We start from the raw sequence: 56,426 nt of genomic DNA on the forward strand, positions 1-56,426 counted from the left end.
AACCGGCATCAAGGTTGTCTACGATGTGTACGACAGCAATGAGGTGCTGGAAGCTGCGCTGCTTTCTGGCCGCTCCGGTTACGACCTTGTTGTGCCCTCCAACCACTACGTGGCCAAGCAGATCTCTGCCAAGGCCTTCGTGGCGCTGGACCACAGCAAACTGCCAAACATGGCCAACCTGAACCCGGACCTGATGGACAACCTGGAAAAGGTTGACCCGGGCAGCCAGTTTTCCCTGCCTTACCTCTGGGGCACCAACGGCTATGGCTACAACGAAGGCCGTATCCAGAAAATCCTGGGTGACGATGCGCCCGTGGACTCCTGGGCCCTGGTGTTTGACCCGCAAGTAACCGGCAAGCTGGCCGCTGGCGGCTGTGGCATTGCCATGCTGGATTCCGGCGAGGAAATGGTGCGCGCCGCCATGGCCTACATCGGCCTGGACCCGAACAGCAACAACGCTGATGACATAAAGAAAGGCGGTGATGTGATCCGGGCTGTGCGCCCGAACATTACTTACTTCCACTCGTCCCGCTACATTGGCGACCTGGCCAACGGTGACCTGTGTGTGGCGGCCGGCTACTCCGGCGACATCCTGCAGGCCGCTGCCCGCGCTGACGAAGCAAAGAACGGCAACGTGATCCGCTACACCATCCCCAAGGAAGGTGCGGTGCTGTGGTTTGACATGATGACCATTCCGGCCGGCGCGCCGAACGTGGAGAACGCCCATAAACTGATGGACTTCCTGATGCGCCCGGAGATCATCGCAGACGTCACCAACTACGTGTGGTACGCCAACCCGAACAAGGCGGCAGACGAGTTTGTGAACCCGGAGATCCTGGAAGACACCAGCATCTACCCCACTGATGAGGTGATGAAGAATCTCTACATCATGGAAGGTCGGCCCCAGGACGCCCAGCGCCTGATGACCCGTACCTGGACCAGCGTGAAGTCTGGTCGCTGACGGTGGCCGTAACCAACAGCACCTCCGCGCAAGCGGAGGTGCTTCTCAGCATCAAGGGCATTTCCAAGAGCTTTGACAGCACCCTGGCGGTGGACGATGTCAGCCTGGACATCCACAAGGGTGAGATCTTCGCCCTGCTGGGTGGTTCCGGTTCCGGCAAATCCACCCTGCTGCGCATGCTGGCAGGCTTTGAAACTCCGGATTCCGGTCGCATCGTGCTGGACGGACAGGACATCACAGCCCTGCCCCCGTACCTGCGGCCCACCAACATGATGTTCCAGTCCTATGCCCTGTTCCCACACATGACGGTGGAGCAGAACATTGCCATGGGTCTGAAACAGGACAAGCTGCCGAAAAACGAAATCGCCGACCGCGTGGCGGCCATGCTTAAACTGGTGAAAATGGAAGCCTACGGCAAGCGCCGGCCACAACAGTTGTCTGGCGGACAGCAACAGCGCGTGGCCCTGGCCCGATCCCTGGCCAAACGCCCCAAACTGTTGTTGCTGGACGAGCCCATGGGCGCACTGGACAAGAAACTGCGCACGGAAATGCAGCTGGAGCTGGTGGATATCCTGGAAAAGGTGGGCGTAACCTGCCTGATGGTCACCCACGACCAGGAAGAGGCCATGACCATGGCCAGTCGCATTGCCATTATGTCCCACGGCCGGATTGCCCAGGTGGGGTCCCCCATTGATATCTACGAGAGCCCGAACAGCCGCATGACGGCGGAGTTTATCGGCTCGGTGAATATTTTTGAGTCGAATATCCTGGAAGACAACTCCGACAGCATTTCACTGACCAGTGAGCTGCTGGATGCACCGGTGTTTATTGACCGGGGCGTAACCACGCCCGCAGAAACCACGGAAACCCTGATTGCCCTGCGCCCGGAAAAGATCTACCTGACCACAGAGAAACCGGAAGGTGACACCAACTGGAGCTGCGGTACGGTCGACAACATCGCCTATCTGGGTGATATCACGTCTTATTACGTGAAGCTGGCCAGTGGCAAGCGGGTTCAGGCCACCATGGCCAACGTGGAACGCCGTGGTGAACGGCCCACCTGGGGCGACCGGGTCTATGTGTCCTGGGAAGCCTCCAGCCCGATCCTGCTCTGGAACTGACGCGATGAATCGAAAGCTCTTTCCTGCCCCGGTGGTGGAGCGGGTGCGTGCCGTGCTGTTCCATCGCCGGGTGGTGTTCGGCGTACCGTTCGCCTGGCTGCTGCTGTTCTTCCTGCTGCCGTTTGCGCTGGTATTGAAGATCAGCCTGACCTCGGCGGTGATGGCCATTCCGCCCTACGAACCGGTGTTCCGCTTTGTCGACAATACCCTGTCGGTGGTGGTGAACTTTGGCAATTACCTGTTCCTGGCCTCCGACAGCTTGTACGTGGCCGCCTACTGGGGCTCGGTGAAGACGGCGTTCCTGGCGACCCTGTTCTGCCTGCTGATCGGTTATCCCATGGCTTACGCTATCGCCCGGGCACCCAAGCACTGGCAACTGGTGTTCCTGCTGATGGTGATGCTGCCATCCTGGACCTCGTTCCTGATTCGGGTATACGCCTGGATGGGCATTCTCGGCAACCAGGGCCTGCTGAACACGTTCCTGATGTGGCTGGGGCTGATCGACTCGCCCCTGAAAATGCTGAACACCAACTTCGCGGTGATTCTGGGCATTGTGTACGCCTACCTGCCATTCATGATCCTGCCCATCTACACCAACCTGGTGAAGCTGGATATACGCCTGCTGGAAGCGGCGTCGGATCTTGGCTGCCGCAGCCTGACCACCTTTTGGGCCATCACCCTGCCGTTATCCAAGGCCGGAATCCTGGCGGGCTCCATGCTGGTATTTATACCCGCCGTGGGCGAATTCGTGATTCCGGAACTGCTGGGCGGGCCGGATACCCTGATGATCGGCAAGGTGCTGTGGGAAGAGTTCTTCAACAACCGTGACTGGCCGGTGGCCTCGGCCCTGGCGATTGTGATGCTGGCGCTGCTGCTGGTGCCCATTGTGCTGTTCCACCGCTTCCAGGCACGGGAGATGGAAAAAAATGGTTAGGCTAAGAGCGCCCGGTTTCTCCAAGACCATGCTGGTGCTGGGCATGCTGTTCCTGTACCTGCCGATGGTGGTGTTGATCGTGTATTCCTTCAACGCCTCCCGGTTAGTCTCGGTATGGGCCGGTTTTTCCACCAAATGGTACGGCGCCCTGTTTGCCAACGAGCAGATCCTGTCTGCCGTGTGGATGAGCCTGCGCATTGCCTTCTACTCCGCCAGCATGGCGGTGTGCCTGGGCACCCTGTGCGCGTTTGTGATTGCCCGGTTCAAGAAGATGCGCGGCCGCACCCTGCTGTCCAGTATGATCACCGCGCCTCTAGTGATGCCAGAAGTGATCACGGGCCTGTCGCTGTTGCTGCTGTTTGTGCAGATGGCGCAGTTGATTGGCTGGCCAACGGACCGTGGCATGGCCACCATCTGGATTGCCCATACCACTTTCTGCAGTGCCTATGTGGCAGTGGTGGTGAGCGCGCGGCTGCGGGAAGTGGATCGCTCCATCGAAGAAGCCGCCATGGATCTGGGCTGTACGCCGCTGAAAACCTTCTTTGTGATCACATTGCCGGTGATTGCGCCGGCCCTGGTGTCGGGCTGGTTACTGGCGTTTACCCTGTCCCTGGATGACCTGGTGATTGCCAGCTTTGTCTCCGGGCCCGGGGCGACGACTCTGCCGATGGTGGTGTTCTCATCTGTGCGGATGGGGGTGTCACCGGAGATCAATGCGCTGGCGACCATCATTATTGCCGTGGTCTCGGTGATCGCGTTTATCGCGTGGTTCTGGATGCGGCGGGCGGAGAAGCGGCGGTTGCGGCCTCGGTAGGTTTGGGCTCCTATCCGTTTGGTTGTGGGGGCGGGCTGGGAGGTGGGGAAGGATTTTCTTCTGGAAAAAACAACTCGCTTCGCTCAGACATCTTTTTTCCTGCCAGAAAATCCTTCCCCACCTCCCGCCGGCGTTACTGCGTTCGCCTAGGTTGCTTACCTGCGGGATAGGTTCTGCAGGTTAAGCACCCCCCCTCTGATTTGAGGATGTGAGTCAGACCGTTGCATTTCACCATCGGGTCATCACAGTTCACCACGATGTCAGAACGGGCGATGACATAGGCCTTACCGGTTATGTTGTTTTTGACCACCTGATATTCCCCTTCCTGTTCGACCGCCGTGAACTGCCCAATAAACCCGGTTTCCCGCAGGGAGATGGTTTCCAACTTGTCGCCGGGTTTGATTCGGCCTTCGTGGTTCATGAGTGCCAGTCTTGCCGAGGTGCCGGTGCCGGTGGTGCTTCGGCAGATGACGCCGGGGTGCACGTAGGTGGCTGAGCGGGAGCGGTAGTAGCCTTCGGCCACTTGTTCTACCGGGCCCATGAAGTGCAGGAACGGCAGTGGGCCTACGTCGCCCAGAGTGTAATGGGAAAAGCCCCGTTCGGCCTGGATGGCTTCGACAATGGCATGGGCGGTTTCCGCTAACCGGCGTTCTTCATCCAGGGTCAGGTCGAAGCCCAATGATCTAGCATCTACCAGGGCGTAAAAGCCGCCACTGTAGGCCACGCTGTAGTTGACCTTGCCGATGCCGGGCACGCTGATACTGGCGTTATGGGTGTGAATATAGCTGGGCAGGCCTTCGCAGGTGATGGCTTCCACCACGCCGTCATGCACGGTGGCCTCAATGCTCACCAGGCCGGCGGGGGATTCCAGTTTGAAGTGTTGTTTGCCTTCCTGTTTGCGGACGATACCGGCTTCCAGAACCGCCGTTGCCGTGCAGATGGTGTTAGAGCCGGAGTAGATGGGGTAGCCCATGACTTCCATGATGATATATCCGGCGGCGGCTTCCGGATGAGTGGCGGGCACCAGCAGGTCGACAGACATTTCGGGGATGCCATAGGGTTCTTCCAACAGCAGCCGGCGCAGGCCGTCGGCATCATCCCGCAGATACTCCATCTGGGCTCGCACGGTATCGCCGGGCAGAGCGGTGATGCCACCGGTCACAATACGGCTGACATCGCCGCCGGCGTGGGTATCCATCAACTGAATAGTGAGTTCCGGTTTCATCCGCCTACCTCCAGCGCAAAAGGTTGGCCGTGTACCTGCCATTGGGCATCCGGCACGATGACGATCTTGCCCAGATAATTACCGCCCCGGTTTACGAAGTATTCCTCGGCCCGGTGCAGGTCCGACAGTTTGAAGGCGCCGTGCAGCACGGGTTTTAGATGGCCGTCGCGAATCCAGGTCATCAGCTGGTTTGCTTCTTCACGGGTGCCGTGGGAGACCCCGAAAATCTGCACCTGATACAGGTAGATTCGGGTCCAGAGAATCTCGCTGATATTGCCGCCGCTGGCCCCGGCAATGCTCAGGCGCGGGTAGGTACTGCGGGCGTTCATGTCGAAGATCATGGCGTCGATGAATATGTCCGTCATTTCGCCGCCCACCAAATCCATCACCGCATCCAGGGGTTTGCCGCCGGTTTCTTTCTTCACCCGGTCTACAAAGGTACTCATGTCGCTGCGATCCAACACCGCTTCGGCGCCCAGATCGAGCAGGGTTTGGGCCTTGTCTTTCTGGCTCAATGCGTAAGGGACAGCGCCGATGATCCGGCAAAGCTGGATCAGTGCGGTGCCCACGCCGCCGCTGGCACCGGTCACCAGCACCCGCTCACCCGCCTGCACGTTGGCGGAGGTGAGCATGTGGTAGGCGGTCTGGTAGGAACACATGCCCATGGCCGCCAGTTCGGCATCGGCAAGATCCGGGTTTGGGATATGGTGAAACTGATCGGACGGCAGGGCCACGTATTCGGCGTAACCGCCATCGGCGCCATGGCCGTAGTAGTCCGGAGTCAGGTTGATATCGGTGCGGTCGTTCGCGTAGATGTTAAAGTCCAGGAGGCCCCGCTCTCCGATACGGGTTCCACTGACGCCCTCGCCCACCGCCACCACTCTGCCGGCGATGTCGGCGCCCTGAATACGCGGGAACGTCAACGTGGGCTTGCCCCCCATCTGGAACGACGTCATCTCGCCTTTTTTCGTGGGGTAAAGTCCTTCCCGGGCTTTGCGATCGGTGTTGTTCTTGGCGGTGGCGGTTACCTGCACCAGTACCTGACCGGCAGCCGGTTTGGGCACTGATATGTCCTGGTATTCGAGTTTGTCGATGCCGCCATGGCCGGTGAGGACCATGGCTTTCATGGAAGCCGGGATCTCGGACATTGGCTCCTCCCTGTTCTGGTGGTTTCAGTGATCTTCAGAGCATAGGAGACATCTGGGGTTGTGTCAGGGGGCGTTGGTTATCGAGCTATGACTTTGTAAACTGGACGCAACCGGGGTATTTGTTTGAGGACGACCTGAATGACCGTCATCAGCGGCACCGCCAGCAGAACACCGACCGGGCCCCAGAGCCAGCCCCAGAAGAAGATGGATACGAAGATGATGACCGGGTTGATGGCCATGCGAAAGCCGTGAATCCAGGGTTCCAGGAAGAAACCAACAATGGTGGTCAGCAGGATAAAACTCAGCGGCGCGATGGCCATCATCCAAAGGGTATCCAGGGTAATGGCGGAAACCACCGCCAGCAGTGCAATCGTGAGCATATTACCGAGATAGGGTATAAACCGGGCGAGGCCAGCGATCAGCCCCCACATCGCCGGGTCTGGCAAACCGATGGCCCAACAGATGAGTCCGGTAAGCACACCAACGGATAGGTTACTCAACCCCAACACGGCGAGATACTGGGCAATCTGTTGCTGGGAATCGTGGGTGATTCTCAGAACCGTCTTGCGCTGCGGTCTTGGTAACTGTTTGACGAAGTTAAAGATCAACCTGTCACCGCTCACCAGCAGGAAATAGGTTAACGCCAGTGCCAACGCCAGGCCTGCCACTCCGTTGCGGGCTTTGGACATCAGCTGGCTCCGCCAGGATTCCGTTTGCAAGACGACCGTTGTGGGCTTCGACTGGTCGTTCTCGGACAGTTCATCCACGGACTTTTCAACCTGCTCCGCTGACTGGCTTACCTTATCGAGCTGGCGCATGATTTCACTGTCACCCACCAACAGCCTGGATATGCCCTCAGGTGCTTTCTGGGCCCACTCAAGGGCCGGGGTTGCAACGGCAGCGCCAATACCCACGATACCTGCAAGCACAACCAACACCAGTACGAGCGAGCTCACCACCTTTGGCAACCGCCAATTCAGGTAGGCTTTCTTCACCAACGGTGAGAGCAGCAAACTGGTCAGTACCGCCAGAACAATAGGCAGGATAATTTGGTGAGCAAGATAGAGTGTGTACAGGATGCCCAGGATAAACAGACCATAGATGGGCGTAGAGAGCTCAGCCAGCACACTCTTCCCGGACGGGTTTTCGGGAGAGCGGTTATCTGTTGGGGAATCATCCATGCTGTTTCAATACCTTCAGATCAGGATGGCGCCGTGTCATCGACAACGCCGGTTAGGCCCGCAGAAGCGGGTTGCAGGTAGCTTGCTAGTGTAGCGTTCCAACATCTTGCTTGCATTATCAAACAATTACCATTCGCCCGAGCACAAAACTGAACCGGGGGCATTGCCGACAGCGTATACAAAGGCACGAAGCCTGAGTTGAACCGGAGAACCAGATGCCACCACGTTACGACACCCTTTTCTACGACGGACGCTGCCCACTGTGCGCCAAGGAAATCCGTACGCTCAGAAAGTTACAACGTGGCGACCTGATTTTTGCCGATATCCACGAGCAGAATGCGCACAACGCACAGTTGCCAACACGTGAAGAACTTCTTAAACGATTGCACCTGATGACCTGGAGTGGTGAATGGGTGATCGGCTTGCCGGCCAATGTTCGTGCCTGGTCTCACACGCCGTTTGGCTGGTTGCTCAAGCCTCTGTTGTGGCCTGTTTTATATCCGCTCGCAAAACGGGTTTATGAAACCTGGGCAGATCGTCGGTTCGAAAAGAAGTATGCGTGTTCGGTTGGCCCATCGTGACCAGTATTTAATGCATTATGCATTGAACTTGAAATATTAACGCATGCATTATGCTCTACGATAAAAACAAAAGTCACCAAAGGAGCTACCATGCGTTTTTCTCTGAACTCCGGTCCCTGCGCACTTGCCGCCGCGATCGTTCTCTCTACCGCACCGTTGCACACCCATGCCAGCCTTCTCTCAGGACTGCTCGGGACATCTTCAACAACGGAACCCACCAGCACAACAGCCAGCACAGAAAACACCATTGCCCAACGCTACATAGTGACTGTCGACCCAACCCTGCCCTCGCTTCTGGGCGTTGGTGGTGATCTGTCTGCCGGTATCCAGGCGCTATTAACAGCCGTTGGCGGCGGGAACATTCTGTTTCTGTATGAGAACGTGATGACCGGTGCAACGGTGCAGCTCACCCAAAGCCAGGCCGACCTGCTGCCCGCCCTGCCCGGAGTACTCGCAGTGGAGCCGGACACCTGGATGACAACGTCCTCCACGCAAACCCAACAGGATGCCACCTGGGGACTGGACCGGATTGACCAGACCACCCTGCCCCTGGACACCCAGTTTACCTACCCCACCGTTGCCGGGCAGGGTGTCAATGTTTATGTGCTGGATACCGGTATCCGCACTACCCATGCCGACTTTCAGGGCCGTGCCAGCGGCGTGAACTTCCACGATGACAGCGCCCTGGACGGCCTGCCGTTAATTGGTGGCATCATCGATTTATTGCTGGGCGGGCTGATTCCCTTCGGTGACGAGGACACCATCGCAACCTACTCTGCCGAAGACTGTAACGGCCACGGTACCCATGTTGCCTCTACCGCAACCGGCTCGCTGTTCGGTGTCGCCAAGGAAAGCCAGGTGATCGGCCTGCGCGTGCTTGGCTGCAGCGGCTCTGGCGCCACCAGCGCCATTATCGAAGCACTGGACTGGATGGTAGAGAACGCCGAGAAGCCGGCGGTTGCCAACATGTCGCTGGGCGGTGGCAATTCAGCAGCACTGGACAACGCCGTTCGTGAAGTCGTCGCCTCCGGCATTCCGGTGGTGGTTGCGGCGGGTAACAGCAACGCCGATGCCTGTAACGGTTCGCCCAACCGTGTAGCAGAAGCCGTGACCGTAGGCTCTACCGACAACCAGGACCGTCGCAGCAGCTTCTCCAATCACGGTTCCTGCGTGGACATCATGGCGCCAGGCACCGACATCACCGCCGCATGGCACACCGGCGACACCGCCTTTAACACCATCAGCGGCACCTCTATGGCCTCTCCCCACGTGGCAGGAGCCGCCGCGTTGCTGCTCAGCCTGAACCCAGGGCTGACACCGGAACAGGTTGCCCAGACGCTCCGCAACCAGGCAAGCCAGAACCAGCTGACCAACCTGAACGGGTCACCGAATTTGCTGGTGAATGTGAACCCTTGAGGTAGAGAGCCCGCCAGCTACGCTGGCTGGCGGGCGTTCCTGCAGTTTTGTGCAAGACTAACCGGCTAACTTGGGCAGAAATGACGTGTTCACCCAGTAACGTTTGAGGTTGGATTCATCCACCAGAACCGGCACGGTCTCCTGCTGGATGTGATCGCTGGGATCAAACCACAGATTGTCGCTTCGAAACACGTGCAGCTCCCCCGTTTGCGGGTGTTGCCACTGGCAGACAATGCGGAATGGATTCCGGCCGTTAACCGTGAGGCTGGTGTTCTGCTCAACCGACGCAAACTTTGCGAGCACTTCGGTGCCATGCTGTTCCAGGTAGGCTTTTGATCGCCCCTTCAGAACACCAAACAGCACCATCCCGCCACCGACCAACGTAAACACCAGGCCGAGCCCACCGACGATCAACGACATCCCCCACAGGGAAAAGAAGTTGTTGATCTGCGCATTCTCCGGCGCCGAGGGCTCATAAAGTACAGAAACCCGCTCACCGCGTCTGAAGGAGGGAGGGTTTGAACCGGAACGGGACTGAAACACGATCTCTCGGCCACTGGCATCCTGAAATGCCACGACCGGATAGTAGCTGGTGGAATCACTGGAACGGGAGAGCACCAGTTCGGTCACTATCCCGCTGGTTTCGGTAGCCCGGTCGATGAAAGCGGAGGTGCTGTTGTAGCTGGCAAGGGCGCCAAATAGCATGGCTACGCCGATGACAGTGAAGGTGTACTTGAGGATTCTCAGAGTTTTCATTTTTTCGTTCCTTGAACTTGTATGCTTCCATGTTTCGAGCTGGCTTTTGATAAAAACTGAGCGTTAAACCTGCAGGATTATACCGCGCTCCATGCAGAAATTGAGGGGAAGGGTAAAACTCACGTCACATCATCGATCTCATTTTACCTGGGCAAGGTTCTGCGCATTCGCTCGTGGAGCTCTTCGAGTTCTTTCTGCTTTTGCTGCTCTTCTTTCTCCCTCTGCACCAAATAACTTTCTTCAATATCGATCAATCGGGTTTTCGGGCCATTCGGGTGTAGACGCACACGGACAACCTCCGGCCATTGGCGCATGGTTTTTTTACGGTCTGAACGCTGAACAACCTCCATACCGTATGCCATGGGAAAGAATAAATAAGAGCCCACCCATAAAAAAACCGCCGTTCCTGATATTCCGTTACCTTCCCGCCGCTCCTGAGCCAGGTACTCTCTGTTTGATCGCTCATAATCGAGAAAAGACATCCTGCCTTCTTTTAAGGTCTTCTCAATGAACGGATTAATCTGATCGGTCTTTCTACCGGCTTCATCAAACCAGGGGCCAATGGTCATGTATCGCCTCACGTATTCCCACATGGAGATCAAGGTTGCTAGTCGCCTCCCTGCAGCCCCTCCAGAGAGACTCAGTACAATGCGCTCATCAGGTTCGCCAAACTTCTGAAGGATAATTTCCAGACTGCCGTGAGGCATCGAGCCTGTATTCTGATTCACCATGTTATATTCGTAAGCCGCTGCCTCAATACCCTCCCAAATCGCATGGTATAGCTGACCCTTTCTGTCGTAATAGATTTCCTGCGTCCGCCGGTTAAAAATAATCGGCAGCGAGGGCGGGCGGCTGGTTTCCCAGACGAGCGGCAACACGATCGCCAGGATCGAGTAAAACAGCAGCCACCAGTCAATGCTGGAAACGTCGCTGGATAAAAAAATCAGTGCAAAAAGGCAAAATCCATATCCCCCCAACAAAAAACCCATGCCAGTGAAAATGCCTTTTAAATCGGCGCTTGCCGTTCGCAATGACAAGTACTCTTCATTCTGCGCTTCTAATAGTCCCGGTAACGAAGGGTAGGAGCCACTGTTGGAGCTGCCCTTCAAAATTCGTACTCTGGACGAATCGCCTACCTTATCCACGACCATTTTGAAAAGCTGTCTCACATTTTCAATCACTGAAAATTAACCTGTTTCGGAGCGCTTCAAGACCAGATTTGGAATCTATGAGTGAATAGACTAACCCGCTAGTTTTGGCAGAAATGCAGTATTCACCCAGTAACGCTTGAGGTTGGCCTGTAGTGGTCAACTATCCCCGAGGAGTGAGCGGTACACAGCTCAGCCTGAAAACCAGTCGCGCTGCATACGACCATCCTTCAATCGGCACATCGAAAGCCCCAACCGAAGATCCTGCCCTCGAGCGTCTTTCACAAAACCAGAGTCTTTCCCTAATGAATGCAGGAAGGCATCAATCCGCAATAACGCACCATCAATCGTAGTTGCCCCCGCTAAACCGGACACCACCTCATCAATTCCAAATACCCCCAGAAACATGGCCAGAATCATTGTCATCAGGCGATTCTTTTGGGTGGATTCAGGTTCCCCCTTGGAAACAAAATACCTATATGCCGAACTTGGGTAGGTAGTAGAGGATGGGCTTGTCGACCAGTAGCTCTTCAGACTTCGCTTTTGCCTCGGCCACAATCTCCGGTGACAAGTCAGGTAGCCGCCTATCGATGCTACGTTGAACAGAAGACCTGCGAGTTTCGCGGTACAACGCAAACAACATAGCCAAACCTTCAACGGGTTTGGTTTCAGGATATTGAATTAGACCTTCTGCTCCATCTGGACCGTCAATCAAAACCAGACCATACTCATAAATGGCCGAAAAGTAGTCTGTTTCCCCCATTCGCTCTAGCCACTCGACAGCTTCCTCCATTCGACCATCCTGCGCGTACTCAGACGCAAGTTTGTGCATCGCCTTGGGGAAACCCTGCTCTGCCGATGCCTCTAGCCACTTTAAAATGTCTGCACGCCGCCCAGATTGGGTCCAATAGAACCCCATCTCTCGTTCATCTAGCAGGCCCACCGCTAGCCAATATTGGGCGAAAGGATTTCCATGTTCCGCTGCTTTTTTAGTCCACTCGAAAGCCTTCGATCTTTCACCCCTCTGCCAGTACACAGAGAACAACTCCATCATCGCCTCACTGTCACCGGCATCGGCTCTGGGAAGTGCAGCACTTAGTGCTCTATCAATCCAAGCCTCCCGATCGTAATCACAATCTCTCAATGTTCCGCAGAGTCGATCTTTTTGACCAAGGCGCAACATGGCATACACATCTCCCCCTTCTGCGGCTTGACGATAATACTCCTCCGATTCTTTTGTGATGTAGGTGTAATTCTGACGTATTATATTACCCGCATAGTAAGCGGCTTCTATGTGCCCCAGTTCAGCGGCTTCCTTGAACCTCTCCAGCGCCTTCGACGCCAGATTTTGCTGGTATAGCACATAGCCCTCTTTAAAAAGTGCGACACCTTGATTCTGATTTGCCTCAAGCCCTGAAACAGATAACGTTATTAATATCATCAGGAGCAATGGCTTTATGCTTCGACCGGCAAGACTCATTACTTAACTTCCTTCCCAAAGGTGTTTATCTAATTGGCGTCGCACGTCCTGATAATTCGCATAGAGTGTTTCATCTTGCCTATATCCCGAACTTGGGTAGGTAGTGGAGGATCGGGGTATCAACCAGCAATTCTCTAGACCTTGTTTTTGCTTCAGCAATCGTTTCAGGGTCTAAGTCCGCCAAAGTTTGCTCAATACCAAACTGAACCGAAGAGTTGCCTGTTTCTCTATGTAAAGCGAAGAGTACTGCCAAGCCTTCAACTGACTTGGATTCGGGGTATTGAATCCTGCCTTCCGACCCATCCGGTCCAGCGACGAGGACCAACCCATACTCAAAAAGGGCCGAAAAGTAGTCTGTTTCACCCATTCGCTCTAGCCACTCTATAGCTTCCTCCATTCGACCATCCTGCGCGTACTCAGACGCAAGTTTATGCATCGCCTTGGGGAAGCCCTGCTCTGCCGATGCCTCTAACCACTTTAATATGTCTGCGCGGCGCCCAGCTTGGGTCCAATAGAAGCCCATTTTTCGCTCATCTAACAGGCCCACAGCTAGCCAATATTGGGCGAACGGATTTCCATGTTCTGCTGCTTTTTTAGTCCAATCGAAGGCTTTAGACCTTTCACCTTTCTGCCAGTACACAGAGAACAGTTCCATCATCGCCTCACTGTCGCCAGCCTCGGCTCTAATAAGCGCAGTGTTTAGCGCTCTATCGACCCACTCCTCCCGATCATAATCACAGTCACGAAGCGTGCCACAGACACTGCTGCCCTGGGCAAGCCTCAGCATTGCATAGACATCACCGCCTTCTGCAGCCTGGCGGAAGTACTGCTCGGATTCTTTCGTAATGTAGGTGTAGTCTTGGCGAATAATATTGCCGGCATAGTAAGCCGCCTCTGCATGCCCCAACTGAGCAGCCTCTTTGAACTTAGCAAGCGCTCTGTTGGCAGAGTGTTGCTGATAAAGCGTATACCCCTCATGAAACAATTGATCAGCCCGGCCCTGGCTCGCTTCCGCCAAAGTTACAGACGCTGTGAGAAACAAAACCAGAAAAAAATGCTTTCGATATAAATCAACTAAGCCCACCATCTAAACTCCTTTCCAAATGTGAACATCAAGTTTACTGCGCACTCTCTGGTATTCTTCGTAGCGGATTTCATCTTCACGAAATTTAAGACCTCGTCCCATAAACTCATCCAGCCTCGCCACATTATTTCGCGCTACCAGGATGAGATCCCCTTCTGGCTTCTTACCGTGAGTATTCATCCGGATAACTGATTCCTCGAACTGGCGCTGTACACGATTGGGCTCAGCTCCTCGATATGATTCCGTTAATAGATCTTCCGCTTCGTTCATCCATCTAAGGCATTGCAGGATAGTCGATTGCTGCAACCTCAACATCTCCTCTTCAGATTTCGGCTCGCTCCCATCCTCTCCCTCATACGGAACAGGCTCCGACACAAGATTATGCAAAAGCGGCCCAATCGCCTCCGGCTGCAAACCACGGAACCACTCCTGATAGCTCACCGCCGTTTTACCATTTTGATCCTTTGCAGCCTCTTCCATCGCCCTATCTATCCGAAGAGCAACCATCCCCGCCCGTTCACTCTGATTGATTGAATCGAACACCTTTTGCACGAAGGTCAACTGACGGGCAGCAAAAAAGGATGCATCAAGCGCAGTGGTCAGCGACAAGTAACTAAGCATGCTTAAAAAATCGAATGCGTCCGGCGTTACCCATTCAATGTGTCGGTAATCGTTCTTGTGCAGTTCGTTTTGCACCACGGCCATCCAGTAGGATACCGTCTTAAAATCTATTTCAAACGCCAGCTTACCTTTCAGGCCAAGGCCGGTTGTCATTCCCGCATCACCAACAAACACCAACTTGCCATTTTTCATGCCCAACTGAAACGACCGGCTATAACCCACTCCCCAGCTCGCAGTAAGCCCGGCACTCAGCATCCCGACGCAGGCCCACTCCTCTACTGGGTCGTGGGCTCTCATGTAATTGACTTTTTTCCGAACCTCGTCCGGCAAGTTCCAGTACAGACTGGTTGAGGCAACCACACTCACCTGTGCTCCGGCGAAGGCATCCATTTGCCCTTCAGGCATTCCGTTATTGATCCCCGATAAGGTTAAACCTTTCCCGTTCTCAACCTCGATCCCCAGCCCGCCAGTCAGCATCACGTTGGCGCCAACATAGCCAGTGAGCTTGGCATTCAGCTCACAGTAGAATCTGCCGACATGCATTTCACCGAGGCCATTTTTAGTCTGATAACGGACTTTAAATGGACGTGCATTCTGGGGTTCCGGAAGCCGAATATCGAAAAGATCAAGATGCCCCTGCATAACCGTTAGCCTTCCACCAACGCTCGCATTGGCCAGTCCGTACTTGACTTTCATCCCGTCGCCCTGCTCTCCGTTTTCCCGTATTTTCGTTGACCCTTCCACACCGGAGTCGGGACCCGAAAATGAGGATTGCGCAGATATTTTGACGTTCGTTCGAACATAATCCGCAACATCACGGTCAATGCCACCCAAAACATAACGGGAAAACTGAGCCATGTAGCTATCATCAAACACCATGAGGTGCTTTCGCGCATCTTTCTCAAACAGGACACTTCGCAGGTTAATGCCCCATTTTTCTTTGTCTTCCTCCGATTTCAGCGCTGAAACGGAATACCTGGCTTGAACCTGGGTATAAAAGAGATCGGGGTGAAACAGCCCACGATCACTGAACCAGGCCGGATCCATATCTAATTTCTGGCATCCCAAGCCAGTCAGCACTCGTTCGAGGATCTCATCGTGCTCGGATTTCTGAGCTTTTTTCAGTGACAAAGCTATGTGTTCGGCGGTTTCCTGACTGTAGACATCATTCTCCGGGAGTGGGTGTACTCCATCAACATGCCTCACAATTCCGGGCAAGTCGTTAAGGCAGAAATGGTTCAAAACTTTATCATTGCCGATCTGAGTATATTCACGAAGCGGCATGCCTGGCTTCATTAAAACCTTGAATGGCTCGGCTGCAAAATCATCGGGGTTCCAGACAAACAATCGCACGGGTTCCATCTTTCTGGACAGTGCTTCTGTCTCCTTCTGAAACCGGTACATTCTGGCGCTGTGTGCCTCAAGCTTCTTCCGATACTGCTCAATCTCAACACTTGGAATCGGGCCGTTTCTGCCAAGCACCTTGGCCCAATCCACAACCGCATTTTCGAGATCAGACTCTACTTTCCGGTAGTCTCGCTCCATTTGATGATACTCGGATAGCTTATCCAGTCCCGTACGGATATCATCATGATTCGCCAGTACATACTCAGCCACAGCGACCCCATTGGATGCCAACTCAATGGCCTTTTCCAAGTAGGGCCCGATGTGACTGAAATGGCCATAGTACTCTTCAAGGAATTCTTCAATCTCTACCAGGTTCTCTTTGGTGGGCGACAACTGACACTCCACACTTCGGCCGTGGCCGCGGCACAGCCGCATAAACGTGTGATACTTTGCCTCGTCCGGTAGCTCATGGTTCAGAAAATCCGTTTTTGCTTTTTTGTACTCTCGCAGAAGCTGGAACACTTTCTGCTGATGGGGCGAATAAAGTGTGTTGTCCTGAACCACAAAACCCGCTGACTCAGCGGCCGAAAACCCCATATCCTGAAGCTCTTGGATACGTTTTGTGCATTTATGAATGCTTGCCCTCAGCTCTCGATGCTTCTTCGGTACATCCCGTTTTGCTGAATAGTGAGTGTTTGCGATGTCGTTGTATCTTTGCTTCGTTGCCTTTGAGGCATCTGGTGAGTTGCGCACTTCGTGGTATAGGCGCGCATACTCGTCATCAAGTTCCTTGAAAGAATCCACAAGTGCAGCCGCTTCAGACTCAAGCCGTTCCCTATCTCTTTCGGCCGCTTTCCACTCGTCTTGCAACATTCTCGGCAGGAAGGTTCTTGGATGGGCGGGCACAAAAAGGTCTGAAATCCCGATTGCCTTGAGGCCTTCTATTCGCTCGGAAACTTCTTCCGTTTTGACAATCTGCAACAAACTTGCAGAGCTTTTTTGTATGGCGTTAAGTGCATCATCGCTAAGCAACCAGAAACAGCGCTGGCCAGTGATGTAAATCAATGAAGCATAGTTGGTGCTACTACAATCACTGGTCTCAGCGCTGGTCGATTCCTGCGAACATTCATAGGAAGGCTCTGGCAATTCGATTGTATTTTCTGCACCCTTTGAGGTTTGAACATCGTCCATGATCAGCTCTTTCCGTCTTCGATAGCTTCCAGTTTCTGGTAAGCGGTTAGGTCCACTCTTTCAACAAGCGATGAATAAAAGGGGTCCGCTGGCTGACTCTTTTTCTGAATCAGGAGCCGGAGAACTTTCTCAATATCGGCTTTGGAATCCATCCCCAGAGCCTCAGCAAATGTCACCACATCGTCGACATACTTCTGCGGGCTCTCAGAGGGAGTAAATTTTCCATAGTTATCGGTAAGCGCATCGACAAACTCACGGCGGCGCCGAGCGCTAAATTCATCGATTTGGGTGTCGCGAAACTGCCACGTGAGTGCGTCAGGCCTCGCCTGCCGATCCAACTCGGTGCCTGATGATGCAGCGCACCATTGCAAACCGTTCTGCCAATACCAGGTGACGCCTGGCGGAATAAAATGCCCGTATTGTTGCGGATCAAGCACCGAAAGAAACGAGCCGAATACCCGAGGATCATAGAACCGCATCAAGTTCATTTGCGCCCCGCGCGACATGAACAGAAATTGCTGGAGCCATGCAGCCACCTCATCAAAACGCTCAGCCGGGTGCGTCAGAAAGATCCCCGGCAAGGTCTCTTTATATTTGCTAATCAGATCGTCACGAGCACCGGGCACATAGCGCAGATCAACCAGGGCCGGCCCCACTTGCCACCGCTCTTGAAAATCCGTTCCCAACAGTAACGGCCTACAGCTCCCAGGCTGTCGGGCTTCAACCTCCTCATAGATCCACTCCAGCACCGATGGATGATAGGCAAGATCCAGGATCACAAAGGGAATTCGGGATGGAAGGTCCTCGACAATGTCTGTTACCAGTCGCTCAGCCATGATCATGGACCTTACACTTACCGTCATCGTCAAGAGCACAACCGCTTACTAAGAGCACCCCCCTATCACTTGCCTTTTCAAAAGCGGAGGCAGGAGGAACTACACTTGTTATCCCCTCTACCGACCACTGCCCGGAGGCCACGGAGGAACGTGTATCAGACAAAGCCAGTGTATCCGGATCACTACCATCGGCAGCCACCTCGGAGAGCGTTGACGGCAGCTCCGGGTTAACCGGCCCAACCCCACTACCACTCCCAGGCCCACCCCCGGAGTTCATCCGCACCAGCGGCCCGGAAATGGTCACCCCACTCGGGTCCACCTTCACAAAGCTGCCACCGGCCTTCAGTGTCACCTCAGCGCCGGCTTCAATCACGATTTTCATACCGGCCTTGTGGTGGATTTCCGTGCCGGCTTCCACCAGCTGGTTCTTGCCCTGCTTGCTGTGGTGGCTGCCGTTTACGGTCAAGCTGTAGTCGGCGCCGATGCGTTCGCGGTGTTCGCCTTCGGTGGTGTGGTGGCTGTTGCCTTTGGTATGGCTGAAGCGGTTGTTTTCCACCGTCAGGTGGCTGTCGTTCTTGATGACTTCGGTGCGGTTGTTCTCGGTCAGAAGGTCCAGGTCTTTCTGGGCATGGACGTAGATCTGTTCTTGGTCCGCTTCGTCTTCGAAGCGCAGTTCGTTGCTGCCCTCACCCTTGTGGGTTTTGGTTTTTAATGTGGTCCGGGTTTTGTGTTCCGGCAGCGCGTACGGCGGTGTGTTGGTGGCGTGGTAGGTTCTTCCGGTAATGATCGGCTGGTCCGGGTCGCCGTCCAGGAAGGAGACAATCACTTCGTTGCCGATTCTAGGCAAAGCCATGAAACCGTACTGGCCGCCGGCCCAGCCCTGGGCTACGCGTAGCCAGGCGCTGGAGTGTTCGTCGTTCTTTGAATAGCGGTCCCAGGGGAATCTCACTTTCACCCGGCCATACTGGTCACAGTGGATCTCTTCACCTTCGGGGCCGGTGACGATGGCCATCTGAGGGCCATCCATCATGGGTTTGTGTTCACACAGGGGCCGCCAGGTTTTGTCCGCCGGGATGGCGGTGAAGTCGTTGTGGTAGCTGGTGGGTTCGCTGCCACCCTCTTCTTCCATAGCCTGGGGCTGTTTGCCGGTGTGGGTGATGGCGGTCAGCAGCCATTCCCGGTTCAGGCTCTGGCTGTCGTGTTCCTGCAGCTCGACTTTGGCACCCACGGTGAAGTCGGGGCGATTGCTTTCGCCCTTGGCCAGGCTGGCGTCGTTTCTGAGGGCGTCAAGTCTGGCCTGGGTGAAGGGCTGGCCACTGGCGTCGGCTTTGTAACGGCCTGGGTAATCGTAGTGTTGATAATCTTCGCGGTGGTTCGGGCTGCCGGCGCTTTGTTCGTGCATCAGGGCGTAAGCGGGGTTTTTGAAGGTGTAGTCCTTCAGGGCCACGGAGGCGGCTTTGATGCGCTCTTCGTAGGCGAAGCTGAACACGCAGGCCTGTTTGCTGCTGCCGCCGGCCTGGGTGTTGCAGGGCACCGGGTCCAGTTTCGGGGCGTCGCCGTGGTGGTCGGCAATGATTAACGCCGGTTGTTCTTCGCCGTCCACGCTGCCGTGCTGGTAGCGGTAGTGCCAGCCTTCTTCGGCGGCCAGGCGGTTGATGAACTGCAGGTCGCTTTCCCGGTGTTGGACGCAGTATTCCCGTTCTTCCGGGGGGCGTTTGAAGTCAAAGACCGTATCAATGATGCCCCGCTCTTCGAGCAGGGTGCGCACGATGGCATCGGTGGTCTGGGTCTGGAAGATGCGGCTGTTGTGCATCAGGCCCAGGCGCCAGGCCGGGGGCTGGATGACCACTTCATAGGCGGTGCGGCGGTGGCCGGTGTTGCCGCGGACGAATTCATTGACCACGCCGGTAAAGCGCCGCAGGGGTTGGCCGTCTTGCCACACCACCAGGTCTACCGGCTGTTCCAGGATATCCGCCGCCTGCACGTCTGGGTCAGTACTGGCCAGATGCACTCGGCCCTGAAACAGCTGGGAAAGGCTTTCGGTCAGCACGAAGCTGACGACAACGAAGTGATCTGAGGGGAATTCGCCTACACGGGCGGTGAACTGCAATCCGCTTGCCTGGGGCATGACTTCGGTCCCTGAAGATTAATGATGAACTGCTTACTCGTCCTGAGCGTGCATGAGTATAACCAGTGTGGATTGTAAGGCCAACCTTGCATCTGCCCACATCTGCGACTTTTGTTGAACTCTGTGAACGGTTACTCTTGTCCCAATGCCTACAACAAGAGAGCAACCATGGCTATGTACACCATTGAAATCAATGAGACTTTTAATGTCCCTCGCAAAAAGGTATTCGCCCTGTTTGCAGATCACCAGCGTTTCGGAAAAATGCTTGGCGCACCGGTCAAACGGATCAAAGACAGTGACCAGGCAGACCCGAACGGCCTGGGCTCTGTGCGCAAGATCGGCATTGGCCCCCTCTCACTGGAGGAAACCGTACTGAACTTCGAGCCCGATACGCTGATTGAGTACGCCATCACCAGCATGAGCCCGATCAAGAACCATCTGGGCAGGATTCGCTTTTCGGAGACTCCGGATGGCCAAACCCAGCTCAACTACACCATCACCTTTGAAGACATAGTGCCGTTTTCCGGGAAGGTGGTCAGCGTTGCTCTGGAGCAGGGCCTGCGCCGAGGGATCAAGCGGGTCCCCAAGCTGGCCTGATGCCATGAGAGCCCCGGCCCGGGCAGCCGGTGTGACAAACCGTTACTTGATGAATATCAGATAATTGACCTGAGGCAACACTTCACATTTGTCAATTCTGTAACCTCCCGCGCAACTTGCAATATCCGGCCATCAGGGGGCCTGACCGGGCTTCCTGATGGCACAACCAATCCTCTGCGGGAGAGCGAAATGGCGGCTGAACCGATTGTGCTTTTCGACAACGGACACCACAAGTGCCTGATGTTTGATTCACTGGTGACTGGCGAAGGCGTCCAGTCGAACCAGTTCCTGGTTGTCGATGGCAAACATGAAGCCCTGATTGATCCCGGCGGAGACCTCACTTACACGCCGCTCTCGGTAGCTGCTTCGAAGTATATGAACATCCGCGATATGGATTATGTTTTTGCGTCTCACCAGGACCCAGACATCATCGGCGCCATCGATCGCTGGATTGTTCACACTCGCGCCAAGATTGTGACTTCCAAGCTGTGGGCCAGATTCCTGCCGCATCTGGTGTCCAGTTATGTCACCAATCAGCTCAGCGGAAGCGTTTACGACCGCATCGTCAGCATTCCTGATGGCGGCGCTAACGTCCGGTTCGGTGACAGCTACCTTCAGTGCCTGCCTGCGCACTTCATGCACTCCGTGGGCAACCTGCAGTTCTATGATCCGGTCTCCAAGATCCTGTTCTCAGGCGATCTTGGCGCCTCTATGGGTGGTGAAGATGACCACGAGCCGGTCAAGGATTTCGACAAGCACATCCCCAACATGATCGGTTTCCATCGGCGCTACATCGCCTCCAAGAAGGTGTGCGGCCTTTGGGCCAATATGGTTCGCGGCATGGATGTGGCTATGATCGTGCCCCAGCACGGCAAGCGTTTCGAGGGACCAGTGATGGTCGACCGCTTCCTGAACTGGGTCAGCGAGATGGACTGCGGAATTGATCTGGTTTCACAGGATAACTACCGGCAGCCGGTGGAATACGTCTGATTCGCTCTGTTTATCGTTCCGTGAATCACGGCTGGCGCACAGCCCGTGCTCGTGCCAGCCATTCATCGGCCAGATTCTCGTCTTTGGGCACACCCAGGCCCTGGCGATAGGCACTGGCCACTTCCTCCATGCCGATGGCGTCTCCGGCTTGAGCTGCTTCCAGATACCACTCGAATGCCTTTTCCAGGCTCTTCTCAGTTCCTAGGCCGGCGGCATACATGTTGGCCACATTCAGCATGCCCTGGCTGTTGCCCCGCTCAGCCAGCTCGCAGTAACGATCAAACGCTTCGTCGTATTGCCCCATTTTGTATACAGCATAGGCCTGCAACGCCTTGACCATATCCCGGGCTATGCGGGTTTGTTCATCATTTTCCTGGGCACTGATCCCCGTAACGGGTGCCAAGGCCATGACAATAACCAGTAAAACCGTTGGCCGGACAACGTTCATAGCGAAACTCCACCGAGACTGATACACCATGACACGCTAACAGCCGGTGCCCACCACGTCGCCGCTACCAAAGCATCATTCAACTGGTACCTTCGAACCACCAGCCAGCAAAATAGGCTGTCACCGAGGCCGCTAGTTGAGTAAAATCCGTCCTTTTACCGAGAGCACGAGAGGCACCACAGATGGGCAGAGCCTACCAGAACCGCAAAGAATCCATGGCCAAGACGGCCGCGGCAAAAACCAAGGTCTACAGCAAGTACGGCCGGGAAATCTACATGAGCGCCAAGTCTGGCGGCACAGATCCCCAGGCCAACCTGTCGCTTCGCGGACTCATTGAGCGGGCAAAGAAAGACCAGGTTCCCGCACACGTGATTGAAAAAGCCATCGACAAAGCCAAGGGTGGCGCGGGCGAAGATTACTCCCCGGCTCGTTACGAGGGTTACGGCCCCGGCAACTGCATGGTGATTGTCGACTGCCTGACCGACAACCCCAACCGCACTTTCGGCGATGTGCGCCTGGCCTTCACCAAAACCAAGTGCAAAATCGGCACCCCTGGTGTTGTGGCACACATGTTTGACCATTGCGCCATTTTCGCCTTTTCCGGCCAGGATGAAGAGGCCGTTCTGGAAGCACTGATGGAAGCCGATGTCGATGTAACCGACATCGAAAACGAAGATGGCAAGATCACGGTCTTTGCCCCCAACACCGAATACGCCAAAGCCAAACAGGCCCTGGAATCGGCGTTTGAAGGCATCGAGTTTGATGTTGACGAAATCCAGTTCCTGCCCAAAACCACCACCGTGGTGGAAGGCGACGATATTCCGATGTTCGAGAAGTTCCTCGACATGCTGAACGATCTGGACGACGTTCAGAACGTGTTCCACAACGCGGAACTCCCGGAAGAGTCATAAGAGTTGGAGCTGGCTATGGCTGGAACACAAACACCCCACAAAGCCCGCGTGGTGATCCTGAAAACCGGGTCTACCTACCCTCAGATCAGGGATCAGTTCGGGGACTTTGATGTCTGGTTTGCGCGGGCACTTTCCAGCCATTTAGAACTCACGATTGCAGACGTCACTCAAGCACCGCCGCCCGGGCAACCTGGCGACTGGCAAGGCATCGTCATTACGGGTTCACCGGCGATGGTGAGCGAGCGTGCGGCCTGGAGTGAAACGACGGCAGCGTGGGTTCGGCAAGCGGTTGAAGCGGGCGTCCCGCTTCTGGGCGTGTGTTATGGGCATCAATTATTGGCCCACGCGCTTGGCGGCAAAGTGGATTATCACCCTGACGGCCGGGAGACCGGTACCCAGTCGGTTACCCTGTTTGACAGCGCCCAGCACGACCCACTGTTCAGCCAGCTGCCGAAACAGTTCCCGGCCCAACTGACCCACAAGCAGTCAGTAATAGAACTGCCACCGGGCGCTGTGCTTCTGGGCCGCTCCACCTTTGAACCCCATCAGGCCTTCCGGGTTGGCAAGAATGCCTGGGGCGTTCAGTTTCATCCGGAATTCGACGAACAGATCATGAAAGCCTACCTGGAAGTCCAATACCCTGATCTTGAGTCCGAAGGCCTGGACGCAAACGCTTTGCTGAGTTCCGTTCAGCCAGCACCCGAGGCCAGCCAATTGCTCCGGCTTTTCGCCGATTGGGTGATCAATCAGCAGCACTGAACCAGCCACCCATGCCCATTCGATGGAACGAACCCACCATGATCCTCAAGTTCATTGTCGGCGTTGTCCTGCTCAGCCTGATCGGCCTTGGCCTATGGCATTCTTTCAAACCACTTCCACCCGGCATTCGCTATCAAGGCGATGCGGCACCGCTGGAAGACGCTGAACTGCTGACAGACACTACCCGACATTTCAGTGACGGGCAATCAACGCTGGATCATGAGATATTCGACGAAATCTTCCGCCTGATCGAACAGGCCGAAACCTTTATCTTGTTGGACATGTTTCTGTTCAACAGCACCGGCCCCGAGGACATCCACCTTCGCCCCCTGGCCGAGCAGCTCACCCAGGCTTTGCTTGAGCGTAAGAATGCTCAACCAGACATGGATATTGTTCTGATTTCAGACCCCTTGAACACCTTTTACGGGGGCACCCACTCACCTCACTTTGATACGCTGTCTGCCGCTGGCATTGAGGTTGTTGTCACTGATCTCGAACCGCTGCGCGACAGCAATCCCGCGTGGTCATCCCTGTGGCGATTGTGTTGCCGGTGGCTGGGCAACAACCCGGATGGTGGCTGGCTGCCCAATGCCCTTGGCAACCAACCCGCCACCATCCGAAGCTACCTGGCGCTACCGAATTTCAAAGCCAATCACCGGAAGCTTCTGGTGGCCGACGAAGGCGACCGGTTGCGGGCGGTTGTCACCTCCGCAAACCCCCACAATGGCAGCAGCCGGCACAGCAATATCGGGCTGGCCTTCAGTGGCCCCGCGGTTCTGGATGTTATCCGAAGCGAACAGGCGGTTATCCGTATGTCCGGTGCCGACAGCAGCACACTCGAGCGCTGGCTGGAACGGATGACTCAAGATAGCCAGCTGCCCGACCATTCACAGGGCACCCTCAAGCTTCTGACCGAATCCGCCATCCGGGACGCTGCTCTGGATATGATCAATCGAAGCCAGCCGGGGGAGCAGTTAGACATGGCCATGTTCTATCTTTCCCACCGTCCCATCATCAACGGGCTGCTGGAAGCGCAACGCAGGGGCGTCGAAATCCGCCTTCTGCTGGATGCCAACAAAGATGCCTTTGGCCACGAGAAGAACGGCATTCCCAACCGACCTGTTGCCCGTGAGCTGCACGAGGCCGGCATTCCGGTGCGCTGGTGCAACACCCGGGGCGAGCAGTGCCACAGCAAACTTGTCATCTACCGTGGGCAGAATGAGCAAATCGAACTGCTGCTGGGCTCCGCCAACTTTACCCGTCGTAATCTGGATGACCTGAACCTGGAATCCAACGTGTGGCTGGCCGTGCAACAGGATGACCCTGTCGCGCAGAAGGCCAACGCCTTCTTTGACGACTACTGGACACACGGCCCAGACAACGAGCAGGCCCTGAGTCTGCCCTATTCAGCCTGGGCCGATCACTCCAGGCGCAAATACTGGCAATACCGGATTATGGAAGCCACGGGACTCTCCACATTCTGAGCTTTAGCATGAAAGCGTGAACGTTTTGTATGTTGAATCAGTACACATTCCCATCTAAGGTTTTTCGATAACCCAAGAACCAAGGAGTCTGATATGAACAGCCTGAGACGTCACATGAAGCAGCTTTCCCTGATCATGGTCATCTTGATGTCGTTCGCAACCACCTTCTCCGTCTCGGCCCATGCCGGCATGGTGGGCACAGGCGAGCTGATTCAGCAGCAACAGACGGACCTTGACCGCCAACAACTGCTGGACATGCTCGAAGACCAGAACGTGCAGGACAAACTGGCCCAGATGGGTGTCAGCGAAGCTCAGGTTGCCGAACGTATCCAAAACCTGACACCGGCTGAACTGGCAGACTTCGAGCAACAACTGGCTGAGGCACCCGCCGGGGAAGGCGTTGTTGGCGTTATCGTGCTGTTCCTTCTGGTATTCATCATCACTGACATGCTGTGTGCCACGAACCTGTTCTCCTTCATCAATTGCATTCGTTGACACCTTCCGCCCCCGCCAACAAGCCCGGCCTTGCCGGCAGGTTTGCAGCCCTTCTGGGGCTGATCCTGCTGGCAGGCTGTGCCAGCACACCGCCCTGGCCAGAAACACCAGCCCCCGCGCCACAAGGCGATACGGTGCTGGACCAGGCGTTGCTGGATCATGTCCCTTTCTATCCTCAGGAAAAGTACCAGTGTGGGCCGGCCTCATTGGCAACCATGCTGAACACACAGGGCCTGGCAACGGACCCTGAAATCCTGAAAGAACTGGTTTACCTGCCCGGCCGCCAGGGTTCACTGCAAGTTGAAATGGTCGCTGGCGCCCGTTCCCACGACATGGTGGTGTATCCACTGAAGCCCAACCTTGAGGCAGTGCTTGGCGAGGTGAATGCAGGCAACCCCGTTCTGATCATGCAGAACCTGAGGTTCAATTGGTGGCCACAGTGGCACTTTGCGGTAGTGGTGGGCTACGACAGTGAAGAGGAAGTCCTGATACTGAACACAGACACCCGGCGCCATTACCGGATGCCCTACAAGGTGTTTCACGCCACCTGGAACCGGGCAGACCGATGGGCGGTGGTCATTCTGCCGCCTGATTCACTACCAGCGACAGCGGAAACCCTGCCCTATCTGCGAGCGGCCCACGATCTGGAAAGCACCGGGCACACCCGGGCCGCTCAGCAAGCCTATCAGGCCGCCGAACAGCAATGGCCAGACCAACCCGCACCGATCATGGCCCAGGGCAACCTGGCTTACGACCAGGGCAACGCCGAGGGCGCGGCATCACACTTCCTGCGCGCCGTTAACCGCTTTCCTGGCTTCTCGGAGGGCTGGAATAACCTGGCTTACGCCTTGAACGCCCGGTCTTGCCCAGAGCAGGCCAGCAAGGCTCTGGCCTGCGCGGCAAACCTGAACCCGGACCGTTTTGGCCAGGCGCCGGAGCTGCCAAAGGGCGAAACCGGGGGCAGCCGAAGCTCGTGCCCGCCGATACCGGATTGCCCCGCTGACACGAGACAGCGCTAGCCCGGTTTGCGAATCAGCACCACGTCTTTACGAGGCACTTCATACTGCCAACCGTAGTGGCCAGCCAGCCAGGCGAACGTCTGTTCCCGATAGAACACCACGTGGGTTGGGTCGCGCCGATAGTGCCATTGATCAAACCGATCATCGTCGGTCTGGAAGCACGTCATAATCCCGAGCCAGCCTTCCGGCCTTAGTAGTGCATCCAGTTGCCTGAACACCTCAGCCGGGTGGTGAAGGTGCTCTACCACCTCGGTACAGGTGATGAAATCGTACTGTTGCTCAAGAGCCGACCCGGCAGGGTGAAAGAACGGATCGTACAGCGCCATGTCAAAACCCGCTTCCCGCATCATGTCCGCAAGCGCCGGCCCTGGCCCACAGCCGAAGTCCAGCCCCCGGGCACCATCAGCCAGCTTCGCCAACAGGGGCTCTGACAGCTTCGACAGAAACCGGCGATAGCCGGCGTCCCCGGTGTCATTGTTATGCAGCGCGTATACGGCGCGCTCCTCATCTGCCGTCAGGTGACACTCAGGCGCCATGACCGTTGCCAGGCATTGCCCGCAGCGCAGGTAGCGTTTCTCCATAACCGTGCGAAACGTCTGCAAAGTGCCCGAATCACACACCGGGCACAGGAGCCGGCCGCCATCACCCTCTACCATTTTGGCAATTCCCAACCTGTCGAAAGTTTCATTGTCATATCCGGCCATGAAACCAGTTTGTGACCAGCTGCCGGAAAACCACTCCCTTACGGTGCCTATACTGGCGCCTGAAGCAGCCTGTAAAAGGCATGAATAATAACAACAGTATGGTTTATGACGAAACGCCGGGGTAATCCGGCCCAGAGACAAAACATGGATACGTTGAACAGTCTTGCCCTGGAAGTGCCAATTGTGTCGGCCCGCTATGCTTACCGGTTCATCCGGTTCATGGAAAGCCGGGGCGTAAAGCGCCACACCATTCTTGAGGATACCGGCGTTACTGAAGACATGCTCGAAAGTCCTGAGGCCAGCCTGTCTATGAACCAGGTTCTGGCGGTGCTAGGTAAAGCGGACTGGTTAATGACCGATGAACGAGCCGCCTTCGAGTTCGGCCAGCAGCTGGATCTCCCAAGCCATGGGCTGCTGGGGTTTGCGGTGCTCGGCCAGGAGAATCCGCGGCGGTTGATCAGCATGATCGTACAGTATCTCCGGGTGGGGCTGCCGTTGATGGATATGGAACTGGCTTCCACCGGCTCTACCTTTCGAATCCGGCTGATTGACACCTGGGGGCTTGGGAACCTTCGCCCCTGCCTGACCAAAATTTACATGGGTAGCATTCACCGGGTATCCAGCCAGGTGTGCAGCCATTTCAGTTTCCAGTTCGACTTCCCCAGTGCCATACCCGAAGAGGACTGGAAACGGCTGGCGCCAGGCTGCGAGTTTGAATTCGATGCCAACGTAAGCCAGGTCACCATGCCACTCAATGGACTACCGATCCGAAAAGACGACGCCAGCCTGGAATTCCTGGTGGCCCGCACCCGCCACGACCGTAAACAGCAAACCCTGGAGGCCGACGAGACGGTCATGCAGGTCCGGGAACTGATCATGAGCCAGCCCGGCCGCCCCTGCACCACTGAAAACATTGCCCGGCGCCTGGACATCAGCCCGAGGACGCTCAGGCAACACCTGGCCAGCGCAGGCACCTCGTTCCGCGAACTGAGAAACGACATCCGGGAAAGCTTTGCCACGCTGTACCTGAAAGACACCAATGTGCCACTGGAATCCATTGCTGAAAAACTGGGCTTTAGTGATCAGGCCGGCTTCACCAAAGCCTATCGGTCATGGACCGGCCATACGCCCGGCGACGTTCGTCGCAAGGCACGCAAAAAAAAGTGAACAGGGTTCAGCTATTAGGTTGATGCTGTTCACGCTTTAGGCAATCCCTCCCCTCTTCTCCGTTTTGGACAAAAACCCTGCCGGGGCAAGCAATGACCCACGCCGCCCCAAGACCGTTAAATGACCCTGCACTCATGCGTGCCCCGCACGTGTGGCAAAGGGATCTTTGCAAGTCCGATTGAGCTGTCCGTCATCGGTGTTGTCTGCAACCCGACTACAACAACTACAGATAGACAGAGGACGAACTCATGAAACTCAGGAACCTCAATACGAGTGTCCGCAAGCTCGGCCCGGCCGTTGCGGCAGCGGCCTTGATGGCCGGTGGTGCAAGCAACGTAGCCGCAGAGCCGGTATCCATTGAACTGGCATTCGAATGCCCGTTCCCCCTGATCGGAACCCAACCCATCCGCGCCCAGATCAGCGCAGACATTCCCACAGTGGCCAACGTTGGTGAGCCCACCCCGCAGTTTGAAGTCACCGCCATTACCGTAGTGAACGACGACGCCCGCACCGGGCTCAAGCTGGTTGGTTCGGAAACGGTCGAAGGCATTGCAACCAGCTTCAACACCGTGGTAACCGCCAATCGCAGTCTGGAACAGATTGTCGAACTGACAATTCCGCCCACATTCATTCCTAACGTAAGCGGCGAATTCGATGTTCCAGCCTCAGGCCTGGCACCTGAAGTGCTCTTTACCGAAGACGATATCGGCGAGGCTGAGATTCGCGTTGGCGGGCTTACCCTTGACCTGACAGCCCGCACCCCGAATGGCGATATTGCGCCGGCCCCCATCGGCGAGATTCTCACCGACTGCGTGCAACTTCCGGATCAGGACAACCTGCTGCAAACCATTCTGGTTAGCGGTGAGGTGTCCGAAACGCCGCGTATTGGCGTAAACCGGGAAGACCTGGCCTTCGGAAACGTGCAAGCGGGTTTGACGGCAGAGCAAACCGTCACCGTTTCCAACACCGGTAATGCCGCGCTGGGCATTAACAACGTTGTCATCAGCGGCACCGATGCCGACGCCTTCCTGCAGACCAACAACTGCGCAAGCCTGGCTCCGAGTGAATCCTGTGACGTGAACGTGACCTTCGCTCCAAGCACCGAAGGCACTCGCAATGCAACCCTCACCATCGAGTCGACCGATGCCGACAACCCTGCGGTTGATGTGGCGCTGACCGGCCGTGGTGTACTGGCCCCGACACCGGAAATCGGCGTTAATCCAGACGCTATTGACCTGGGCCGAATCCAGCTGGGCCAGAGCGCATCGGCGGAAGTGACCATCAGCAACAGCGGTAACGAAGTCCTGCTGATTGACAGCATTGCACTTGAAGGTGCCGGCGCTGCAGACTTTGTTCAAACCAACAACTGCACAACCATTGCCGCCAACGAAAGCTGTACCGTTGAGTTGAGCTATACCGCCAACGCGGTGGGCATCAGCAACGCCAACCTGGTGATCCGTTCAGACGACCCGGAAACACCGGAAGTCAGCGTTCCTGTCTCCGCTGAGGCCTTTGAGCAAACCGGTTCAGAACTTGAGCTGCTACTCGGCCTGGAAGGCTCTACCTTCATTAAGTCCTCGGGCGGCACCCTGCCCCTGAACGGTTCCATTGCCACCCTGCTGGATCTGGCGACGGGCACCTTCGAGGCCGACCTGGAGCTGGACCCAACCTATGGCAACTTCTCCATCAAACTGCTTTTCAGCAGGCTGAATGCCTCAGCCAATGTTGAATTTGAACAGGCAGACGTCACCACCGGCACGCTGATCAACGGCAAGCTCACCGCCAACTCACAGCTGTACGTGAAAGTGCCCAAGGTGGCTATCAAGATTCTCGGCCTGCCGCTTCGGGTTGGAGGGGGTTCCGAGTGTATGACACGCGAGCCCGTCAGCATCGACCTCGCTTCGGTTGAAGGCTCCAACTTCTCGCCAGCGACCGGCGGCACCGTCAACGGTGTCTACGATCTGCCACCGCTGGAGAACTGCGGACTGCTGACTGGTCTGCTCAACCAGTTCCTCACCGGTTCCGGCAACACCATTGAACTGGAGTTGACCCCGGAACAGTAAGGAAATCCGGCGTAGCCGGATAACACAGCCACAGCTGGCGATAGCCGGCTGTGGCTACGTCGTTGGAAACGTCGAATAACAAAACCAAAAAGGAACAATACAATGAAAAGCCTGAAAAAATCCGCGCTAGTGCTGGCCATCGCTGGTTTGCCTTTTGCGGCACAAGCAGACCTGAAGCCTCTCGACGACGCCCATATGGGTAACATCACCGGTCAGGCCGGTGTCACCATTGAGCTGGAAACCCGGGTGGACATCGGCGAATTCCGGTACACCGATGAAGGCTCACTGTCCATCAAAGACATCAAGATTGGTGGCGCCAACCGTACAGATCTGTTCGAGGAGATCACCGATTTCCGCGACGCCCTGTTCGGTCAGACCAGTGATTTGATCGACAACATCAAGATCGATATCGACATCGCGGATGACGGTGACGCACTGATCAACATCTTCCCGATCACCGCGGCGCCGATCGATTTCGGTATCAGCACCGGTGACTGGACGCTGGAGGGTCATACCGATTCGACCTTGCTGGCCAGCAACTTCAACATGGTGGGTGCCTTCACCAAGGTTGGCATCCGCGTTGATACCGCCACCGACACCCTCAACCTGAATACCCAGGTAGGCATCTCCGAGCTCAACGTTGATTTCGACTTCCTGGCCCTGGGCATCCGCGGCCTGAAGATGACTGGCGCTGACTACATGGGCACCCGGCTCGATGGCTCCGCTGCGAACCCGGGCGTTCTGACTCTTGGAGCCACCATTGATATGGACGTGTACAAGGGTACCCGCCTGGGTGGCGCCGGCGACGCCCTGGCCATCGACCTGAACACCTTCGCGGCGGACATGTCGATTGACCAGGTGCTGGTGGGCGGCACCTCTATCGGCTCGGTGATGATGGACAACCTGGTGGTTCAAGACACCACCATGCGCATCTACGGCCATTAAAACCCAAAAGCCCGGCGCTTGCCGGGCTTTCCCTCACTTCCTGAAAAAGCGTGGATTACGCTCGATAAACGAATCAATCCAGCGCTCCAGGAACGAGTTCCGCTCAGGGTTCTTCAGGTATCGCCAGCCAAGGATCGAAATAATCAGCGCGCCCAGCGCGTCAACGATCAGGTCCCACATGGTATCGGTCAGCCCCGAGGGATCGCCCAGCATTGGCTTCTGCATGTTCATGCCAAACAGGCTGTCCATGGCAAACTCGAAGATCTCCCACAGGGCACCAACGCCCAGCGCGAACATAAAGGCAAAGAACGCTACAAACCCGGGCTTCATGTGAACGTGAATCTTTTCGGTCTCGTTCATGATGTGAACCAGCAAGAAACCGAGAATCCCCAGCAGGAAGCCAGACATGGTATGCAGCGCCATGTCCCACCACCAGAACCGGTTGTAGTAGTCGTGAATCTCCCCAAGGAACAGTGACGCGAACACGAACCCAATGGCCGCCAACTGCAGTTCCGGGGGAATGTGAATCCGGAACCGCCGCTCAAACAGTATCGGGAACAGCGTGATCACAATGATCATGCTGGTCAGGAAAGCGGTAAACCAGCGCTGCCCCCAGATCGCAAGCACCGCCTCAAGCAACAGAATGGATTGCAGAAACAGGGTGATTCTCTGGTGAGTAATCCGAATTCTCATACCTTAATCCTGGTCGGTCAGCCCGGCTGCGGCCCGCAGCAGCTGGTCCATTTCCGAGGCATCCAGTGCCTCGGCTGAAATCAATTCCACCCGGGAAAGCTCCCTGGGCTCGCCCGGCAGGATGGTAACAGCGCCGTCCACAACGTTTACAACGCGCCAGCCATCCCGGGTATGAATAACGGCCTTGAAGCGCAGCAACCGGTCATCCATGGCCATCGCCAGTATCGCATTTTCGTCCAGCATCAACTCAGGATGAATCCGCCAGCCTATACTATTGTGCCCTTGCCCCCGGTTAGTGACCCATTGCCATGGGTTCTCATCAACTGACGGTGGCGGGCTATCCGCGATCTTGCCATGGTGGTGATGGTGCGCATGAGGCTCAGACACCTCGGGTAACGCGGCCGTGCCATCAAGCAAGGCAACCGAAAGGTGGCCATGGTTGGTGTGATACACCGGACGGCCCTCCGGTGCAAGCCGGGCCGCCCATTGATCAAATGCGTGCACCTGGTTGTCTGTGCACAAGTCCGTCTTGTTCGCGACCAATATATCCGCCGCCGCCACCTGGTCCCGGAACTGAACGTTGTCCTGCACCCTGGGGTCTTCCAGTTTACGGGGGTCGACCAGGGTGATCACCGGGCCCAGTTTCAAGACGTCCTGATAATACTCGCCCGTCAGGGTATCCAGAATCTGGGAGGGATGGCCAAGACCGGTGGGTTCGATCAACAGCCGGTCGGGCTTCGCCCGGGCAATCAGCTGGTTAAGGCCAATCTGCATGGGCAGGCCGGCAACACAACACATGCAGCCGCCGGGAATTTCCCGTACCACGGCTCCCTCGGTCTCCAGGATGGCGCCGTCGATCCCAACCTCACCAAACTCGTTCACCAAAACCGCCCAAACCTCGCCTTCCGGCTTTTGCCGGAGCAAATCAAGGATGGCGGTGGTTTTGCCTACACCAAGAAAACCAAGGATCAGATTGGTAGGAACAGGGCGGACGGGATCAGACATGAGTGCGGCCTCAAAAGCGTTACAACATAACAAAAATGAGGCACCCATTACCAGTGGGGGCGCAACAACAAAAGCCAAACCATCCGATCAGCTCAGAATCGCCATAGAAGCCAGGCCAAAGCAACGATTACAACAATAAACCAGCGAGCATAATGATCCGGCTTGTCCTGCTCGTCGCGTTGCGAGGCCGCTACCACCCGGTCGGATTCGTACTCGTCAATCAGAACTCTGGCCCGGTAAACATCATCATCGTCCACATGAACATTGCTGAATCCGGCAGCACCAATCTCCCCCATCGCACCCTGCAGGTAGTGCCCGCCCACATAGGCGTCGATGCCATTGGCCTCCAACATGCCGGCAACAATGTGTGCCTCGGTGATATCCCGGGCCCGATAGGCTATTTGCAAGATGACTTTCCTCTGTATGCTTGGCCATGGTACGAATATAGTTTCAGCATAGTTCCCTTTTCACAGGGCCCCAAAAGGAAAACCCATGCTCTGGATTCTGCTCGCTGTCGTTGCGCTCATCGTTCTCTCAACCTTCTTGCTGTTCCGGGTGCATGACCTTTCCCATTACGATGGCGGTGACTGGGCGGTGCGGGAAGTGGCTCCGAACCCCGCCCACGACGAGGTGATGGAACGCATCAAAGATATGGGGCGAGCGTCCCGTGGCCTGAAGGGCAAAGCCCGCCTGATTGCACTCAGGAACCATCTGGACAGTCTCGGTGAAGGTGTGGAGGTTAAATCCGAGATTCGCCATAGCGAGCACCCCCGGGGCGAATGGGTGATTGCACCCGGTGCCGATACCCGCCGCCGGGTGCTCTACATTCACGGTGGCGCCTGGGCCGCAGGAAGCCCCCGCAGTCATCGCGCCATTACCGACCGGTTCTCGCAACTGGCCAATGCGGCGGTGTTTGCATTGGATTACCGATTGATGCCGGAACACCGTTTTATGGACGGCATTCGCGACTGCCGCCAGGCCTATACCTGGCTGCTGAACCACGGCCCGGCTGGCGAAGAGAAGGCGGCGTTCATGGTAGTAGCGGGCGATTCTGCCGGCGGTAGCCATACCCTGTCTCTGCTGGCCTGGATTCGGGATAACGGGTTGCGCCAGGCCGATGCCGCTATTGCCCTGTCACCGTCCACAGACCTCACCCTGACCGCCCCCAGCAACCGGGAAAATATCCGTACCGATCCCTTACTTGGGCCGGTTTTCGGGGGCTTGTCGAAGATTCCGCTACCGGTACTCTGGTGGGGTACCCTGGCGGCGTTTCGAATTTCCCCCACCAATCCCGTGGCGTCGCCCCTGCGCGGAAACCTTAACGACTTGCCGCCCACGCTGATTCACGCCAGCAGCACGGAGATGCTGCTGGACAACGCGACCCGATATGCCGCCAAAGCCCGGGCCGAAGGCTCACCGGTACAACTTCACACATGGCAGAACATGGTCCATGTATGGCACATCTTCTCCCCCCTGTTGCCGGAAGCGGAACAAGCCTTTGAAGACATCGGGGAGTTTCTGAGCCAGGCGGAGAAACAACACGCCTGAGGTTGGCTCAGACGGAGGGCATAGCCTTGTCATTGCACTGACGGACCACGGAAGCCACGTTGCTCGCCGGCACCGGACGGCTGAACAGGTAACCCTGGAAGCGGCCGCACCCCATCGCTACCAGCGTTGAAAACTGGGCTTGCTCTTCCACCCCCTCGGCAACCAGCCGCATGCGATGATTCTTGCCAATGGCAATGATGCTCTCGACCATATTTCGGGCGGGCTCGTCATCAATGATGTTATCCACAAAGCTCTTGTCGATTTTCAGTTCATCAATCGGCAGCTTGCGCAACAGGCTCAGGGACGAATAACCGGTACCGAAATCGTCCATGGACAAACTGATGCCTTCGCGCCGAAGGTGTTCCAGCACGGGGATGACCTGGTCAAAACCTGCCATGAAAACCGTTTCGGTGATTTCCAGGGTCAGGTAATGGGGGTGCACGCCATGCTTTTGCAATTCAGACAACACCAGTTCGGCAAAGCCTGACTGCATAAACTGCATGGCGGAGATGTTCACCGACAGCTCCAATGGCATTCGCGCCTGGTCAAGAATCGTCCGGAAGTCTGAGAGACTCCGGCCCAACACGTAGTTGCCGAGCTCCACCATCAAGCCACAGGATTCTGCCACTTCAACAAATTCATTGGGTGGCACATACCCGAGCTCTTCATCATCCCATCGGGCCAGCGCCTCAACGCCCACTACCCGGCCACAGGCGTCCAGCTGCGGCTGGTACGCCATAAATATCCTTCCCTGGTGAATGGCCCCACGAAGTCGCTGTTCAATGTGTACGCGCCGCAAATAGCCTGCCTCAAATTCGTTCCGGTACAGGCACACATCGTTGCGGGTCCTCTTGGCCTGGTATAGCGCCAGGTGGGCACTTCGAATAACGCTGTTGAATGAATCTCCGTGGTCAGGAAACGCAGCAGCCCCCACACTGGCGCCCAATTGGAGCCCCAGCGGTCCGGTGGCCATATGGCGGGCCAGCCCTCGCAGCAGATCGCTACAGAACGCCAGCAGCTTTTCAGGCTCACGGATACGGCTGATCACTGCGAACTCATCACCGCCAAGTCGCGACGCGCCGTATTGTTCACTGGTCAGCTCACCTAAACACCGGGCGAACTCGCTCAGTACCTTGTCGCCGTGTTCCTGCCCGAACCGATCATTGATACCTCGAAAATTATCGATGTCGAGCAAGACAACGCCAAAGCCCTCGTCGCGATTCACAAGCTGCTGGATCTGGTCAATCATGCCTACCCGGTTGAGTAACGACGTCAGGTCATCATGACGAGATTGATACATCAGGGCAGAGCGGCGTTTTTTCTCTGCACGCTCGATCTGACGCACGAGATAGAAGAGCAGGAGAAACAAGGCGACAAACACCGCCAACAAAACCAGGGCACGATCCAGAAAGGCACCCCAGACCGAACGAATATTGGATTCTGAAACAATCCAAAGCTCATAGTCCGGGGAATACCAGGCACCACCAATGAACGTATCACCGTCTCTTCTGCTGTAGTAGATACTGGGTTCCGGGCTTACTTTCAGTTCCTCAACAGAAGCATCATTGGCGGCAATCAGGCTTTGCCTGTCTTCTTCACGCTGTTCCGGTGTCCGCTGGATGTGGGCGTACATATCTGGCGTGACGCCCTCGCTGGACATAAACTGTAAATAGCCATCGTGCTCCCGGAAGATCATCACAGAGTCGTCCGCTCCGGTGTGCAGATTGCTCCCGAATACTCCTTTTTCGCCATCAGCCCGAATGCCGGCAGACATCACCGCAATCACTTCGCCGCTGGCATCCCTTATGGCTTTACGGGCAGGAATAATCCAGGCACCGACCGCCGGCAAATAGTAGGTGCGGCCCACCACCAACCGATCAGACTCCATAGCCCGCTGGAAGCCGTCCCGGGATTCCTCCTGCTCCAACAGATTCGGCATCAGGCTGACATCCACAGTGGATGTCACTTTCACCAATTGCCCATCCGGCAAGGCCATACCGAAACCTGCGAGCGCCGGGCTGGCCTCCATGATATTGTCGAGAAAAGGCAACACCTCTGGAGTGGCGTTGACAAGATCCTGGCGCACAAGCTCAGCGGCGGCTACGTCCAGAATCAACTCCTGGGTACGTAACACGTTGATGGCAGATTGACTGATCAGTTGAACGCGGGACTGATGGTGAGCTTCCTGGGCACGCAGTGTGGATTGCCAGATACTGGTCAGGATAAACGCCAGGACAAGCACACCAACAGCAACAACCAGCCAGAACAACATCCAAAGATTGCGCTTGAAGATTCCCAAATTAACTCCGCCAGAGTGGTTGTTGTTAAAGCTATTCCTCTGTTACTGACGTGAGTATAGGCAGAAAAACAGACTTCGCGAGCACCGCCCCCGGCCGATCAGGTAACCGGTCGATGTTTCTTTCGGACATAGAGAATTTTGTGAACTCGCGCAACAATCTCACCGCTGTCATCCACGATATCCACTGTCCATTCCGGCAAGTATTTGTCGCCGCTGGCTGTGGCGTTGCGGATTTCCTCAAGCCGATCGTCGGTCAGCTCAAACCGGGCCTGCACGCGACCCTTGCCAGGGCGGATAAAGTCGATACTGGCGGCTTTGTCCCAGACTACATAGTCGTTGCCCAGACGCCGCATCAGCAACAGCATGTACATGGGGTCTACCATGCTGTATAGGGAACCGCCGAAGTGTGTGCCGACGTAATTGGTGTTGTACCAGTGCTGGCGCATTTCGACGGTTGCGGACGAAAAGTCATCAGCAATCTTCGTGACTTTGACGCCCGCGCCAAGGTATGGCGCAAACGTACTCATCATACGGCGCATAGCGCCGGCACTGGCAAACCAGCGGCGAACAGCAGCGTTCATAGGAATTCCTGAGAAAGCGGGTGAATATATAGCCTGCTATGTTGTTCCAGGCCGACACAAGTTTCAACAAGAATTCATACGATCGTTTGAAATTTACAGACCAGCGAACGCCAGTTGCAGAGCGATGGCGAGCATCATCAAACCGATAACACCATCGATAACCCGCCAGGCGCCGGGTCGGGAGAGCACAGGGGCCAGCGAAGAGCCCAGCCAGGCCAGCCCACCAAACCAGATCACCGAGGCGCTGCTTGCCCCCGCAACAAAGCCGGGCGCACTGGATTGCTGGGCGCCTACGGCCGGGATCAACAATAAGGTATCCAGGTAAACCTGAGGGTTGAGCAGGGTGACCGCCAGAGTAGTCAACAGCACTCCTTTCAGACCTCTTCGGGCCTCTGCCCCAGCTTCAAGCGCGGCCCTGCCCCGTCCGGCCCGCACGAACGCCTGAATCGCCAACCAGCCCAGGAATACAACACCAAGCCAGCGCAAAACCTCAAGTGCCTCTGGCATGGCCATCAAGGCCGCCGTTACGCCAAACATGCCGAGGGTGAACAGCAGGATATCGGACGTCATGCACACACCCGCAGACCACCAATGATGCTCACGACGAATCGCCTGGCTCAGCACATAGGCATTCTGTGCACCAATTGCGACAATAATACCGCCACACACCAGCAAGCCGGTCAGATAACTTTCAAGCACGCCCGTTCCTCCGAAGATTGAGGGGCCAGACTAACCGCAAACCTATATACTTTAAATTCATCCTGCTAATAGTGAATTAATTTTACTTATGATCGATTACAAGCTGCTGGAAGCACTGGCAACCGTGGTTGAATGCGGCGGATTTGAACGTGCCGGGGACACCCTGGGGCTCACTCAGTCCGCCGTTTCCCAGCGCATTCGTACACTGGAGATCAGACTGGGCCAACCGGTGCTGGTTCGCAGTCCCACGCTCGCGCCAACCCCCGCCGGCCGGCGGCTGCTCAATCACGTTCAACAGGTACAACTACTGGAAAGAGACCTGGCCAGAACTTTGCCAGCTTTGACCGAGCGAGCCAGCCGATTACGCATTGCGTTGAACGCGGACAGCCTGGCGACCTGGTGGGCGGAGGTCATCGGCAACGTATGCAGGGATGACGAACTGTTACTGGATCTGGTGATTGAAGATCAGGATATTGGCCTGCGGCGGATGCGGGAAGGCGATGTCGCAGCCTGCCTTTGCAGTAGCCCACAACCCCTTGCCGGCGCTCGATGCGTTGCGCTGGGCACAATGCATTATCTCGCCCTGGCAACGCCCGACTATGCCCGCCGTTATTTTCCGGACGGCATCAATCCTCAAAGCCTGAAACAAGCCCCGGCAATTGTCTTCGGGCCAGACGACCTGCTCCAGCACCGTTTTCTTGCGCAATGTGGATACGATGGCGCCTTCCCCCATCACCTTTGCCCGTCATCGGAGGGTTTCGTGAAGCTCGCCTGCGCGGGCCTGGGATACGGCATGATCCCGGAGATACAGGCAACCCGGGAGCTGAAATCTGGAGAGCTGGTCAGTCTCGCCCCGGGGCAATCACTGGAGGTGCCACTCTACTGGCATTTCTGGCGCCATAGCGGAGAAGCTCTGGAACGCCTGACTCAGGCACTTACCAACAACCGATTACTTGAGAAAAGTCCTCACACGCAGGTCAGGCCCTGACACCAAACCAGTGCGGATACCTCAGCAGGCAGTATATCGCCAACATGTCATAAACCGCATGCCACACCATCACCAGCTCAAGACTGCCGCTGAGCTGGTAAGCAGTCCCCAACACCAGGCCCAGGCCAGTGGCAACCAGAAAGTAAGTGAATGACACATAGTGCACCAGGCCGAACAGCACCGAGGCCGCCAGTACCGCCGTCCAGGGCCCCGTGTATTGCAGTAACCAGCCCTGTATCGCGCCCCTGAACAGAAGTTCTTCACCGACGCCAGCGAGCACAGCCAATGCCAGCAACACCGGCCATCGATAACCGGAGACAAAATCATAGAGCGCTTGCATCTGGCTGCTGAGGTCATCGGGGAACAACCAGGAGTTCTGGGTCAGCAACAGCAACGAAAGATAGGTAACAGCAGCACCAATCACGCCAGACAAAACCGCCCCGGCAAGGCTCAGGCCGCCCGACAGTATCGGAATACCAAACAGCCAGATGGCCAGAAGGCCAACCACACCAATGCCGCCCTGAAACAACAGGGCGGCCGATGTTGAGATTGAAGAGCTCCGGCGGTCAGGCATGGATCAGTTAGAGAACAGATCCTTGACCGGGAACAGGTCATCGTAGGAAGGGGCCTGTTTCTGAGCTTTGGCCTGGAAGGATTTCATCATGTCAGTGGGGCGAAACATGCCAGACTGCCAGGTAGCCATGTACTTGAGGCTGTCTTCCACACTGTGATCGCGGCTGAAGTTGATCATTTCCTTGCAACCGGTCACCGCCAGGGGCGAATTGGCCGCAATCTGTGCCGCAATGGCCATGACACCTTCCTGCATCGCTTCCTGAGATTCGTATACCGTGTTCACGAAACCAAGGCGGTGAGCTTCCTCTGCCCCGAACTTGCGCCCGGTGTAGGCCAGTTCCCGCACTACGCCCTCGGGCATCAGCTTGGGCAGGCGCTGCAGGGTGCCCACATCGGCGGTCATGCCCAGCTCGGTTTCCTTGATGGTGAAATAGGCATCCGCGGTGCAGTAACGGCTGTCGGCCGCACACACCAGATCCAGGGCACCGCCAATGCAGCCGCCATGAACCGCTGCCAACACCGGCAAACGCACTCTCTCCAGAGACGTGAGGGTATCCTGCAGCTGCAGCACCACCCGGCGGAGGTTCTCCGCCATCCGGCCCGGATCACCGCTCATGGGCACAGATTTGGGATCGGAGAATACGCCCAGATCCATACCGGCGGAAAAGTGTTTGCCGGTGGAGGAAATCACAATCACTCGGGCATCGGTATTGGCTTCGATGTCCTGCACGCAGCGGGGCAGCTCCAGCCAGAATGCCTTGTTCATGGTGTTCAGGGCTTCCGGGCGGCTGAACTGCACGTGGGCAATCTGGTCTTTTACTTCGATATCGAAGCTTTCGTAGTTCGCTAGTTCAGACAAGGTGTGACTCCTTTGATTCTGTCGTTCTTGGATTGTGTTAGTACTGACTGACAAACAGGGCGGCTGCCAGTGCCAGGCTGAGGAACGCCACGATCAGGTTGATGGTCATTCCCCAGCGGGCGTTATAGCCATTGGGAAATTCTTCCGGGCTCAGGGTTTTCAACACCGCTGCAAACTGGCGGGTGGCGTAAAACGCTGTTGCGGCACCCAGCAGAATGAACAGCATTCCCAACCAATACATGGCCACCAGGTTCATGCTGTTGCCCGTCTCCGGAGCTAATGCCGCCAGCAGCAAACCCGCCCGTTCTACCAGAAAGCCGAAGGCTGTCAGCCCAAGGCTGGTGCGGTTCCAGGCCAGTAGAGTGCGCTCTGCGGCGAACAGTACCCGGGGGTCTTTCAGGTCGGACATGGTGCGGCACGTATCCTCTCGGCAAAAGGTTTCGTATCATCAGGGGGCACATTACCGCGAAACGAGGCATGATGGAATTTACTTTCCTGGGCACATCCGCCGGAACACCAACCCGGTCACGCAATGTCACCGGGCTGGCCCTGAGCCGCTCCGGCCCGAAACCCTGGTACCTGATCGACTGCGGTGAGGGTACCCAGCACCAACTGATGCGCACCCGGTATTCGGTGATGCAGCTACGCGCCATTTTCATCACTCACATCCATGGCGACCACATTTTCGGCCTGCCCGGTCTGCTCACCAGTGCCTCCATGCTCGGCCGCACAGAACCATTGGATATCATTGCGCCGCCACAGGTGCGCCGCTTTATTGATGCCGTGATCGAAAACAGTGATTCGAGCCTGAGCTACCCGCTGAACTTCATCAACTCCGAGGCGCCGGATTTCTACTGGCAAGATGACCATATGGGCGTTACCAACGTGGCGCTCTCCCACCGCGTGGCCTGCCGGGCCTATGTCTTTACCGAAAGAAACCTGGAGCGCCAGCTAAAGCAGGAGAAACTGGCGGCGGACCGCATAGAGGCCGGCCCGGCCTGGGGCGATCTGCAGAAGGGCAAAGACGTGTTGCTGGATGACGGCCGGTTGTTGCGGAGCGATGACTACACGCACATACCCAGAACCGCCCGGCGCATCATTGTGGGTGGCGATAACGACACACCGGAGCTTCTTAAAGAGGCCAGCCAAGGCACTCATGTACTCATCCACGAAGCCACTTATACACAGGACGTGGCCGACCGGGTTGGCCCCTGGCCCCAACACAGCTCAGCCCAACAGGTAGCCCGATTCGCCCAGAGCGCGAAACTGCCTAACCTGGTGCTGACTCATTTCAGCTCACGCTACCAGTCGGTACCTGGTGGCACGCCCCATATTAATCAATTGGCAGCGGAGGCGTTACAGCACTACAGAGGCCACCTGTTTCTGGCCAAAGATTTTGATACATACCGGTTGGAAAAAGACCTGAAGCTGAACAAGCTCGATGGCCATTGATTACCCGTTGTCCCCGGGCGGCATCACCACCCATTCCGGGTCTTCAAATTCACCCAAAGGCCGGATCTCCACAAACGGCGCCGCACTTTTGATGATGTCCATAATCCGGGGGTCCTTGGTTGCGTCCATGGCATCCCGGTCTGCCTTGCTGTCCCAACTGGCGATGGCAATCAGCTTGTTCGGCTCGCCGATCTTGCGGTGCAGTTCAGTGCCCCGCGCGCCCGGCGCCTGCTGGATCAGCTCGCTGGCTCTTACCCAGGCATCCGCATAATCCTCGGCTTTACAGCCCTCTTTAACCGTAACCTCAAAAATGTACTTCATTATGACTCCCGGTCAGACCACTGTTGCCCACAGAATCAGGTATGATCACCACAAACACAACCACCAGCCATGGTAATGGGAACCTGAATGTCCACAGCGGTTGTATTTGCCATCTTTGCCACGCTTCTGATCTCCGGATCATTGTTCTATCTGTTTTTCTACCGCAGTTGGCGGCGAAAGCGGGAACTGCAGCAGCCCTTCCCCAAACCTTGGCGCAGCTATCTTAAAAAGCAGGTGCCCGCCTACAAACGGTTGGCACCGCAGCAAAGGAAGCGGCTTGAGCGCCTGGTGCAGCTGTTTGTCTCAGAGAAGGACTATTACGGCTGCGATGGCTTTGAGGTAGACGACAGAGTACGCGTAACCATTGCTGGCCATGCCTGCCTGCTGATTCTGGAACGGCCGTTTTCAGACTACGATGAAGTGCAGAGTATTCTGGTGTATCCGGACGTCTACCGGGCCCAGGGTACTGAGAGTGACGGCCTGGTGGTAAGCCACAGTGACCAGGTCCGTGCGGGTGAGGCGTCTTCCCGTGGTCAGGTGGTACTGGCCTGGAGCGAGTGCGAAAGCGCCATCGAAGAGCCACACAGCCCCCATAACGTGATCCTTCACGAATTCGCCCACCAGCTGGACTACCTGGACGGCACCGCCGATGGCGCACCCCCGCTTTATGGCGAGCAGGCCCGGAACTGGCAGGAAACCATGACCAAGGCCTGGGACCACCTGCAACACCGCCTGGCACACCATCACAAGCCCTGGCTAGACCCCTACGGCGCCACCGAACCGGCAGAATTCTTTGCGGTACTGACCGAAACCTTCTTTCAACAGCCCGAACACCTGCTCGAAGCTCAGCCGGATGTTTACAAAGCGTTGTGCGGCTATTACCGGCTGGACCCGCGTGACTTCAGTAGCCACCGCCCTTAACGGCCATCACCCTTGACCCCAAGCCGGTCCAGATACAGGTGCAGCTCCTGCTCGCTGATGTTCACGTATTCCAGCACCCGGCCGTAGAGCATCACCGTAGGCACATTGCGGCCACCCAGCTCCTTCTGGGTTTCACTGAGGACGTAAAGTATCGTCCTTTCGGTTTTTGTGAGACCATCCCGCGCATCGGGGATTACCTCGTCTATTCCGCGTAAACTGCTCATATTTCTGAATCCGGTAAGCTGCCCATGGAAATCAAAGTCAATTATCTCGACAACCTGAGGCTTGAGGCCAAATTCGACGATTTCACCGTCGTCTCAGACCAGCCCGTCCGCTACAAGGGCGATGGCTCGGCACCCGGCCCCTTCGATTATTTCCTGGCCTCGTCCGCCATGTGCGCAGCCTACTTTGTAAAGGTTTACTGCAACGCCCGGGATATTCCCACAGATAACATCCGCCTGTCGCAAAACAACATTGTAGACCCGGAAAACCGCTACAAGCAGATTTTCAAGATCCAGGTAGAGCTGCCGGAAGACATCTCCGACAAGGACCGCCAGGGCATCATCCGCTCCATCGACCGCTGCACGGTCAAAAAGGTGGTGCAAACCGGCCCGGACTTCCAGATTGAAGTGGTCGAAAACCTGGACGAAGACGCTCAGGCCCTGCTCACCGCTGCACCGGGCACCGACTCCAGCACCTACATCGAAGGCAAAGACCTGCCCCTGGAAACCACTATTGCCAACATGAGCGGCATATTGGCAGACCTGGGTATGAAAATCGAAATTGCCTCCTGGCGCAACATTGTGCCCCACGTGTGGTCCCTGCACGTGCGTGATACCGCCGCCCACATGTGCTTCACCAACGGCAAGGGCGCCACCAAGGAGGCCGCCCTGTGCTCGGCCCTGGGCGAGTTCATTGAACGGCTGAACTGCAACTTCTTCTACAACGATCAGTATTTCGGCCAGGACATCGCCAACAGCGAGTTCGTGCATTACCCGAACGAGAAATGGTTCCAGCCCGGCCCGGAAGGCGAGCTGCCCGAGGGCATCCTGGATGACTACTGCCTGGAGATTTTCAACCCGGACGGCGAACTGCTGGGCACCCACCTGTTCGACACCAACTCGGGCACGCCGGAGCGCGGTATCTGCAGCATTCCCTATGTGCGCCAGTCAGACGGAGAAACGGTATATTTTCCCTCCAACCTGATCGAAAACCTGTACCTGAGCAACGGCATGAGCGCCGGCAACACCCTGCAGGAAGCCCAGGTACAGTGCCTGTCGGAAATCTTCGAGCGGGCGGTGAAGAAAGAAATCATCGAAAACGAAATCGCCCTGCCGGACGTGCCCGAGAGTGTGCTGGCCAAGTACCCGGAGATCGTTGAGGGCATCAAAGCCCTGGAAGAACAGGGCTTCCCGGTACTGGTGAAAGATGCCTCTCTGGGTGGTCAGTTCCCGGTGATGTGCGTGACCCTGATGAACCCGAAAACCGGCGGTGTATTTGCCTCCTTCGGCGCGCACCCAAGCTTCCACGTAGCACTGGAGCGGAGCCTGACCGAACTTCTGCAGGGCCGCAGCTTTGAAGGCCTGAACGACCTGCCGGCACCCACCTTCAACTCCATGGCGGTGACCGAGCCCAACAACTACGTTGAGCACTTTATCGATTCCAGTGGCGTGGTGTCCTGGCGTTTCTTCAGCGCCAAATCCGACTACGATTTTGTCGAATGGGATTTCTCCGGCACCAACGAAGAAGAGGCCAATACCCTGTTCGGCATCCTCGCGGACATGGGTAAGGAATGCTACATGGCCGTGTTCGAGGACCTCGGCGCGCCGGTCTGTCGAATCCTGGTGCCGGGCTATTCCGAAGTGTATCCGGTGGAAGACCTGGTGTGGGACAACACCAACATGGCGCTGGCATTTCGGGAGGACATCCTCAACCTGCACCGTTTGGATGAAGACGAACTGGCCGATCTGGTGCAACGCCTGGAAGAGGCCGAGCTGGACGTGTACATGACCATCGTCACCCTCACCGGCATCGAATTCGATGAAAACACCGTGTGGGGCCAACTCACCATTCTGGAGCTGAAACTGCTCATCTACCTGGCGCTGGGCGAGCTGGAAGAGGCCCAGGAGCTGGTGGACATGTTCCTGCAGTTTAACGACAACACCGTAGAACGGGGCCTGTTCTACCAGGCCATGAACGCAGCCCTGGAAGCGACGCTGAATGAAGAACTGGCGCTGGACGACTACCTCTACAACTTCCGCCGTATGTTTGGTGACGAGGTAATGGATGCCGTAGTGGGCTCGATTAACGGCACGGTCCGCTTCTATGGCCTGGAAGAAACCGGCATGGACCTGCGCGGTCTGGACCGGCACCTGAAGATGATCGAAAGCTACAAGAAGCTGCACGCGGCCAGGGCCCGCAAAGCGGGGCTCTGACCACAGGCGGTGCCAGCAGGCGCCGCTACTCCAGCACCACCGCTTCAAAGCCGCCGTAGATCAGCCGCTTGCCATCAAACGGCATAGGGTTCACATCCGGCTGCAGGCGCGGATCGTCCATGATTCTGGGCATGGCCTTGTCCCTCACTGCGCGGGACGGCCATTCAATCCACGAGAACACCACCGTTTCCTCAGGCTGGCACTTCACCGCCATGGGAAACGACGTGACCTTGCCGTCTGGCACGTCATCCCCCCAACACTCCACCATTTTGGTAGCGCCGTATTCCTTGAACACCGCTGCGGCATCGCTGGCGTGCTGGATGTACTTCTGTTTGTTTGCAGTTGGCACGGCGGCCACAAATCCATCGATATAGCTCATAATCTTTCTCCTGATTCAGTCCTTCGGTGGCAGCTCCCGTACCGGCCGCACTTCAATGCTGCCGAAGCGTGCCGGTGGAATCCGGCTGGCCAGGTGCAGGGCTTCGTTCAGGTCTCTGGCCTCGAGCAGGTAAAACCCGGCCAGCTGCTCTTTGGTTTCGGCAAACGGGCCGTCGGATATCAACACGTCACCATTGCGAACCTGCACGGTGGTTGCCGTGTCGGTTGGCTGCAGGGGCTGGCCGGTGACGTAGTTTCCCTGTTCGGTCAGCCGCTCTACTCCGGCCACACACTCCTGGTTCAGGTCATGCCACTGCTGATCGGTCATGGCGTTGATAATGCTCTCCTGGTAATACACCAGAGCAACGTATTTCATGGATTACCCTCCTTCTGCCAGTGGGGCAGGATCTGGTTTGAACTGGGTTCGCCCGCTTTGCGCGATAAACGTCTCCTGCGGGGGGTGTTCTACTGTTTAGTCGAGCCAACACCCCGGAAATCGACAGGTCGGGAATATTTTTTCAAACACCGCCAGAAAGGGATTGAAGCCGTCGCTTCAGAAAACGGCGCTCCGGCCCCTGAGTCGCAAGTTCCAGGGCACGCTGGTAGGCAACGATCGCAGATTCGAAATCACCGGCTCTGCGCAACAGGTCGGCACGGGCCGCATGGAACAGGTGGTAGGTCAGGATTTCCTTGTTGCCCAGCAAGCCATCCAGGAGCGCCAGTCCGGCTTCCGGCTCATCCCGCATGGCAACGGCCACAGCGTGGTTAAGTGCTATTACCGGCGATGGGTGTTGGCGATACAGGGCATCGTATAACCGGGCAATTCGCCGCCAATCCGTGTCTTCCGCCCGGCGAGCCTGGGCGTGCACCGCCGCTATGGATGCCTGCAGGGTATACGGAGAGGCCGGCGTTCTCGCCAGTGCCTGCTCCAGCCACTTCAGCCCGAGTTCGATCTGCTTCTGGTCCCACCTTGAACGGTCCTGATCCTCGAGCGTAATCAGATCGCCCTGCTCGTCCTCACGGGCGCTTCGGCGGGAATCGTGCAGTAGCATCAGTGACAACAGGCCGAACACTTCACCCTCGGGAAGCAATCTTGCCAGCACCTCAGCCAGCCGAATGGCCTCGCCCGACAGGCTCACATCCACCAGCGAATCCCCATCGCTCCGGGAATAGCCCTCGTTAAACACCAGGTAAATGACCCGAAGCACCCCGGGCAAGCGCTCGGAAAGCTGCCTCGGTACCGGCACCTCGTAGGGAATCCCCGCCTCACGGATCTTCTTCTTGGCTCGTACAATCCGCTGGGCCAGGGTGGCCGGCTTTTGCAGAAGGGCGCTGGCTACCTGCTCTGTGGTCAGGCCGCACATTTCCCGGAGGGTTAGCGCAACTCGTGCATTCAACGATAACGCCGGGTGGCAACAGATAAACAGCAACCGAAGCTGGTCGTCTTCGATACCCTCTGGAGCGGCAGCTTCAGAGTTTTCTTCGTCTACCGCCATCAGATGCGAATAGCGCCTGGCGGTCTGACCCCGGCGGATATGATCAATGCCCTTGTGATGGCCGGCCCGGATCAGCCAGGCAACCGGATTATCCGGATGCCCTTCTTCAGGCCACTGGCGCACAGCAGCGGCAAACGCCTCCTGCATGGCTTCCTCGGCCAGTTCAAAGTCGCCTAACAAACGAATAAGGGTAGCCAGCACCTGCCGGGAATGCTGATGGTATAGTTGGCCGATTGCCGGATAGTCTGATGACATTGATTACACACTGCCGTCCATTGCCTTGAGCGAAGGAAACACCACACATCATTTGATAGCATGGCACATAGATTTTTCCATGCAGGAAGCATTAACAAATGGCAACGCGAATCACCCTACATTACTGCACCGGCTGTAACTGGATGCTGAGATCCTCCTGGATGGCCCAGGAACTCCTCACCACCTTCGACGGCATGGTCGACGAACTTACCCTGAAACCCGGCACCGGCGGCATCTTCGAAGTCTGGGTAAACGACACCCGTATCTGGTCCCGCAAGGAACAGGGAGGTTTCCCGGACATCAAGCAATTGAAGCAATTGGTGCGGGATCAGATAGCGCCGGAGCACTCCCTCGGGCATTCAGACAAACCAGCGTAATTCAGGCCAGGGAGGTTAACGGTGGAGCTTCTTGGGAACCCACCACAGGAAAAAAGCCATCCCGAAAAGCTCCACCAGGGATTGAAACACCACCACAACGACGGCCAGCTCATACGAGGCGGGTAATGACAGCGCCAGTGGGAGGACGACAAACGAATTCCGGCTGCCAAAGCTGAACGCCAACACCCTGCCCTGCTTGACCGGTAACCGCGCAACCCTGGCGACGACCACCGACAACATCCCGGCAGCCAGCAAGAATGCGGCAAAGAGCAGCAATAGCCAGGGAAGAATTCCAACCGACGCCAAGACCAGATTCACTTGCGCGGCTGCAATACAGAAGACCACCAGGGCCAACAACGGTACCGGCAGCCAACCAAGAGCTATCACAACAGATTGCCGGTTTTTGCTCCGCGCCACCCAGGTTTCCGTCAGATAAGCCGCAATCAAGGGCGCGACCATCAACCCGACGAATGCCAGTATCAACTCCTGCTGGGCCACACTGGCGGTGATCTCTGTGCCCAGGAACAACCACACGTAAAATGGCAACAGCAGCAGCTGGAGCAAAAGGCTAATGGGCGTGAACGCAATGGCACTTCTGGTGTCACCGCCCCCCAGATGGGTAAAGGTGATAAACCAGTCAGTACAGGGCACCAACAAGACCAGCAACAGACCCAACTGGAGAGCTGGAATAGCCGGGCCAAGCGCCATTAATCCCCAGACGATGCACGGTAGCAAAAGAAAGTTGCCAATCACCGCCGCGAACATATATCGAGGCGCTGTAAACGCATCCCGCAGGCGCATCAGAGGCACCTGGGTAAAAGTCGCGTAGAGCAAAGAGCCCAGTAGAGGCCAAAGAATCCATTCCAGACGCCCACCAAGGTCGGGCACCCACACTCCCACCAAAAGGCCCAGGCAGATAGCCATCAGATAGATAAAGACCTGATACTCTTCCATCACTTCACGGGCCAACAGTAAAGCCTCCTGGTTCAACAGTCACGATCAGTGCAACACTCATGTGCGCTACCAGAAACAACAACATTAAGGATCTCACCATGCCCCGCATCGCCTTCCTGTTACTGAGCGTCCTCCTGATTTCCGCCTGCAGCCCTTCCGGCACCGACAGGCCGCCGGCATCCGGAACCCTGACACCCGAAGCGCTTGACCGCCATGGCGAAGAATTCCGGGAAGACGTGATTGAAGTCACCGACGGCGTTTACGTTGCCGTTGGCTTCGGCATCGCCAATTCCATCATGATCGAAGGCGATGATGCCGTCACGATTGTCGACACCATGGAATCCCTGGAAGCGGCGGAACGAATCGCCAAGCGCTTCAGGGCAATCACTGACAAGCCAGTGCGGGCCATTATCTATACCCACTCGCATCCAGACCATATCCATGGGGCGCCAGCTTTTATCAACAACGGCGACCCGGTCGAAATTTATGCTCACCACTCTCTGGAGAAAGCAGTCGACCAGACCGTGAGTGTACTCCAGCCCATCATCACCCAGCGTTCTTTTCGTATGTACGGCAGCCGGCTGCCCGATGCCGACCGAACCAATGTGGGTATCGGCCCCTTTGTGGATTTACAGGAACACAGCACCCTGCAGATTCTGCGACCGACTCAGACCTTTCAAGACGAGCTGAGCATTACCGTAGGCGGTGTGGAGATGATACTCAAGCACGCACCTGGCGAGACCGACGACCAGGTGGTGGTGTGGCTACCAAAACAGAAAGTGCTGCTGCCGGGCGACAACTTCTACCGCGCCTTTCCCAACCTCTACACCATTCGCGGCACCAGCTACCGCGACCCGAAAACCTGGGCTGACAGCCTGGAAAGGATGAGGGATCTGGAGCCGGAATATTTGGTACCCGGCCACTCACGCCCGGTGACAGGCAAAGCGGAGATCCGCAAGCACCTGACCGACTACCGGGATGCTATTCGCTACGTTTATGATCAGACCATCCGAATGATGAATGCCGGCAAAACCCCTGATGACATTGCCCATGAAATCCGCCTGCCGCCCCGCCTGGCGCGGTCCCCGTTCCTGCAGGAGTTTTATGGCAAACCGGAGTGGTCTGCCCGTATGGTCTTTGGCGGAACACTTGGCTGGTTCGATGGCAACCCCAGCAACCTGCACCCTACGCCACCCGGAGAAAAAGCCAAGCGCATGGCCCAACTGGCCGGCGGTGAAGATGCATTGATGACTGCTGTGGAGAAGGCTGCCAGTAACGAAGACCATCAATGGGTGCTGGAGCTGACGGACTATGTGCTGCGGCTGAGTCCGGAACACCAGGCCGCCACAGAGCATCGCATTCTCGCCTTGCATGCCCTGGCGTCAGCCGAAACCAATCCCGGAGCCCGCCATTACTACCTGACCTCCGCCGCCGAATTGGCGGGCGACATCATCCTGCCACTGATGGCGGTAACTCCCAACGATACGATGCTTGAAGGCATTCCCATCAGGGCCTTCTTCGACGGTATGAGTGTCAACCTTGAAGGTGAAGCCGCATGGGACATCTATCAATCCGTCGTGTTTGAGTTTCCCGACCTGGAGCAGAGCTTCACGCTCACGGTGAGAGGTGGCGCGTCAGAACTCCGGAAGGGCGTCTCGGAAGATGCCAGCATCCATGTGCGCATTGACAGCCTCGACTTCAAGCGGATGCTTGCCGGCATCCGCAACCCCGCATTGGCCATTCTGTCGGATTTTGAGTATGTCAAAGGGGGACGGATTGGCTTTACCCGGTTTATTCAGCTGTTTGAGCCGAATCTGGAAACCTGATTCAACGCAGAACAGTAACCACCAGGTCACCGCAGACAGAGGCAGGTACCATTTACCTGGTCGAGTAGGCCCTGGGAACCACCCCCAAAGCCTCTCACAGAACCGTACGTGAACCTCTCGATTCATACGGCTCTTGTTATCCAACCACTGCCCTTGATCCTGCCCAGTGCGCAAATAGATCCGGCCGTCGCCGACGCAGTCCATTCACTCTCCGGGCAGCCTGTAACAGACCTCTGAGTTTCCGATACTTCCCTAATGCCCACCGGCTCAACCTCAGATCGAAATGAAACAGCACATTCCGAATGTAACTGCGGCCAAACAGGCTATAGTACTGCATCCAGCCTCGGAGGCGGGACTGACAGAATCGAGCGAACTGCCCGAGTTCTTTCTGTCGCCACCATTTCCAGGGCCACTCGTTGATCTGCTTGCGGATCTCTTTCGCTGCACTCTGGCTGATGGCCGCCGTGAAGTAGACTTTCTTTTGTCCCAACCGGTTGCGGATCAGCCGCGGTCGGAAGGTGTAACCCAGAAAATCAAACGCGATCTCCGGGTAGTCCCGCCGGTTGTACTCGCTCTTACAATACACAATCTTTGTCTTGCGGGGATGGAGCGTCAAGCCACACGCTGTGAATCGTGCCTCAAGGACCGATTTCAGTGCTTGAGCTTCCCGTTCACTGGAACAATGGCATACGATATCGTCCGCATAGCGTTCGAACTGGATGCCACCCCAGCGCTTCTCCACCCAGCGATCAAAGACGTAGTGCAGGAACAGGTTTGCCAGTAAGGGACTGATCACACCGCCTTGCGGCGTGCCCCGATCGCGTTCCTCCACGGAACCATCCGCCAACTGAACCGGCGCGCTTAGCCAGCGCCGGATGTACAGCTTCTGCCAGTCCTCGGTCACATGACGATCCACGGCCTTAATTAATAGGTTGTGGTCGATGTTGTCGAAGAAGCCTTGAATGTCCATATCCAGCACCCAGGCTTTCTTCCAGCACCGGGCCTGAGTCTGTTTCAGCGCATCGTGCGCTGACTTTCCCGGGCGGTAGCCGTAAGAGTCCGGGTGGAAGTGTTGTTCCAGTTCCGGTTCAATCAGCAGCTTGACCACCATCTGCGCAATGCGGTCGGCAACCGTTGGGATGCCGAGACGACGGGTTGCCCCATCCGCCTTTTCGATCTCCACGCGCAAAACCGGTGGTGGATGATAGCTTCCTGAGGACAAACGGTTCCAAAGCTTGTAAAGGTTATTGCTGAGGTCACCATCAAAGTCTTCCAGACTCTGATGATCTACCCCGGCGCTACCTTTGTTGGCTCGAACCCGCTTGTAGGCCTGATAGACCAAGGCCTTCGGGATGGTAAATGGTTTTGCCTGACCCTGACGGCTCCTCCCGGAATTCGGTTGGCCATCTAGATCCGACGGGATAACTTGCCCCCTTCGCTCCACACCCATTACAGGTGTTTCCACACTACTACGGGCCAATCCGTCCCTGTGTCCTGCATCGGTACTCTCGCCTCGTGGGATCTCCACTTGTGCTTCTCCCTTAACATCAGGACGACAGGTTCTCATGTTCCATACTCAAGCCTGTACCCAGGTCATGCCGCCTCAAGACCGGCTGCCGCTGTGTCCGTTGTGCCAGCTCACGTCACAGCTCATCCCGGGGAGACGCTCGGTCCCCGGTTCTGACAACATCTGTCTACATTTCGACCCCTTATCGGCGGTTCACTTTCGTTCATCTCCTTGGGTACGTACCTGACCGCTCTTGACGGCCTTTTCCCATGTCGCTCACGACCCGCACTCTTAATGCAAGCCGCACAGGGCGGTTTGATCCCGGTGTCTGGTCACCGAGACCGAGGGGCCTTCCCTCATCTTGAGTACAGCAAGAAAGACTGAAGTCTTTCGTCATGACACACGAGCGTGGCGTAAAGTCAGTGATGATGCATCCCGGAATGGTCCATTGCCTTTTCTTTGCCGTCCAGGGGATGCACCTCCAGCTCTACGGCCATGCCCTCAGCACCGTCAAAAGCCAATTCCACAGGAATGAACTCACCCTCCGCCAATGGCTGGGTGAGCTGTTCCAACATCAGATGGTAGCTGTGAGGTTTCAACTCAACGGTCTCCCCGGCGGGAATCACCAGCCCGCCTTTGACAGGGCTCATGCGCATCACTCCGTCGTGCATGTGGGTTTCGTGGATCGACACGTTACCCGCCCGGGGTGATTGGGCACTGGTGAGGGTGACATCCTGATTGCCGTGATTACTAATGATCATGTAACCCACGCCCATGGGCGTGCCCGGGGGGGTTGGTCGGCTCCAGGGGTGCTCTATGTGAATGTCGCCCTGGCTGTAATCGTGAGCCAGGACAGGAGCAGCCAGTGTCGCGGCAGCCAACAGGAGGCCGACGTTGAATAAATGTGTGCGTTTCATGGGTACTAACTCTGTTGTTATGTGGTCTTGAAGTCTTTTCGAAGTAAGTGTTGCCATCACTTGCCGTGATGGCAAGTGTGTTTTAACCCGTTTTCATCAAATAGTGTTGGCTGGTCACGATGCGTTATTCAGGGCCTGGACCATCGCCCCCAGAAACCGCGAGGCTTCCCCGCCGGTTGCCGCCCGATGGTCGAAGGTAAGCGACAGCGGCAGGATGCGACGAATGGTCGCAGTGCCGTTATGTGGCACAACCTTATCCCGGATTCGCCCAGCCCCCACGATGGCCACTTGTGGCGGGCTGACAATAGGGTTGGCGTACTGGCCGGTCATGGTTCCGAAATTGGACAGGGTAATGGTGGCGCCCTGCATCTCTCTCGGCGGTATCTTGCGGGTGGCTACCGCCTCGCGCAGGTTCTCCAGGCCCTGGCGCAGGTCCTTCTGGCTACGATGGGTAATGTCCCGCAACACCGGCACAAACAGGCCGTCCGCAGTGTCTACGGCGATGCCCACATGCACCTCGTTCAGGAGTTGCCGGCTCAGGTTGTCGCCATCAAACCAGCAATTCAGTTCCGGCACAGCTTCGCAGGCCTTGCCGATGGCCTGCACCAGGCGCATGGTGATGTCGGTGCCCTTTTTCCAGTCACCGATATCCACGTCCTCAAAGATAGACACCGGCACTACCTGGGCGTGGGACAACGCCATGTTCTTGGCCATGGTGCGACGGGTGCCGCGCAGGGGGGCGGCGTCGCCCAGTTGTTTCTGGTGGCTGGCCTGTTTGTGCACGTCGTCAGTGGTGATCAGGCCACCCGGGCCGCTGCCCTTGATGGATTCCAGGCCAACCCCCAGTCGTTCTGCCAGTGCACGCACTCCGGGTGTGGCGCGATTGGCCCGGGCCCGCTTGCTGGAAGGGGCCGCACCGACGATAAACTGATCTTGCTGCGCGCCGTTGCCATCGCCTTTTCCGGATGATTTCAGTTCCCCCACCACAGTGCCTGTGTCGTCACCCTCTCCTTCAAAAGCCAGCAAGGGTTCGCCGGTGTGAATGATGTCCCCGGGCTCGCCATAAAGTTTGGCAATGGTACCGGCCTGGGGCGACGGCACTTCAACGATGGCTTTGGCGGTTTCGACGCTGACCAGTACCTGGTCCACATCCACCGTGTCACCCACCTTGATGTGCCATTCGACGATTTCGGCTTCGGGGAGGCCTTCGCCCAGGTCTGGGAGTTTGAAGTTTTTCATGGTTATCCTCCTAGAGCGCGATCACCTGTTCGACGGCTTTAACGATGTCTTCTACCTGGGGCAGGTAGTACTGCTCGTTTCGGTAGTAAGGCATGATGGTGTCGTAACCGGTGACTCGCACCACCGGGGCCTGAAGGTCCAGGAAGGCGCCTTCGGCGATTGAAGCCGCTACTTCGGCACCAACACCGCCGTTGCGGCAGGCTTCGTGAACGATCACCGCACGGCCGGTTTTGGCCACCGAGCACAGCAGGGTTTCCCGGTCCAGGGGGCTGACGGTGGCGACGTCGATCACCTCGCAGCTGACGCCCTGCTCCGCCAGCTTGTCGGCAGCAAGCAAGGTTTCCTGCACACAGGCGCCCCAGGTGATGAGGGTGACGTCATCGCCTTCGCGCAGGGTGAAGCAAGTATCCAACGGTAGCGCCTCACCGTTGTCCTCCACGCTCTGGGTCACTGCCCGGTAGATACGCTTGGGCTCCAGAAAGATCACCGGGTCCGGATTGCGGATGGCCGCCAGCAAAAGGCCATACGCCCGTTGCGGGGAACTTGGAATGACCACTCGCAGGCCGGGGATGTGGGCAAACAGGGCTTCGGTGCTTTCCGAATGATGCTCGGGGGCATGGATACCGCCACCGAACGGTGCCCGAAACACCAGTGGGCAATGCAGGCGGCCGCGGGTGCGATTACGCATGCGGGCGGCGTGGCTGACGATCTGCTCCATGCCAGCGTAGATAAAGCCCATAAACTGAAACTCCGCCACCGGCCTCAGACCCTGTGTGGCCATACCGATAGCCGTACCGGCAATCAGGTTTTCCGCCAGGGGTGTATCCATCACCCGCTTGAAGCCAAACGCTTCTTTCAGACCAACGGTGGCCCGGAACACGCCACCATTGGTGGCAATATCTTCGCCCAGCACCACCACGTTAGCATCATCTGCCATCGCCCGGTGCAAGGCCATATTGACGGCTTCCACCAGAGTGACATCTCTTGTATATCCAACAACCTGCGCCTTGCTCATACGTCACCTTCCCGGTATTTAGTGGCAATCTGCTCACGCTGTTGTTGCAGCGCGGCGGGGAGGGCTTCAAACAGATAATCCAGCATGACAGTGGGCGGCTCGGCCTCGGTGGCCAGGTAGGATTCAACGGCCTTTTCTACGGTTTGCTTGCACTCAGCCTGCAGGGCTTTTTCTTGATCCGGGCTCCACAAAGCGTTGTCATGCAACCAGTTTTGCAAGCGCTTGATGCCATCTTTTTCCCAGGCACGTTTGAGATCCTCCGCGGTTCGGTAGCGGGTAGCATCATCGGCGGTGGTGTGATCGCCCAGGCGATAGGTAACGGCTTCAATCACCGTCGCACCTTTGCCCGCATGGGCCCGCTCAATGGCAGCATCCATGGCTTCAACCGCCGCAAAATAGTCGTTACCATCGACAATGTGGCCCGGCAATCCGGCGCTGATGGCTTTCTGCGCAATGGTCTCCGCGCCGCTTTGCAGGCTACGCGGCGTGGAAATCGCCCATTGGTTATTGATCACTACAAATACAACGGGCAAA

The 56,426-nt window shown here is 56.7% G+C and carries 56 protein-coding genes (2 of these 56 running past the window's edge); 23 read left to right on the forward strand and 33 right to left on the reverse strand.

Features of this window, described 5'->3' with window-relative positions; all coding sequences use genetic code 11:
- The 4 genes in view from ACZ5Q2_RS17560 to ACZ5Q2_RS17575 are tightly spaced (at most 38 nt apart) and all read left to right on the forward strand, a layout consistent with a single transcriptional unit that may run on beyond the window.
- Positions 1–961 carry the 3' portion of a polyamine ABC transporter substrate-binding protein gene (locus tag ACZ5Q2_RS17560; protein WP_061333491.1) on the forward strand. It extends 146 nt beyond the left edge of the window, so only the last 961 of its 1,107 coding nucleotides appear in the window; its start codon lies beyond the left edge, outside the window; its stop codon occupies positions 959–961.
- Between the two features lie 38 nt (positions 962–999).
- On the forward strand, positions 1,000–2,082 hold the full coding sequence (gene potA / locus ACZ5Q2_RS17565) for a polyamine ABC transporter ATP-binding protein (protein ID WP_374787662.1): 1,083 nt from the start codon (positions 1,000–1,002) through the stop codon (positions 2,080–2,082).
- Positions 2,083–2,086: 4 nt separating this feature from the next.
- Complete coding sequence (locus tag ACZ5Q2_RS17570; protein WP_061333489.1) at positions 2,087–3,016, forward strand: ABC transporter permease subunit; 930 nt, start codon at positions 2,087–2,089, stop codon at positions 3,014–3,016.
- Positions 3,009–3,830 carry an ABC transporter permease subunit gene (locus ACZ5Q2_RS17575; protein WP_230713589.1) on the forward strand — a complete coding sequence of 274 codons (822 nt, stop codon included), beginning with the start codon at positions 3,009–3,011 and terminating at the stop codon, positions 3,828–3,830. The genes ACZ5Q2_RS17570 and ACZ5Q2_RS17575 overlap by 8 nt, the downstream gene beginning before the upstream one ends.
- 133 nt (positions 3,831–3,963) lie before the next feature.
- Here the strand turns inward: ACZ5Q2_RS17575 and ACZ5Q2_RS17580 are convergent, their stop codons facing one another.
- The 3 genes from ACZ5Q2_RS17580 to ACZ5Q2_RS17590 form a co-directional block, all read right to left on the reverse strand.
- Entirely contained in the window at positions 3,964–5,055 is a 1,092-nt protein-coding gene (locus ACZ5Q2_RS17580) for a proline racemase family protein (protein ID WP_061333488.1), read from the reverse strand.
- Positions 5,052–6,203: an alcohol dehydrogenase catalytic domain-containing protein gene (locus ACZ5Q2_RS17585; RefSeq protein WP_061333487.1), complete on the reverse strand. Its 1,152-nt coding sequence runs from the start codon at positions 6,201–6,203 to the stop codon at positions 5,052–5,054. The genes ACZ5Q2_RS17580 and ACZ5Q2_RS17585 overlap by 4 nt, the downstream gene beginning before the upstream one ends.
- Positions 6,204–6,280: 77 nt before the next feature.
- Positions 6,281–7,384, reverse strand: a complete 1,104-nt coding sequence (locus ACZ5Q2_RS17590; protein WP_106695197.1) for an AI-2E family transporter — start codon at positions 7,382–7,384, stop codon at positions 6,281–6,283.
- A 215-nt stretch (positions 7,385–7,599) separates the two neighbouring features.
- Between ACZ5Q2_RS17590 and ACZ5Q2_RS17595 the strand changes: the two genes are divergently transcribed.
- Positions 7,600–7,965, forward strand: a complete 366-nt coding sequence (locus ACZ5Q2_RS17595; protein ID WP_061333315.1) for a thiol-disulfide oxidoreductase DCC family protein — start codon at positions 7,600–7,602, stop codon at positions 7,963–7,965.
- Positions 7,966–8,055: 90 nt separating this feature from the next.
- A complete protein-coding gene (locus tag ACZ5Q2_RS17600) occupies positions 8,056–9,381 on the forward strand; it encodes a S8 family peptidase (RefSeq protein WP_061333316.1) in 1,326 nt (441 codons plus the stop codon).
- Positions 9,382–9,438: 57 nt separating this feature from the next.
- On the opposite strand, the gene ACZ5Q2_RS17605 is transcribed toward ACZ5Q2_RS17600, so the two are convergent.
- The 8 genes from ACZ5Q2_RS17605 to ACZ5Q2_RS17640 form a co-directional block, all read right to left on the reverse strand.
- Positions 9,439–10,137: a DUF3592 domain-containing protein gene (locus ACZ5Q2_RS17605; protein ID WP_061333317.1), complete on the reverse strand. Its 699-nt coding sequence runs from the start codon at positions 10,135–10,137 to the stop codon at positions 9,439–9,441.
- Positions 10,138–10,280: 143 nt separating this feature from the next.
- The gene (locus ACZ5Q2_RS17610; RefSeq protein ID WP_061333318.1) at positions 10,281–11,318 is read right to left on the reverse strand and encodes a DUF6708 domain-containing protein; all 1,038 of its coding nucleotides are present in this window, start codon (positions 11,316–11,318) and stop codon (positions 10,281–10,283) included.
- A 159-nt stretch (positions 11,319–11,477) separates the two neighbouring features.
- Positions 11,478–11,711: a hypothetical protein gene (locus ACZ5Q2_RS17615; protein ID WP_061333319.1), complete on the reverse strand. Its 234-nt coding sequence runs from the start codon at positions 11,709–11,711 to the stop codon at positions 11,478–11,480.
- A gap of 49 nt (positions 11,712–11,760) precedes the next feature.
- Entirely contained in the window at positions 11,761–12,765 is a 1,005-nt protein-coding gene (locus ACZ5Q2_RS17620) for a tetratricopeptide repeat protein (protein WP_061333320.1), read from the reverse strand.
- 79 nt (positions 12,766–12,844) lie between these two features.
- Positions 12,845–13,852: a tetratricopeptide repeat protein gene (locus ACZ5Q2_RS17625; RefSeq protein WP_061333321.1), complete on the reverse strand. Its 1,008-nt coding sequence runs from the start codon at positions 13,850–13,852 to the stop codon at positions 12,845–12,847.
- The gene (locus ACZ5Q2_RS17630) at positions 13,853–17,008 is read right to left on the reverse strand and encodes a hypothetical protein (RefSeq protein ID WP_061333322.1); all 3,156 of its coding nucleotides are present in this window, start codon (positions 17,006–17,008) and stop codon (positions 13,853–13,855) included.
- A 2-nt stretch (positions 17,009–17,010) separates the two neighbouring features.
- A complete protein-coding gene (locus ACZ5Q2_RS17635) occupies positions 17,011–17,844 on the reverse strand; it encodes a DUF4123 domain-containing protein (RefSeq protein WP_061333323.1) in 834 nt (277 codons plus the stop codon).
- Positions 17,837–19,972: a type VI secretion system Vgr family protein gene (locus ACZ5Q2_RS17640; protein ID WP_432210625.1), complete on the reverse strand. Its 2,136-nt coding sequence runs from the start codon at positions 19,970–19,972 to the stop codon at positions 17,837–17,839. The genes ACZ5Q2_RS17635 and ACZ5Q2_RS17640 overlap by 8 nt, the downstream gene beginning before the upstream one ends.
- Before the next feature lie 168 nt (positions 19,973–20,140).
- Between ACZ5Q2_RS17640 and ACZ5Q2_RS17645 the strand changes: the two genes are divergently transcribed.
- On the forward strand, positions 20,141–20,569 hold the full coding sequence (locus tag ACZ5Q2_RS17645; RefSeq protein WP_058091690.1) for an SRPBCC family protein: 429 nt from the start codon (positions 20,141–20,143) through the stop codon (positions 20,567–20,569).
- A 189-nt stretch (positions 20,570–20,758) separates the two neighbouring features.
- Positions 20,759–21,559 (forward strand): oxygen-binding di-iron domain-containing protein, encoded by an 801-nt coding sequence (locus ACZ5Q2_RS17650; protein WP_058091691.1) that lies wholly within the window; start codon positions 20,759–20,761, stop codon positions 21,557–21,559.
- A gap of 25 nt (positions 21,560–21,584) precedes the next feature.
- On the opposite strand, the gene ACZ5Q2_RS17655 is transcribed toward ACZ5Q2_RS17650, so the two are convergent.
- On the reverse strand, positions 21,585–22,007 hold the full coding sequence (locus ACZ5Q2_RS17655) for a tetratricopeptide repeat protein (RefSeq protein ID WP_061333325.1): 423 nt from the start codon (positions 22,005–22,007) through the stop codon (positions 21,585–21,587).
- A 182-nt stretch (positions 22,008–22,189) separates the two neighbouring features.
- On the opposite strand from ACZ5Q2_RS17655, the gene ACZ5Q2_RS17660 reads away from it, so the two are divergent.
- The 5 genes from ACZ5Q2_RS17660 to ACZ5Q2_RS17680 all read left to right on the forward strand — a co-directional run bounded on the left by ACZ5Q2_RS17660 (position 22,190) and on the right by ACZ5Q2_RS17680 (position 26,675).
- A complete protein-coding gene (locus tag ACZ5Q2_RS17660; RefSeq protein ID WP_058091693.1) occupies positions 22,190–22,918 on the forward strand; it encodes a YebC/PmpR family DNA-binding transcriptional regulator in 729 nt (242 codons plus the stop codon).
- A 15-nt stretch (positions 22,919–22,933) separates the two neighbouring features.
- The gene (locus ACZ5Q2_RS17665; protein ID WP_061333326.1) at positions 22,934–23,677 is read left to right on the forward strand and encodes a glutamine amidotransferase; all 744 of its coding nucleotides are present in this window, start codon (positions 22,934–22,936) and stop codon (positions 23,675–23,677) included.
- Positions 23,678–23,688: 11 nt separating this feature from the next.
- On the forward strand, positions 23,689–25,161 hold the full coding sequence (locus tag ACZ5Q2_RS17670; RefSeq protein ID WP_230713605.1) for a phospholipase D family protein: 1,473 nt from the start codon (positions 23,689–23,691) through the stop codon (positions 25,159–25,161).
- Between the two features lie 135 nt (positions 25,162–25,296).
- Positions 25,297–25,656 (forward strand): PA2779 family protein, encoded by a 360-nt coding sequence (locus ACZ5Q2_RS17675; RefSeq protein ID WP_227510261.1) that lies wholly within the window; start codon positions 25,297–25,299, stop codon positions 25,654–25,656.
- Complete coding sequence (locus ACZ5Q2_RS17680; protein WP_082780624.1) at positions 25,653–26,675, forward strand: PA2778 family cysteine peptidase; 1,023 nt, start codon at positions 25,653–25,655, stop codon at positions 26,673–26,675. The genes ACZ5Q2_RS17675 and ACZ5Q2_RS17680 overlap by 4 nt, the downstream gene beginning before the upstream one ends.
- Here the strand turns inward: ACZ5Q2_RS17680 and ACZ5Q2_RS17685 are convergent.
- Positions 26,672–27,331, reverse strand: a complete 660-nt coding sequence (locus tag ACZ5Q2_RS17685) for a class I SAM-dependent methyltransferase (protein ID WP_061333366.1) — start codon at positions 27,329–27,331, stop codon at positions 26,672–26,674. The genes ACZ5Q2_RS17680 and ACZ5Q2_RS17685 overlap by 4 nt on opposite strands.
- Positions 27,332–27,523: 192 nt before the next feature.
- On the opposite strand from ACZ5Q2_RS17685, the gene ACZ5Q2_RS17690 reads away from it, so the two are divergent.
- From ACZ5Q2_RS17690 to ACZ5Q2_RS17700, 3 genes are all read left to right on the forward strand, one after another.
- A complete protein-coding gene (locus ACZ5Q2_RS17690; protein ID WP_061333328.1) occupies positions 27,524–28,546 on the forward strand; it encodes an AraC family transcriptional regulator in 1,023 nt (340 codons plus the stop codon).
- Between the two features lie 248 nt (positions 28,547–28,794).
- Complete coding sequence (locus ACZ5Q2_RS17695; protein WP_061333329.1) at positions 28,795–30,609, forward strand: choice-of-anchor D domain-containing protein; 1,815 nt, start codon at positions 28,795–28,797, stop codon at positions 30,607–30,609.
- A gap of 102 nt (positions 30,610–30,711) precedes the next feature.
- Positions 30,712–31,554 carry a DUF6160 family protein gene (locus ACZ5Q2_RS17700; protein WP_061333330.1) on the forward strand — a complete coding sequence of 281 codons (843 nt, stop codon included), beginning with the start codon at positions 30,712–30,714 and terminating at the stop codon, positions 31,552–31,554.
- A gap of 33 nt (positions 31,555–31,587) precedes the next feature.
- Here ACZ5Q2_RS17700 and ACZ5Q2_RS17705 read toward each other — a convergent pair whose 3' ends face one another.
- From ACZ5Q2_RS17705 to ACZ5Q2_RS17715, 3 genes are all read right to left on the reverse strand, one after another.
- Positions 31,588–32,247 carry a DUF2238 domain-containing protein gene (locus tag ACZ5Q2_RS17705; protein WP_058090601.1) on the reverse strand — a complete coding sequence of 220 codons (660 nt, stop codon included), beginning with the start codon at positions 32,245–32,247 and terminating at the stop codon, positions 31,588–31,590.
- A 3-nt stretch (positions 32,248–32,250) separates the two neighbouring features.
- Entirely contained in the window at positions 32,251–33,252 is a 1,002-nt protein-coding gene (locus tag ACZ5Q2_RS17710) for a CobW family GTP-binding protein (protein ID WP_061333331.1), read from the reverse strand.
- Between the two features lie 92 nt (positions 33,253–33,344).
- Positions 33,345–33,659 carry a putative signal transducing protein gene (locus ACZ5Q2_RS17715; protein WP_061333332.1) on the reverse strand — a complete coding sequence of 105 codons (315 nt, stop codon included), beginning with the start codon at positions 33,657–33,659 and terminating at the stop codon, positions 33,345–33,347.
- Between the two features lie 85 nt (positions 33,660–33,744).
- On the opposite strand from ACZ5Q2_RS17715, the gene ACZ5Q2_RS17720 reads away from it, so the two are divergent.
- On the forward strand, positions 33,745–34,800 hold the full coding sequence (locus ACZ5Q2_RS17720) for an alpha/beta hydrolase (RefSeq protein WP_432210624.1): 1,056 nt from the start codon (positions 33,745–33,747) through the stop codon (positions 34,798–34,800).
- 7 nt (positions 34,801–34,807) lie between these two features.
- Here ACZ5Q2_RS17720 and ACZ5Q2_RS17725 read toward each other — a convergent pair whose 3' ends face one another.
- From ACZ5Q2_RS17725 to ACZ5Q2_RS17735, 3 genes are all read right to left on the reverse strand, one after another.
- The gene (locus ACZ5Q2_RS17725) at positions 34,808–37,099 is read right to left on the reverse strand and encodes a putative bifunctional diguanylate cyclase/phosphodiesterase (protein ID WP_432210623.1); all 2,292 of its coding nucleotides are present in this window, start codon (positions 37,097–37,099) and stop codon (positions 34,808–34,810) included.
- Between the two features lie 98 nt (positions 37,100–37,197).
- On the reverse strand, positions 37,198–37,680 hold the full coding sequence (locus ACZ5Q2_RS17730; RefSeq protein ID WP_072677823.1) for a DUF4442 domain-containing protein: 483 nt from the start codon (positions 37,678–37,680) through the stop codon (positions 37,198–37,200).
- A gap of 93 nt (positions 37,681–37,773) precedes the next feature.
- A complete protein-coding gene (locus tag ACZ5Q2_RS17735; protein ID WP_072677824.1) occupies positions 37,774–38,379 on the reverse strand; it encodes a LysE/ArgO family amino acid transporter in 606 nt (201 codons plus the stop codon).
- Between the two features lie 88 nt (positions 38,380–38,467).
- On the opposite strand from ACZ5Q2_RS17735, the gene ACZ5Q2_RS17740 reads away from it, so the two are divergent.
- Positions 38,468–39,367 (forward strand): LysR family transcriptional regulator ArgP, encoded by a 900-nt coding sequence (locus ACZ5Q2_RS17740; RefSeq protein WP_072677825.1) that lies wholly within the window; start codon positions 38,468–38,470, stop codon positions 39,365–39,367.
- On the opposite strand, the gene ACZ5Q2_RS17745 is transcribed toward ACZ5Q2_RS17740, so the two are convergent.
- Genes ACZ5Q2_RS17745 through ACZ5Q2_RS17755 form a run of 3 tightly spaced genes read right to left on the reverse strand, consistent with a single transcriptional unit; the run spans position 39,357 to position 41,208 of the window.
- Complete coding sequence (locus ACZ5Q2_RS17745) at positions 39,357–39,941, reverse strand: CPBP family intramembrane glutamic endopeptidase (RefSeq protein ID WP_152437537.1); 585 nt, start codon at positions 39,939–39,941, stop codon at positions 39,357–39,359. The two genes, ACZ5Q2_RS17740 and ACZ5Q2_RS17745, sit on opposite strands and share 11 nt — an antisense overlap.
- Before the next feature lie 3 nt (positions 39,942–39,944).
- Positions 39,945–40,799: a crotonase/enoyl-CoA hydratase family protein gene (locus ACZ5Q2_RS17750; protein WP_072677826.1), complete on the reverse strand. Its 855-nt coding sequence runs from the start codon at positions 40,797–40,799 to the stop codon at positions 39,945–39,947.
- Between the two features lie 37 nt (positions 40,800–40,836).
- The gene (locus ACZ5Q2_RS17755) at positions 40,837–41,208 is read right to left on the reverse strand and encodes a YidH family protein (protein ID WP_058090609.1); all 372 of its coding nucleotides are present in this window, start codon (positions 41,206–41,208) and stop codon (positions 40,837–40,839) included.
- A gap of 71 nt (positions 41,209–41,279) precedes the next feature.
- Here ACZ5Q2_RS17755 and ACZ5Q2_RS17760 point away from each other — a divergent pair, with 71 nt between their 5' ends.
- Positions 41,280–42,251 (forward strand): ribonuclease Z, encoded by a 972-nt coding sequence (locus tag ACZ5Q2_RS17760; protein WP_152439593.1) that lies wholly within the window; start codon positions 41,280–41,282, stop codon positions 42,249–42,251.
- Here ACZ5Q2_RS17760 and ACZ5Q2_RS17765 read toward each other — a convergent pair whose 3' ends face one another.
- On the reverse strand, positions 42,252–42,572 hold the full coding sequence (locus tag ACZ5Q2_RS17765) for an antibiotic biosynthesis monooxygenase family protein (RefSeq protein WP_374787266.1): 321 nt from the start codon (positions 42,570–42,572) through the stop codon (positions 42,252–42,254).
- 87 nt (positions 42,573–42,659) lie between these two features.
- Here ACZ5Q2_RS17765 and ACZ5Q2_RS17770 point away from each other — a divergent pair, with 87 nt between their 5' ends.
- A complete protein-coding gene (locus ACZ5Q2_RS17770) occupies positions 42,660–43,493 on the forward strand; it encodes a M90 family metallopeptidase (RefSeq protein ID WP_374787265.1) in 834 nt (277 codons plus the stop codon).
- Here ACZ5Q2_RS17770 and ACZ5Q2_RS17775 read toward each other — a convergent pair.
- Positions 43,490–43,717: a hypothetical protein gene (locus ACZ5Q2_RS17775; protein ID WP_072677829.1), complete on the reverse strand. Its 228-nt coding sequence runs from the start codon at positions 43,715–43,717 to the stop codon at positions 43,490–43,492. The genes ACZ5Q2_RS17770 and ACZ5Q2_RS17775 overlap by 4 nt on opposite strands.
- 24 nt (positions 43,718–43,741) lie before the next feature.
- On the opposite strand from ACZ5Q2_RS17775, the gene ACZ5Q2_RS17780 reads away from it, so the two are divergent.
- A complete protein-coding gene (locus ACZ5Q2_RS17780; protein WP_072677830.1) occupies positions 43,742–45,928 on the forward strand; it encodes an OsmC domain/YcaO domain-containing protein in 2,187 nt (728 codons plus the stop codon).
- A 25-nt stretch (positions 45,929–45,953) separates the two neighbouring features.
- Here ACZ5Q2_RS17780 and ACZ5Q2_RS17785 read toward each other — a convergent pair whose 3' ends face one another.
- The 3 genes from ACZ5Q2_RS17785 to ACZ5Q2_RS17795 all read right to left on the reverse strand — a co-directional run bounded on the left by ACZ5Q2_RS17785 (position 45,954) and on the right by ACZ5Q2_RS17795 (position 48,057).
- On the reverse strand, positions 45,954–46,307 hold the full coding sequence (locus tag ACZ5Q2_RS17785; protein ID WP_061333341.1) for a DUF1428 domain-containing protein: 354 nt from the start codon (positions 46,305–46,307) through the stop codon (positions 45,954–45,956).
- Between the two features lie 15 nt (positions 46,308–46,322).
- Entirely contained in the window at positions 46,323–46,682 is a 360-nt protein-coding gene (locus tag ACZ5Q2_RS17790; protein WP_374787264.1) for a YciI family protein, read from the reverse strand.
- A gap of 142 nt (positions 46,683–46,824) precedes the next feature.
- Positions 46,825–48,057, reverse strand: coding sequence for an RNA polymerase sigma factor (locus ACZ5Q2_RS17795; RefSeq protein WP_432210622.1), 1,233 nt, complete (start codon positions 48,055–48,057; stop codon positions 46,825–46,827).
- A gap of 98 nt (positions 48,058–48,155) precedes the next feature.
- Here ACZ5Q2_RS17795 and ACZ5Q2_RS17800 point away from each other — a divergent pair, with 98 nt between their 5' ends.
- Positions 48,156–48,434 carry an Rdx family protein gene (locus ACZ5Q2_RS17800; protein WP_432210621.1) on the forward strand — a complete coding sequence of 93 codons (279 nt, stop codon included), beginning with the start codon at positions 48,156–48,158 and terminating at the stop codon, positions 48,432–48,434.
- 15 nt (positions 48,435–48,449) lie between these two features.
- Here ACZ5Q2_RS17800 and ACZ5Q2_RS17805 read toward each other — a convergent pair whose 3' ends face one another.
- Positions 48,450–49,403 (reverse strand): arsenic resistance protein, encoded by a 954-nt coding sequence (locus tag ACZ5Q2_RS17805; RefSeq protein WP_432210620.1) that lies wholly within the window; start codon positions 49,401–49,403, stop codon positions 48,450–48,452.
- A gap of 83 nt (positions 49,404–49,486) precedes the next feature.
- Here ACZ5Q2_RS17805 and ACZ5Q2_RS17810 point away from each other — a divergent pair, with 83 nt between their 5' ends.
- Entirely contained in the window at positions 49,487–51,214 is a 1,728-nt protein-coding gene (locus ACZ5Q2_RS17810; RefSeq protein WP_061333344.1) for an alkyl sulfatase dimerization domain-containing protein, read from the forward strand.
- Positions 51,215–51,350: 136 nt separating this feature from the next.
- On the opposite strand, the gene ltrA is transcribed toward ACZ5Q2_RS17810, so the two are convergent.
- The 5 genes from ltrA to pdhA all read right to left on the reverse strand — a co-directional run.
- Positions 51,351–52,679, reverse strand: coding sequence for a group II intron reverse transcriptase/maturase (gene ltrA / locus ACZ5Q2_RS17815; RefSeq protein WP_230716002.1), 1,329 nt, complete (start codon positions 52,677–52,679; stop codon positions 51,351–51,353).
- Positions 52,680–53,140: 461 nt separating this feature from the next.
- Positions 53,141–53,638, reverse strand: coding sequence for a copper chaperone PCu(A)C (locus tag ACZ5Q2_RS17820; protein ID WP_061333345.1), 498 nt, complete (start codon positions 53,636–53,638; stop codon positions 53,141–53,143).
- A gap of 114 nt (positions 53,639–53,752) precedes the next feature.
- A complete protein-coding gene (locus ACZ5Q2_RS17825; RefSeq protein WP_061333346.1) occupies positions 53,753–54,877 on the reverse strand; it encodes a dihydrolipoamide acetyltransferase family protein in 1,125 nt (374 codons plus the stop codon).
- 10 nt (positions 54,878–54,887) lie between these two features.
- Positions 54,888–55,892 (reverse strand): alpha-ketoacid dehydrogenase subunit beta, encoded by a 1,005-nt coding sequence (locus tag ACZ5Q2_RS17830; protein WP_061333347.1) that lies wholly within the window; start codon positions 55,890–55,892, stop codon positions 54,888–54,890.
- On the reverse strand, positions 55,889–56,426 hold the end of the coding sequence (pdhA, locus tag ACZ5Q2_RS17835) for a pyruvate dehydrogenase (acetyl-transferring) E1 component subunit alpha (protein WP_061333348.1). Its footprint extends 542 nt past the window's final position; 538 of the gene's 1,080 nt are visible here — the last part of the coding sequence; the start codon falls outside the window, past its right edge; it ends in the stop codon at positions 55,889–55,891. Before pdhA ends, ACZ5Q2_RS17830 begins: the two co-directional genes overlap by 4 nt.

This window comes from Marinobacter alkaliphilus (assembly GCF_055394375.1).

Bases quoted from the DNA above. Each gene is read 5' to 3' on its own strand.
- ACZ5Q2_RS17570 (WP_061333489.1), top strand. From the start codon at position 2,087: ATGAATCGAAAGCTCTTTCCTGCCCCGGTGGTGGAGCGGGTGCGTGCC.
- ACZ5Q2_RS17575 (WP_230713589.1), top strand. From the start codon at position 3,009: ATGGTTAGGCTAAGAGCGCCCGGTTTCTCCAAGACCATGCTGGTGCTG.
- ACZ5Q2_RS17580 (WP_061333488.1), bottom strand. From the start codon at position 5,055: ATGAAACCGGAACTCACTATTCAGTTGATGGATACCCACGCCGGCGGC.
- ACZ5Q2_RS17585 (WP_061333487.1), bottom strand. From the start codon at position 6,203: ATGTCCGAGATCCCGGCTTCCATGAAAGCCATGGTCCTCACCGGCCAT.
- ACZ5Q2_RS17590 (WP_106695197.1), bottom strand. From the start codon at position 7,384: ATGGATGATTCCCCAACAGATAACCGCTCTCCCGAAAACCCGTCCGGG.
- ACZ5Q2_RS17595 (WP_061333315.1), top strand. From the start codon at position 7,600: ATGCCACCACGTTACGACACCCTTTTCTACGACGGACGCTGCCCACTG.
- ACZ5Q2_RS17600 (WP_061333316.1), top strand. From the start codon at position 8,056: ATGCGTTTTTCTCTGAACTCCGGTCCCTGCGCACTTGCCGCCGCGATC.
- ACZ5Q2_RS17605 (WP_061333317.1), bottom strand. From the start codon at position 10,137: ATGAAAACTCTGAGAATCCTCAAGTACACCTTCACTGTCATCGGCGTA.
- ACZ5Q2_RS17615 (WP_061333319.1), bottom strand. From the start codon at position 11,711: ATGACAATGATTCTGGCCATGTTTCTGGGGGTATTTGGAATTGATGAG.
- ACZ5Q2_RS17620 (WP_061333320.1), bottom strand. From the start codon at position 12,765: ATGAGTCTTGCCGGTCGAAGCATAAAGCCATTGCTCCTGATGATATTA.
- ACZ5Q2_RS17625 (WP_061333321.1), bottom strand. From the start codon at position 13,852: ATGGTGGGCTTAGTTGATTTATATCGAAAGCATTTTTTTCTGGTTTTG.
- ACZ5Q2_RS17630 (WP_061333322.1), bottom strand. From the start codon at position 17,008: ATGGACGATGTTCAAACCTCAAAGGGTGCAGAAAATACAATCGAATTG.
- ACZ5Q2_RS17635 (WP_061333323.1), bottom strand. From the start codon at position 17,844: ATGGCTGAGCGACTGGTAACAGACATTGTCGAGGACCTTCCATCCCGA.
- ACZ5Q2_RS17640 (WP_432210625.1), bottom strand. From the start codon at position 19,972: ATGCCCCAGGCAAGCGGATTGCAGTTCACCGCCCGTGTAGGCGAATTC.
- ACZ5Q2_RS17645 (WP_058091690.1), top strand. From the start codon at position 20,141: ATGGCTATGTACACCATTGAAATCAATGAGACTTTTAATGTCCCTCGC.
- ACZ5Q2_RS17650 (WP_058091691.1), top strand. From the start codon at position 20,759: ATGGCGGCTGAACCGATTGTGCTTTTCGACAACGGACACCACAAGTGC.
- ACZ5Q2_RS17655 (WP_061333325.1), bottom strand. From the start codon at position 22,007: ATGAACGTTGTCCGGCCAACGGTTTTACTGGTTATTGTCATGGCCTTG.
- ACZ5Q2_RS17660 (WP_058091693.1), top strand. From the start codon at position 22,190: ATGGGCAGAGCCTACCAGAACCGCAAAGAATCCATGGCCAAGACGGCC.
- ACZ5Q2_RS17665 (WP_061333326.1), top strand. From the start codon at position 22,934: ATGGCTGGAACACAAACACCCCACAAAGCCCGCGTGGTGATCCTGAAA.
- ACZ5Q2_RS17670 (WP_230713605.1), top strand. From the start codon at position 23,689: ATGCCCATTCGATGGAACGAACCCACCATGATCCTCAAGTTCATTGTC.
- ACZ5Q2_RS17675 (WP_227510261.1), top strand. From the start codon at position 25,297: ATGGTCATCTTGATGTCGTTCGCAACCACCTTCTCCGTCTCGGCCCAT.
- ACZ5Q2_RS17685 (WP_061333366.1), bottom strand. From the start codon at position 27,331: ATGGTAGAGGGTGATGGCGGCCGGCTCCTGTGCCCGGTGTGTGATTCG.
- ACZ5Q2_RS17690 (WP_061333328.1), top strand. From the start codon at position 27,524: ATGGATACGTTGAACAGTCTTGCCCTGGAAGTGCCAATTGTGTCGGCC.
- ACZ5Q2_RS17695 (WP_061333329.1), top strand. From the start codon at position 28,795: ATGAAACTCAGGAACCTCAATACGAGTGTCCGCAAGCTCGGCCCGGCC.
- ACZ5Q2_RS17700 (WP_061333330.1), top strand. From the start codon at position 30,712: ATGAAAAGCCTGAAAAAATCCGCGCTAGTGCTGGCCATCGCTGGTTTG.
- ACZ5Q2_RS17705 (WP_058090601.1), bottom strand. From the start codon at position 32,247: ATGAGAATTCGGATTACTCACCAGAGAATCACCCTGTTTCTGCAATCC.
- ACZ5Q2_RS17710 (WP_061333331.1), bottom strand. From the start codon at position 33,252: ATGTCTGATCCCGTCCGCCCTGTTCCTACCAATCTGATCCTTGGTTTT.
- ACZ5Q2_RS17720 (WP_432210624.1), top strand. From the start codon at position 33,745: ATGCTCTGGATTCTGCTCGCTGTCGTTGCGCTCATCGTTCTCTCAACC.
- ACZ5Q2_RS17730 (WP_072677823.1), bottom strand. From the start codon at position 37,680: ATGAACGCTGCTGTTCGCCGCTGGTTTGCCAGTGCCGGCGCTATGCGC.
- ACZ5Q2_RS17740 (WP_072677825.1), top strand. From the start codon at position 38,468: ATGATCGATTACAAGCTGCTGGAAGCACTGGCAACCGTGGTTGAATGC.
- ACZ5Q2_RS17745 (WP_152437537.1), bottom strand. From the start codon at position 39,941: ATGCCTGACCGCCGGAGCTCTTCAATCTCAACATCGGCCGCCCTGTTG.
- ACZ5Q2_RS17755 (WP_058090609.1), bottom strand. From the start codon at position 41,208: ATGTCCGACCTGAAAGACCCCCGGGTACTGTTCGCCGCAGAGCGCACT.
- ACZ5Q2_RS17760 (WP_152439593.1), top strand. From the start codon at position 41,280: ATGGAATTTACTTTCCTGGGCACATCCGCCGGAACACCAACCCGGTCA.
- ACZ5Q2_RS17765 (WP_374787266.1), bottom strand. From the start codon at position 42,572: ATGAAGTACATTTTTGAGGTTACGGTTAAAGAGGGCTGTAAAGCCGAG.
- ACZ5Q2_RS17770 (WP_374787265.1), top strand. From the start codon at position 42,660: ATGTCCACAGCGGTTGTATTTGCCATCTTTGCCACGCTTCTGATCTCC.
- ACZ5Q2_RS17775 (WP_072677829.1), bottom strand. From the start codon at position 43,717: ATGAGCAGTTTACGCGGAATAGACGAGGTAATCCCCGATGCGCGGGAT.
- ACZ5Q2_RS17780 (WP_072677830.1), top strand. From the start codon at position 43,742: ATGGAAATCAAAGTCAATTATCTCGACAACCTGAGGCTTGAGGCCAAA.
- ACZ5Q2_RS17785 (WP_061333341.1), bottom strand. From the start codon at position 46,307: ATGAGCTATATCGATGGATTTGTGGCCGCCGTGCCAACTGCAAACAAA.
- ACZ5Q2_RS17790 (WP_374787264.1), bottom strand. From the start codon at position 46,682: ATGAAATACGTTGCTCTGGTGTATTACCAGGAGAGCATTATCAACGCC.
- ACZ5Q2_RS17795 (WP_432210622.1), bottom strand. From the start codon at position 48,057: ATGTCATCAGACTATCCGGCAATCGGCCAACTATACCATCAGCATTCC.
- ACZ5Q2_RS17800 (WP_432210621.1), top strand. From the start codon at position 48,156: ATGGCAACGCGAATCACCCTACATTACTGCACCGGCTGTAACTGGATG.
- ACZ5Q2_RS17810 (WP_061333344.1), top strand. From the start codon at position 49,487: ATGCCCCGCATCGCCTTCCTGTTACTGAGCGTCCTCCTGATTTCCGCC.
- ACZ5Q2_RS17820 (WP_061333345.1), bottom strand. From the start codon at position 53,638: ATGAAACGCACACATTTATTCAACGTCGGCCTCCTGTTGGCTGCCGCG.
- ACZ5Q2_RS17825 (WP_061333346.1), bottom strand. From the start codon at position 54,877: ATGAAAAACTTCAAACTCCCAGACCTGGGCGAAGGCCTCCCCGAAGCC.
- ACZ5Q2_RS17830 (WP_061333347.1), bottom strand. From the start codon at position 55,892: ATGAGCAAGGCGCAGGTTGTTGGATATACAAGAGATGTCACTCTGGTG.